This is a genomic window from Luteimonas sp. gir (assembly GCF_037198055.1).
In the GTDB taxonomy this organism is placed as follows: Bacteria; Pseudomonadota; Gammaproteobacteria; order Xanthomonadales; family Xanthomonadaceae; genus Luteimonas; species Luteimonas citri_A.
On sequence record NZ_JBBAXQ010000002.1, the window covers coordinates 55,770 to 109,651 of the forward strand.

Below are 53,882 nucleotides of genomic sequence, written 5' to 3' on the forward strand. Positions count from 1 at the left end.
CTGACCGCGATCCCGCTGATCTGCTTCGCCTATGCGGTGCGGCGCGTGCCGCTGACGGTGGTCGGGCTGATGCAGTACATCGGCCCGACGCTGCAACTGCTGCTGGGGGTGTTCTTCTTCGGCGAGCCGTTCGGCGCTGACCGCGCTGCCGGGTTCGCCTTCATCTGGGCGGGATTGGCGGTGTTCGCGGTCGACGGTTACCTGCAGGCGCGTCGCCGCATCGTTGCGCAACAGGCCTGACTGCGCGGGGCCAGGCTTGCGTCCGGCGTCCGAGGCGCGACCTCTGGCACAGTGACGCGATGTCCTGTTCCGATACGACTGCAGTCACGGGCCCTGCCGCCGTTCCTCGCAAAACGGCCGGCCATGCCGTCGTCGTGCTCGCCGCCGGTGGCAGCACGCGGCTGGGCTTTCCCAAGCAACTGTTGCGGCGTGCGGGCGAGCCGCTGGTCGCCCGTGCGGTGCGGCTCGCGGCGGACACAGCGCCCGATCGGCTGGTGGTGATGCTGGGCGGGCATCGCGATGCGGTCGCCGCCGCCCTGACGTCCGCACCCGGCGAGCGCTGCGACGTGCCCGCGTGGCGCACGGGGATTGCCGCAAGCCTCGCCGCCGCGGCGCGCGCGCTGCAGGGGCATGCCGGGCCGGTGCTGGTGGTTGCTGTCGATCAGCCGGCGCTCGAGGCGACACATCTGCGCGCGTTGCTCGATGGCGCGGCGATGGCACCGTCGGGCTGCGCGGCAACGCTGCACGGCGATCGTCCGGGCATTCCGGCGGTGCTGTCGCCGGTGTTGTTCGCGCAGGCGCAAGCGCTGCACGGCGATCGGGGCTTCGGCGGGCTGCTCGCGGCACTGCCGCAGCCCGCACTGTTCCGGCTGGAGGCGCCGGCGCTGCAACGCGATCTCGATACGGCCGAGGCCGTCCGGCGGGCGCAGGCCGATGGCCTGTTGGATCGCGACAGCTGAAGGCCGCGCCGGCCGCGCGACGCAGCTAGCGCATCACCGCGAGCCACAGCACGCCGGCGCTGCCGACAACCGCCACCGCGATCGCGGCCTGACGCCAGCGCGCCGCGCGTCGGCGATAGCGCGCGACGCGTTCGGCGTTGAGCGCATTGGCACGCTGGATCCACGGCGCGGTCTCGCGCTCGGCGCGGGCATAGATGGCCTCGGCGCGGTTGGGGGCGGCCTCGGCCTGCAGCGCCGCGTCCTCATAACGTTCGAACGCGCGGGCCTGCAGCGCCTGGATCTCGCGCTGCAGGTCCGCGTTCGACAGCGTGGCCGGGTCGCCGCCGCTCATCCGGCGCGCAGCGCGGTGGTTACCGGCAACTGCGCCGCGCGCACCGCCGGGAACAACCCGCCGACGAAGCCGATCGCCAACGCCCACTTCAGCCCGCCCCACAACAGCGCAGGCGTGACCCGGAACTCGAAGGTCATCTGACCGACGCCGCCGGCGAGCGTCGAGGCGCCGTAGCCGTCGAACAACAGCCACGCGATTGCGCCGCCGAGCAGTCCGCCCAGCAAGGCCAGCAACATCGTTTCGAGCATGACCGCGACCACGACCGGCAGGCCGCGGAAGCCGATCGCGCGCAGCGTCGCGATCTCGCGCGCCCGCGCCGCGACCGTGGCGAACATCGTGTTGAGCGCGCCGAACACCGCGCCGACCGCCATGATCGAGCCCACCACGATGCCGATGACGCGCAGCACCTTGGACATGCCCTCCGACTGCTTGGCGAAGTAGTCCAGTGTGGTGCTGACCTCGACCTGGGTGCGCGGATCGGCATCGAGGCCGGCCTTGAAGGCGGCGAAGGCGCCCGGATCGGTCAGCCGCGCAGTGATCGATGCACGCGTCGAACCGCGGCGGTAGGTAGTGGCGACGACCTCGGCATCGGCCCAGATCTCCGAGTCGGTCGCATCGCCCGCCTCGAACGCGCCGACCACCTGCCAGATGTCGCTGCCCAGTCGGACCGACTGCCCCGGATCGAGCCCGGCGAACTGCTTGCGCGCGCCCTTGCCGACCACCAACTCGCGCTTGCCGGTCTCGAACATCCGGCCCTCGACGATCCGCAGCTTCGGCCGCACCTGGAAGGCCATGTCGCCGACGCCGCGGAACTGCACGCTGCCGTCCTCGTCGGGCCCGCCGCCGCGCAGCGGCAGCGTCGCGGCGACGACCAGTTCGGGCGAGGCCAGCGGCCGACCGTCGGCGCTGCGGGCGATCTGCGGTGCCTGCACGACCGTGCTGATCGTCGCGCGGTCGAGCGTGGACATCACCTCGGCGACCGAGCCGCCGCGCAGCACGATCGCATTGGTGGCATCGCCGGTGCCGCCGACGGTCTGCCGGTAGCCCTCGGCCATCGACAACAGCGCGACCAGGACGGCGACCACGCCGGCGATCCCGATCACCACGACCGACGAGGCGCCCAGTCGCTGGCCGAGCGTGCTGATGCCGACCTGGCTGACCAACGCCGCCTGACGCCCGCCGTGGCTGAGCATCATCCACAGCGCAACCGCGAGCGCGGCGGCGAGCAGCACGTACCACGGCGCAAGAATCCAGACGACAAGCGCGACGACCAGGGCCGCGACCAGAGCGGCGTTCTGCAAAAGGGTTTTGAGCAACGGATGCATGGCGGTCTCCTCAGCGGCCCGCGAGGGCATCGACGATGTTCAGGCGCATCGCGCGCAGCGCCGGCAGCGCGCCGACGACCAGGCCGATCGCGGCCATCAGGCCCAGCCCCAGCAGCCAGCTGCGCCATTCGATCCCCGGCAGGCGGATCATGTCGCCGGCCACGAGGTTGAGCACCGCGCTGGCCGCCGCCGCCAGGCCCAGGCCGAGCACGCCGCCAAAGATCACCAGCACCATCGATTCGGCCAGCACCAGCATCAGCACACTGGGGCTGGAAAAGCCGATGGTCTTGAGCACCGCCAGTTCCGAGGTGCGTTCGCGCACCGCCTGCGCCATCGTGTTGCCGGTCAGCAGCAACAGGGTGAAGAACACCGCGCCCATGATCGCGCTGACGATCATGCCGATGTCGGCCATCTGCTTGAGCTGGGAGGCGATCGCCGCGCCTTCGGTCATCGTGCGGGTTTCGTGGGGCGAGTTGGCCGACAGCGCATCGATCGCCTTGGCCGCGCGATCGGCCCGGCGCACGTCCGATACCCGGCTGACGTACCAGCCCACCTCGTTGTCCACGTACGGCGTGGACTCGGCGTAGTAGTCGTAGTGCATCAGCAGCATCTGGTCGTTGAAGCCGCCCTGCTTGCCGCCGCGATTGCGCAGCACGCCGACGATGTCGAACGACCAGTTCATCGAGCCGTCGCTGTTGGGGAAGATCGACGACTGCAGCGGGATGCGGTCGCCGACCTTCCAGTCGAAGCGCTGCATCAGCTTCTCGCCGACCAGGATGCCGGTGCGCGTGCTCGCGAATGCGTCGCGCTCGGCCTGTGCGACCTCGATTTCCGGGTACAGATCGAGGTAGTTGGGCGCGACCGCGAAGCTGAAGATCTGGTTGCGCGGCCCCTGGTAGGTGCCGCCGAACCAGCTGGCATAGGTGACCGCCTCGATGTTGTCGACCAGTTCGATGCGCTTGCCCAGGGCCTTGGGCAGTGTCTCGATGAACGACAGCCGCGATGCGGTCTGCAGGCGCTGCGCGCCGTCGGCGTTCTTGCCCAGCTGCGCGAACGCCACCCGGATGCCGTCGAGCAGGCCGAACAACAGGAAGGCGGCGACGATCGACGCCACGGTGAGCGCGGTGCGGGTCTTGCGGCGCATCAGCGCGGCCCAGACCAGATGCAGGTATTTCATGGGATGTCCTGCCGGTGGAGTTCAGGAATTCGGTGATGGCTTCGCACCTTCCCCCGCTAGCGGGGGAAGGCCGGGATGGGGGCGAGGGATCGGATCGCGGTGAAGTGCGGCCCGCACAATGCGTGCGGGTGTTCTTCATCGAACTGATCGTTTGCCCCCTCCCAACCCTCTCTCTGCACGCGGGGGAGGGCGCAGACGCTCAGGCCGCTGCCGCGTGCTCGCCGACCAGCGTGCCCTTGTCCAGATGCAGCGTGTGGCTGGCGTACTCGGCGGCCTTCGGGTCGTGGGTGACCATGACGATGGTCTTGCCGTGTTCGCGGTTGAGGGTCTGCAGCAGGCCCAGGATGTCCTCGGCCGATTGCCGGTCGAGATCGCCGGTGGGCTCGTCGCAGATCAGCAGCGTCGGGTCGGAGACGATCGCGCGCGCGATCGCCACGCGCTGCTGCTGACCGCCCGACAGTTCGTTGGGCTTGTGCGAGGTGCGATCCGACAGCCCGACCAGGGTCAACGCGATCTGCGCATTGCGCTTGCGCTGCGCGCCCGAGAGCTTGGTCAGCAGCAGCGGCAGCTCGACGTTCTTCTGCGCGGTCAGCGCCGGCATCAGGTTGTAGAACTGGAACACGTAGCCGACGTTGCGGCTGCGCCAGCTCGACAGTTGTCCGCCGCCCATGCGGTCGATGCGCTCGCCGTTGACGGCGATCTCGCCGCCGGTGGGCGTGTCGAGTCCGCCGATCAGATTCAGCAGCGTGGTCTTGCCCGAACCCGAAGGGCCCATCAGCGCGACGAAATCGCCTTCGGCGATATCGAGATCGACGCCGTGCAGCACCTCGACCCGCTCGGGTCCGCGCTGGTAGGACTTGGTGAGATTGCGGATCGACACCAGTGCCATCGTCATTCCCCTTTCGTGATCTGGACCTGCGGTGCTGCGCAGTGGGCGCAGCGTGTTGTGACCGATCGCGCCATTCGCGCAAGTGCGCGTTGCAGTGGATCAGTCCTTGACTCGGACGCGGTTGCCGTCGGCGAGTGCATCGGGCGCATTGACCACCAGCACATCGCCGGGCGCTACCCCGGATGCGATCTCGACATTGCCGCCGATGCGCTGGCCCAATTCAACGGTGCGCTGGCGCACGACGTCGCCGTCGACCACGAACACCACCTGCGCACCATCGCGCTCGGCCAGCACGGTTGCCGGCACACGCGACAGCCGCGGCGCGTCGGCGTCCTGGGCCGGGCGTGCCTGTTCGAGGAAGCTCACCGTCGCGCCCATGTCCGGCACGATGCGCGCGTCCTTGGCGTCGAGCGCGATACGCACCTTCACCGTCGCCTTGCCGCGGTCGGCGGTCGGCACGATCGCGATCACGCTGCCGGGGATCTTCCAGTCGGGATAGGCGTTGAGCGTGGTCTCGACGGGCATGCCCGGCGACACTCGGCCGATGTAGGACTCGCCGACATCGACTTCGACCTCGAGCGAGTCCATGTCGACGATGGTGCCGATACCGGTACGGGTGAAGCCGCCGCCGGCCGACAGCGGCGACACGATTTCGCCCGGCTGCGCGGCCTTGGCGATGACCACGCCGGCGAACGGTGCGCGGACCAGGGTGTCGTCGACACCGATCGTGGAGATCCGCAACTGCTCGTCGGCGACGTTGGCGTTGCGGCGCGCGGTGGCCAGTTGCGCACGCAGCGCGTCGCGCTGGGCGACCGCCTGTTCGTACTGCGCCTTGGACACCAATTGCTGGCCGACCAGCGCCTGCAGGCGCTCGGCATTGGCGGCGGCCTCGGTCAGCTGCGCCTGCACGCCGGCGACCTGGCTGCGCGCGGCCTCGAGCTGCGCGGCCGACAGATCGCGCCGGGCATCGGCGTCGATCGGATCGAGGGTGGCGAGGATCTCGTCGGCCTGCACGTGCTGGCCTTCCTCGATCCGCACTTCGCGCACGCGGCCGGTGATCTTGGCCGAGACGGTCGCCATCCGGCGGGCGACGACGTAGCCGCTGGCATCGAGCACCGAGCCGCCGGCGCTACCCGGGGCGCTCGGCGCGGCCACCACCGTGGTCTCGACCTCGATCGCGCGCGGCGCCAGCAGCCAGGCTGCGAGCAGCAGGACCATCGCGACCACGGCTGCGATGCCGAGGCCGATCCACAGGCGGCGACGCGACGGCGGCGGCGGGGCGCTGCGGTCGATACGGAGTTCCTTGAGCAGGTCTGCGTTCGTGTTCATCGAAGCCTGGACGGGAGAACTGCGGCCAGTGTGACCGCGGGGGACGAGGGTTTCCAATCTGCCGGCGGCCAAGGCCGGCGCGCGGGTGCGCCGCATCGGCACAGTCTGCCGCCGCCCATAGCCCGGGAACACGTGACAGCTGTCAGGCGATCGTACTGACGTTTGCGCCTGCTGCCACGCGGGTCCAGCGCCAAGACTGGCGGCTCCCGGTCCGAAGGAGACGCGATGATGTCCATGCCTGCGATCGCCCACTCGCCCACACCCGCCGCCGCCGAGCCGCTCGCGCGTTTGCGCGGTGTCGTGCGCACCCGCGGGCGCGTCCGTGTGCTCGATGGCGTGGACCTGGCGGTGCCGCCCGGCCAGGTCACCGCGCTGCTCGGGGTCAACGGTGCGGGCAAGTCCACGACCCTCGACGTTCTGCTCGGCCTGCAACCTGCCGACCAGGGCGAGGCCCGGTTGTTCGGTCGCCCGCCCACCGACCCGGATGCACGATGGCGGATCGGCGTGATGCTGCAACAGGCGCAGTTGCCGGAACGACTGCAGGTCGGCGAATTGCTGGCGCTGGTGCGCAGCTGGTATCCGGCGCCGCGCAGCCTGCCGGACTGCGCCGCCCTGGCCGGGCTCGAGGGGCTGCTGTCGCGGCGCTATGGTCGGCTGTCGGGCGGGCAGCAACGCCGTGTGCAGTTCGCGCTCGCGCTGTGCGGCCGTCCGCAATTGCTGTTCCTCGACGAGCCGACGACCGGCCTGGACCACGACGCTCGGCGACAGGTCTGGAAGACGGTCCGTACCCTGGTGACCCGCGGGGCGGGCGTGTTGCTGACCACGCACGACATGGCCGAAGCCGAGGCGTTGGCCGATCGCGTCGTGGTACTGGCGGCCGGGCGTGTCTGTGTCGCCGGCAGCGTCGATGCGGTGCGGGCGCGAGTCGCGCAACGGCGCGTGGCCTGCGACAGCGCGCTGCCGGAAGGCGAGATCGCGACCTGGCCGGGTGTGATGTCGGTGTCCCGGACGGAAGGGCGTTTGGCGATCGTGACCGACGATGCCGACGCGGTGGTGCGCAGGCTGCTGCAGGCCGATCCGCAGGCCGGCGGGCTCGAGGTGCGCCGCGCGGACCTGGCCGAGGCGCTGACCGCTGGACCTGGGCAGGCCCGGGCGGGAGCAGGCGCATGAGCGCGCGGACCCGGATCGGCGCGTCGGCCGGGCGGGCCCGGGGCGTACGCGCGGTGGCGCAGACGGTGCGCTGCGAACTGCTGCGTCTGCTGCGCGAGCCGATGTACGTGCTGCCCACCTTGCTGTTTCCTGCAGCGTTCTACGCGATGTTCGGACTCGTGCTCGGCGGCAACCGGGGTAGTGCCGAGGCCGCCCGCTACCTGCTGGCGACGTACGGGGTGTTCGGCGCGATGGGGGCGGGTCTGTTCGGGTGTTCGGTGACGCTGGCGATCGACCGCGAACGCGGATTCTTCGCGTTGCAGCGTGCGCTGCCGGCCCCCGGCGGTGCCTGGCTGGTGGCGCGTGCGGCGATCGCGCTGCTGTTCTCGTTGATCATCGTGCTGGAGCTGGCGGCGCTGGCGACGGCGTTCGGCGGCGTGTCGCTGGCGCCGGCGCAATGGGTGCAACTGTGGACCGTCACCGTGTTCGGCGCGCTGCCGTTCTGCGCGATCGGCTTGCTGCTGGGCAGCGTCGCCAGCGCCAATGCCGCGCCGGCCTGGGCGAACGTGCTGTTCCTGCCGATGGCCTTCCTGTCGGGTCTGTGGCTGCCGTTGTCGATGCTGCCCGATGCACTCGCGCAGTTGGCGCCGCTGTGGCCGGCCTATCACCACGGCCAGCTCGCGCTCGCGGTGCTGGGGGCAGATGCCGGGGGCGCCGCTGGCGTGCACGTCGCGGTGCTGACGACGACGACGGTGGTCTGCGCGGGGCTTGCGCTGCGCCGGCTGGCGCGGGTGGGCTGAGCGCATGGACCCAGATCGCCTGCCGCCCCTGGGGCCGGTTACGCTGGCGGCCGTGAGCGCCCAGATGCCAGACCCGATTCCGCTTCGTCCCATCGCCGGGCTGCGCCCGGCGCCCGATTCGGTGCTCGGGATGGCCCTGCGCCAGGGCCGGCCGGCATGGAGCGAGGGCATCCACGCGCTGTGGTCGGTCTGGGTGTTCGTGGTGCCGATGTTCTCGCAACGCGGCTACGACCTGCGCTGGCTCCTGCTGACACTGCTGTCGTATCCGATGTTCCTGGCGCTGTTCGTCGGTGCTCTGGTTCTGCCGCCGCGCCGCGCGCCCTGGTGCGCGGCGGCGATGATCGCGATGTGCTTAGGCATGCTGCCCTGGTACGTGTCGGGCTTGAGCTACTTCGTGTTCGGTTGCGTGTTCCTCGGCACACTGTCGCGCGGGTCGGTGTGGCGCTATGCGCTGACGCTGGCGGCGCTCAATGCGGTGTTGCTGGTGTGGGCGCGCTGGCTCGGCTATCCGTGGACGGCGCTGGCCTGGATGCCGCTCACCACCGGGGTGATCGGCATGCTGGTGCATGTCGACCGCCTGCGGCATGCGCAGGATGCGGCACTGCGGCTGTCGCATGACGAGGTCCGGCGCCTGGCCGCGGTTGCCGAGCGCGAGCGCATCGGGCGCGACCTGCACGACCTGCTCGGGCACACGCTGTCGATGGTCGCGCTCAAGGCCGATCTCGCGTCGCGGTTGGTCGATCGTGATCCCGGTGGCGCCCGCCGCGAGATTGGCGAGGTCGGCGGCATCGCACGCGATGCGCTCGCGCAGGTGCGCCAAGCGGTCAGCGGTATCCGCGCGGCCGGGCTCGCCGCCGAGCTCGCATCGTCACGCTTGCTGCTCGAGACTGACGGGGTGGCGTTCGACTACGTGCTCGACGACCACGTCGTCGGCGCAGGCCTGCCGCCCGAGGTGGAAACGGCCTTGGCGATGACGCTGCGCGAGGCGGTCACCAATCTGCAGCGCCATGCCGGCGCGCGCACCGCGCAGGCGGCGTTCTCGCGAGAGGGCGATGCGATCCGCCTGCAGGTGATCGATGACGGCCGCGGCGGTGCGATCGTGCCGGGCAATGGCCTGTCGGGCATGCGCGAGCGCATCGAAGCGCTGGGCGGCCATCTGCATGTCGAAGGCGGCGCCCAAGGCACCCGCGTCGATGCGCGCATCCCGCTGCCCGCCCCGGTGTGGGTGCCGGGGACGCGCCTGCGCGCCGGGGCCTGCTAACGTCGCGCCATGCCGCGCATGCCCACCGCCGACGCGCCGTTGCGCATCCTCATCGCCGAGGATCAGGCGATGCTGCGCGGCGCGCTGGCCGCGCTGCTCGATCTGGAGCCGGACCTGGCCGTCGTCGGTGCGGTGGGGGATGGCGAATCCGCGTGGCGCGCGCTGCAGCGCCTTGCCCCGGACGTGCTGGTGGCCGACATCGAGATGCCGGGTCTCACCGGCCTGGAGCTTGCGCAGCGCATCCAGCGCCATGGGCTGCCGGTGCGCGTCGTCATCGTCACCACGTTCGCGCGGTCCGGCTATCTGCGCCGCGCGCTCGACGCGGGCGTCGGCGGCTATCTGCTCAAGGACGCGCCGCCCGAGCAGCTCGCGCAGGCCCTGCGCCGGGTCCACGCCGGCGGGCGGGCGATCGACCCGCAACTCGCGCTCGAGGCCTGGAGCGAACCCGATCCGCTGAGCGAGCGCGAACGGCAGGCGCTGCGCCTTGCCGGCGAGGGGCTGGATGCGACCCAGATCGCGGCGCGGCTGCAGCTCTCGCATGGCACGGTGCGCAATTACCTGTCGGAGGCGATCGGCAAGCTCGGCGCCGGCAACCGCATCGAGGCCTACCGGCTCGCCCGCCAGAAGGGCTGGCTGTAGCGACGGCCGCAGCTGGCTGTGCGTAGTGGCGGCGGGCTGCTAGCCTCGTTGGCCCGTGCTCGGTTGTGCACGCTTGCCGGAAGGCCCTGTGATCCGATCCTCGATGCCGCTGGGCGGCCGTGTCGTCGCCCTCATCGCATTGCTGTGGTACCTGTTCGGCCTGTTGCTGCTGATGCTGCGGCTGGCCACGCTGCCGGCGCAGACCGAGGTCGCAACGACCGCGCTCCCGATGTGGTTCGATCTCGTCTCCGGCCTGGCCGTAGTCGCCGGCACGTCCGGCTCGGTCGCGCTGCTGCTGGCCCGCCGTTGGGCGGTGCCGATGCTGCTTGCGGCCTTCGTCGCGGTCGCGGTGCTGGTCGGCGCCGGCCTGGTGCTGCAGCCTGCACTGTTTCCCACCGGGCCTGCGATGCCGGTGCTGCTGGTGCTGGTGGTCGGTTCGATCTGGCTGTTCGCCCGCTCGGCCGCACGGCGCGGCTGGCTGCGCTGACGACGCGGCGTTGCCGCCGCGCCGTCGGCCGGCGTTTTTCAGCCGCAGCGCGCCTGCAGCATTGCCCACGCCGCCCGCAGGCCCAGTGCCTCGCCGCCCTGCGGATGGCCTGGACGGCTGCTGTCGTTCCAGGCGTAGGTGTCCAGGTGCGCCCAGGGCAGATCGCCAGGCACGAAGCGCTCCAGATACAGCGCCGCGGTGACGCTGCCGGCCATGCGCGAGCCGGCATTGGCGATGTCGGCGATGCCGCTGGTCAGGTAGCGCAGGTACGGCCGCCACAGCGGCATGCGCCAGACGGGGTCGCGGGTGGCTTCGCCGCCGGCGATCCAGGCGGCGGCCAGGGCATCGTCGTTGGCGAACAGCGCAGGCAGGTCGGGCCCGAGCGCGATGCGTGCCGCGCCGGTCAGCGTGGCGAAATCGAGCAGCGTGTCGGGCGACTGCTCGGCGGCGTAGGCGAGTGCGTCGCATAGCACCAGGCGGCCCTCGGCATCGGTGTTGTCGATTTCCACGCTCAGGCCCTTGCGCGTGGCGATGACCTCACCCGGACGCAATGCATCGGGACCGATCGCGTTTTCGACTGCCGGCACCAGCAGCGTGATCCGCAGCGGCAGCTGACGCGCCATGACCAGTTCGGCCAGCGCGATCGCGTGTGCCGCGCCGCCCATGTCCTTCTTCATGTTGCGCATGCCGTCAGCCGGCTTGATGTCCAGCCCGCCGGTGTCGAAGCACACGCCCTTGCCGACGATCGCCACATGCGGATGCGAGGCGTCGCCCCACTGCAGGTGCAGCAGGCGCGGTGCGCGGTGCGAGGCACGGCCCACGGCATGGATGGCCGGGAAGTTCCTTGCCAGCAAGGCATCGCCGACGATGCTCTCGAACGTGGCGCCATGTGCGGCGGCGATGTCGCCGACCACCGCCTCCATCTGTTCGGGCCCCATGTCTTCGGTCGGGGTGTTGACCAGGTCGCGCACGCGCGCGGTCGCGGCGATCAGGTCGACGATCGCCGGATCGGGGTCGAGCGCCAGGCGCGCCGGTTTGCGCGCGGTGGCCTTGTAGCGGGTGAAGCGATACGCACCCAGGCCCCAGCCCAGCTGCAGTGCATCGGCCGCGTAGTGGCCGACCGGGTGCCAGCACCCTTCGGGCAGGCCGTAGACGGCATGCGCGTAGCTGTCGGGGTCGTGCGCATCGCCGATACCGATCACCGCGCCGGCCAGGCCGTCGCCGCCGGGCAGCAGGGTCAAGGCGCCCGCGGCGCCGTCGAACGCCTGGGCATCGAGCCAGTGGCCGATGGCGGCCGGCTGGCTGTCGCGCCAGGCAGCGTAGTGCTTGCGCGAGACGATGTGCAGTGGGCGGGCATCGCGTGCGTCAGCGGCGAAGAGGTCGGTGATGTTGTGGGTCATGAGCGGGTCCGGTCAGGCGTCGTCGCGGCGGTCGGCACGGTGTCGAGCCAGTCGGCGAGTGCGGTGAGGGTGTCGAATTGGAGATCGGGCGTCAGCTCGGGATGCTCCCAGCGGCGGCCTTCGCGGTTGATCCAGCAACTGCGCAGCCCCGCGCGCGCGGCACCGGCGACGTCCATCTCGATGTGGTCGCCGACGTGCAGCACGTCGCCATGCGCGCAGCCCAGCCGCGTACAGGCGGCATGGAAGATGCTCGCGTCCGGCTTCGCCGCGCCGTGCTCGCGCGCGGCCAGCTTGAACGCGAACAGATGCGACAAGCCGATGTGTTCGATGTCGGCATTGCCGTTGGTCAGCGCCGCCATCGGCACGCGCGCGGCGATCCGTGCCAGTGCCTCGAGGCTGTCGGGATAGAACTCAATGCGGTTGCGCTCAGCGTGGAACACCCGATAGGCCGCATCGAGCAGGCCGACATCGCCCCCGCTGTCGCGCAGCGCGTGCTCGATCGTGAGCTGGCGCAGGGCCTCGACATCGTGCGCCAGGTGCGCGTTGTCGGCGAACATCTGCGCGCGCAAAGCGCGCATGCGTTCGATCGGGTAGCGCTCGGCGGTCGCCGGACTGTGTTCGCGCAGGAAGGCGTCGAGCGCCTGTTCGATGCGGGTGCCGATCGGTGCGAACGGCCACACGGTGTCGTCGAGATCGATGGTGATGGCGCGGATGGGAAATCGCATGCGGCCATTGTAGCGGGCGTGCTCAGGCCAGCAGCCGCGCCCAGCCCTCGAAGCCCTCCACGCGCCGGAGCACCAGCTTCACACATACCAGCAACGGCACCGCCAGCAGCAGGCCGACGATGCCCCACATCCAGCCAAACAACAGCAGCGCCAGCACCAGCATCAATGGCGACAACGCCATCCGCCGGCCCAGCACGATCGGGGTGACGAATTGGCCCTCGAGCGTGTGCAGCGCCAGATAGATCGCCGCCGGAATCACCGGCGCCCAGGCCGGGGTCGGCCAACTGCCCTCGTAACTGACGAAGCCCATCAGCAGCATCAGCAGCACGCCGATCAGCGGACCGACATAGGGGGCGAAATTCAACAGCGCGACGACCGTCCCCCACAGCAGCGCATCCTGCAGCGGCAGCCCCATCCACAGCAGGATGCCGGCAAACAGCGCGCCCAGCAGTGTGTTGATGATCGAGATGGTCAGCACGTAGCGGGAGATCTCGCGTTCGATCGACTGCAGGATGTCGACCGTGAGCTTGCGGCGCTGCCGGTCGGGCAACAGAGCGATCGCGTTGCGTTGCAGGTTCTCGCCATAGACCATGAAGAAGAAGGTCAGCAGCACCACTGCCAGCACTGAAGCCAGCATGCGCGGTGTAGCGACAAGCGTGCGCCACGAACTGTCGTCCTGGATCCGCACCAACTGCACGCGGCGTTGCGGCCGGTCCTCGGTCGCGCGGGCGAAGGTCTCCGCCGCCCGGTTGGCCTGCTGCACCGGCTGGGTCATCTGCTTCAGACGCGGCGCCAGCGCACGCAACTGCTTGGGCGCCTGCTGCACCCATTCGCTGGCTGGCCCGTAGAGCTGGGTGCCGAGCATGCCGGTGGCGGTGAGCCCGGCGGTCAACACCAGCAAGGCGCCGACGAAGCGGGGAATCCACAACCGGCGCAGGCCGCGCAGCACGGGATTGCCGACCAGCGCGAAGAACATCGCCAGCAGCACCGGCAGGATCACGCCTTGCGCGGCCCACAGCGTGGCGAGCACCACGAGCGTGGTCAGCACCACCAGCGCAGTCGATGCGCGTGGACGGGGAGCGACAGGCGTGGGCACCGGCGGCGGTGCATCCTCCGGCGGAGGCGGCGTGGTCGGGGTGCTCATCGAAGGAAAGGGCGCGTCGGGGGCGCGCTCAGCGTCCGGATTCCGAGATTTCGGTGGCTGCCTCGGCAGGCCGGGGCTGGGCGTCGTGGGTGGGCTCGGGGCGACGGCGATCGGCGCGGGGGGACGGGACCGATACGGTCACGGTGTCGTCTGCGCCAGTCGTGACATGGGCCGATGCGGCGGCAGGATCGACGGGTGGGGCAGTCGCAGCAGCGCTTGCGGTGGGCGATGTCGCCTCGGTGGCGGCGTCGGCTGCGGCGTCTTCGGAAGCATCGGCGGCTTCGGCCGCCTGCTTGGCACTGACCGCGGCGATCGTCGCCTGGATCGACGACGCCAGGCCCGACAGCGCGCTGATCATCTGCAACGATTTCGGCCCGCCGATCTTGCCCAGCCGCCGCAGCGCCCGCTTGGGCTGCGAGACGCCCATCGCGAATCCGCCGATCAGGCCGGCAATCACGATCCGCGATGGCGTCCAGGCCTCGCGCCAGCTCGAACGCAACGCGGCGTGGCGGTCGAGCGTCTGCACCACGCGCCCATCGACCAGCGCCTCGGCACGTTCGACCCGTGTCTTGAGACCTTCGAAGTTCATGGCGTCCTCGATTGTGGCGTTGGCCGCGGCGGCGGGACGGCCTCGTCGTCCTCGTCCGGCGTGCTTTCGGAGAACAGCCCCAGCCGTGTCAACTGGCGCCGGGTGGCGTGCATGCCGGCATGATCGAAGAACACCGAGACCCGCCAGGCCGCCAGCGCGGTCACCAGCAGACTGATGGCCATCGCGATCGAGATCGAGGCCAGCCATGACAGGCCCCAGGATTGCAGCAACGCGATCGCGGCGCCCATGGCCAGCAGCCAGGCCGAGGCGCCGAACACCACGGAGACTGCCGACCACGCCAGGGCCCGACCCAGTGCGCTGCGGGCCAGGGCGAAGTCGGCCGAGACCAACTTGCGCAGGGCGCGCCCGGTATCGAGCCCCGAGCCCAGCGTCTCCTTGGCCGCCGCGCGGACGCGGCGGACGCTTTCATCCAGGTTCGGCACCTCGCCGGGCGCGCGGGTTGCGCTCCCGGCCGGTTGCCCCTCGCGCGGGTCTTCCCCGGTCACGCGCTCGGTCATGTCGATCCGCGATTACTTGGTACGGGCGAGCTTGGCGATGATCCAGCCCGCCGCGAACGCCGTGCCGAACGCGGCGATGGGACGCTCACGGATCAGGTCGGCGGCACTGTCGATCAGATCGCGGCCCTTCTCCATGAGCAGGTCGGCCTGTTCCTTCGCTGCGGCGGTACCTTCCTCGACGGCGGCCAGCCCGGCAGAGGCCGAGCCGGCGAGATCGGCCTTGACGCTGGCCTTGCCGAGCTTGAGCTCCTCGCCCGCGACACCGGCCGCATTCTTGACGGCCGAGGTCGCGTCACGCGCAGCCTGCGCCAGGTGGTTACCGGCTTCGCCGAGATTGGACTTCACCGCTTCGGTCGAGGTGGGGCTCATCTTCGCTCACTCCTGTGTGGGACGTGCCGTGCGGACGCGCACGGCGCGGATGGGGTCAACGCATGATCACGTTGTAGATGCGTCCGCCGCGTGAAATGCGCATGGCCAGATCGGTCGGACGGTTGGCCAGCGAATCGCGGAATCCGGCAAGGTCGCGGAACTCGCCACTGTTGGCTGCCAGGATCAGGTCGCCTTCGCGCAGGCCATTTTCGAACGCGCGGCTGCCCGGTGCCACCTTTTCGATACGCACACCGCCGATGCGGTTGTTCTGGCGACGGATCGCCTCAGGCAGGTCGGCCAGGGTCGCGCCGGCCAGGCGCGGATCGAAGCTCGCGCCGTCGCGGGGCAATGCGCGCAGGCGGGTGTCGATCTTCAGTGGCTTGCCGTCGCGCAGCACCTCCAGCGTGACCGGTGCATCGAGCGTCTGCAGGCCCTGGAAGTTGCGCAGGGCCTCGCTGTTGTCGATGCGCTGTCCGTTGGCGGCGATCACCACATCGCCGGTCCGCAGCCCGGCGTCGGCGGCCGGAGAGCCGCCGTAGACGCGCGTGACCACCGCGCCGCGCGGGGTCTCCAGGCCCAGGCCTTGCGCGATGCGCGCGTCGACGGTCTGGGTGTCGACGCCGAGCGTGCCGCGCTGCACGCTGCCGGTGGTCGCCAGTTGGGTCATCACGTTGCGCGCCAGACCGATCGGGATCGCGAACCCCAAGCCGATGTTGCCGGCCATGCTGCCCTGGGTATTGAAGCTGGCGGTGTTGATGCCGACCAGTTCGCCGCGCAGGTTGACCAGCGCGCCGCCCGAGTTGCCGGGATTGATCGACGCATCGGTCTGGATGAAGTTCTGGAAGCCCACACCCGGCACGTTGCTGCGCTCGACCGCCGAGACGATGCCCGAGGTCACGGTCTGGCCGAATCCGAACGGGTTGCCGACCGCGACGACGAAATCGCCGACCTGCAGATTGCTGTCCTGCGCCAGCGGGATCGCGGTCAGGCCGGAGGCCTTGACCCGCATCAGCGCCACGTCGGTGTCGACGTCCGAGCCGATGAACTCGGCCTCGAGCGTGCGCCCGTCCGACAGCGTCACCGAGACGTCGTCGGCGCCTTCGATGACGTGGTGATTGGTGAGCACGTAGCCCTGCGCGGCATCGACGATGACACCCGAGCCCAGCGATTCGTTGATGCGTTCCTGCGACAGCTCGGGGAACATCCGGCGGAAGAAGGGATCGTTGCCGAACGGGCTCACCCGCACGCGCTGCTTGGTATGCACCGACACCACCGAGGGCGTGACCTGGCGCAGCATCGGCGCCAGCGACGGCAGCGGCTGGCCATCGACGGCGGCGGGCAGGGCGACCATCGGCACTGCGGCTGTGCCGGGTGGCGTCGCCGCCGCAGGCTGCTGCAGCGCGTCGCGCATCGCAGTGGCGGCGAAGCCGCCGAATGCGGCGGCAAGGGTCAGGGCGAGAAGCGTGGTCTTGGCTCGCATGGCGGTGGCATCCCCTGTCGGCGTGGCCGTGGCGGAACGAATCGGGTCGGAGATCGAACGTAGTGGCTGCGGCGGCGTTGCTCAAGCGTCTGCAAGACCGGCGGCGGCCAGCGCCCGCGCAGTGTCGCTGCATTCGCTTGAATCGGTGTTGAAGTCCGCATTCATGCGCCCGCCGTTGCGCGCCGCCCGATCAGGCCGCGCGCCCTGCCGGTGCGGCAACCAGGCAGGGCCGCCAAGGTGCGCCGACCACGGCGCGCCGCTACTCGACCGCAGCGGGGCGCGTTACATTGCCGGGTGCGGGCAATGGGCCCGTACGCACAGGACGGGGGCTGCAGCATGGGCAAGGACAAGGGGAAAGCCGCCGGACGCGCCGGCGATGTGGTCGCTGTCGTGCGCAAGCGGGTCCGCACGGCCGCGGCATCGGTCGAGACCTCCGCCCGGCAGGCCGAGGCGGCCGTGGCGGACGGCGCGCGCACGCTGGGCGATCGCGCCAGCCGGATCGTGGCCAAGGCCGCCGATGCGGTGAGTCGGCGCGTGGCCGCGGCGCGCGAGACGCTGGAGAGCGCGCAATCGGCCGCCGCGTCCGAAATCGCCGCGCTCAAGCGCAAGGGTGTCGGACGGACCGCGACCGAGCGCGCGGCTGCGAAGGCGCGTTCGGTGGACGCCGCCAAAAAGACGGCTGCGCGTCCGGGCGCCAAGCCGGCAGCGAAGACCGCCGTTCGCAAGGTCGCCAAGAAGGCCGCCCGGCAGCTCGCCGACGCCGGCAACGTCGTCAAGAAGGCCGCGAAGAAGACCGCCAAGGCAGCGACCAAGAAGACCGCCAAAAAGGTGACCAAGAAGGCGACCAAGAAGACCGCGGGCGCGACGACGACCCAGGCAGCGCGTACCGGCACGGCGACCAAGGCCCCGCGCAAGTCGGTCGCCAAGACGCGTTAGGCACTCGCGCGTCGGTCTTGCTGGACGCCATGCGGCGCGGCGCAGGCCGCACCGAACGGGCTGCTCGACCGCCATGCCGTGACGGCATGGCGGCGATGGCTCAGGCGACCGCCTGGCTCAGATCCGCGATCCGGTAGCCGGCGCCGGTGATCGTGTGCAACAGCTGGACCGGCTGGTCGCGGTCGATAATCTTGCGCAGGTTGTACAGGTGGCTGCGCAGTGTGTCGGAGTCGGGCAGGCTCAGCCCCCAGATCTCCTGTTCGATCTCCCGGCGGGTCACGACCCGTGGCGCTTCGCGCATCAGGATGGTCAGGATCTTCATCGCGATCGGCGCGAGATTGAGCTCGCGTCCGCCGCGCTGGACACGCAGCGAGACCGGGTCCAGCCGCAGGTCGCCGACCTCCAGCACCGCAGCCCCGACCTCGCGGCGATCGCGGCGGATCAGCGCCCGGATCCGGGCCTCGAGTTCCTTGATGTCGAACGGCTTGGTCAGGTAGTCGTCCGCGCCGGCCTCCAGACCCTCGATCTTCTCCTCCAGCGAGTCGCGCGCGGTCAGCATCAGGATCGGGGTCGCATTGCGGCCGTCCGCGCGCAGGCGGCGGCACACCTCGATGCCGCCCAGGCGCGGCAGCATCAGGTCCAGCACGATGACGTCGAACGGATTTTCGGAGGCGATGTTGTAGGCGTCCAGGCCGTCGGCGGCATAGTCCACTTCGAACCCCCGGCTTTCCAGATACTCGCCGACCGGCTCGGAAATATTGCGGTTGTCCTCGACCAGAAGGACGAGGCCCCCGGGGCTGTGATGCGCCATCCAACGAACTCCGACTGCAATTAAGGTCCGCGAAGGTCGCATCAAATCGGTGCAGGTCCGGTGAACGCGGCGGCGCCTAGGTCAGGCGGTCGTGCAGCGTCGTCAGGCGACCGCGGCCGCGGCCGTTTCGGTCCGATCGCGGCCGCCGCGCTTGGCCGCATACATCGCCGAATCCGCGCGGCGCAGCAGGGCCGCGGTGTCCCGGTCGAGCGGGTGCAAGGCACTCACGCCGGCGCTCAGGGTGACCTGGAGGCCGGCGATGCCCAGTGCACTGCCGATGTCCTGCAGTGAGACGCGGAGCACGTCGATGCGGGTCTGCGCATGCACCGGCTCGGCGCCGGGCAGGATGGCCAGGAATTCCTCGCCGCCCATGCGCGCGATGTGGTCGGCATCCCGGAAGGCGTGTCGCAACGCGCGGGCCACATGACGCAGGACGCGGTCGCCGGTCTCGTGGCCATGGACATCGTTGATGCGCTTGAAGTGGTCGACGTCGAGGAAGGCGATCGTCAGCGGTGTGTGGGTCTCGCGCGCATCGGCCATGCACTGCTCGAGTCGTTCCAGCGCGGCACGCCGGTTGGGCAGGCCGGTCAGGGCATCGGTCTGCGCGAGCATGCGCATCTCGTCGCGTTGTCGACGCAAGCGGCCCAGGCGCAGTGTCAGGGTCATGCTGCAGGTCAGCGCCAGCCAGCCGCCGGCCAGCATGAACGCCTCGACTTTCCACAGCGCCAGCGCATCGGGCCAGGCCGCCTGCAGGCCGGCGATCGGCAGGAACGGGATGACGCCGGCCAGCAGCAGCAAGCCGTCGCCGCGGCGCTGTGTCAATGCGGTCAGTGCCGCGATCGCGAACGCCAGACACAGCAGATAGAAACCCAGCTCGATCGCAACCGAGAGGCCCGCCACTGCCCGCACCGGCAGCCAGGGGACCACGACGGTCATCGCGATCAGGCCGCGCGCACCCCACGTGGCGGCGCGGTCGAGCCGTGGGTGTCGTCGTCGCAGGCCCGACTGGCGCAGCAAGGCGCTGGTGGTCAGTCCGGCCATGCCCAGCCCCAGCCCGACCAGGGCCAGCACGGTCATGCCGGCCACCGGAAGCCAGGGGCGGGGCCAGGCCCACAAGCCGGACAGCAACGCCTGCCACAGTGCGAACAGCGATGCGGCGACCGCATAACTGGCGAATGCACGCTCGCGGGTGGCGAAGAACGCCAGCAGTGCCGAGACCAGCAAGGTCAGCACCACGGCGATCGACGCGATGCGGACCGCGAAGCGGGCGATGTCGGCTCGCTGGATCGGCGCGGGCTCGCCCAACTGGACGATCGGACGCCACAGCGGCAGCGCGTTGTCGTCGAAGCCGACCTCGATCGGCGCGGTGTCGCCCGCCTCGGGCACGATCACTGCACCGACCCCGGCGCGGAACCGCGAATCCAGCGACCGGGCGTCTTCGGGCGAGCCACAACGGATGCGCGTGCCATGCCGGATGTCGACCGAGCCGGCGAAGGTGTTCATCACCACCACGGCCTGCGGCGCGCCGGACCAGCCGCCTTCGGGGGCCGGCAGGCGCAGTGCGACATGCGGCCCGGTGTGCGCATGGTCGCAAGTCTGTGAGGCCTCGACCGCCGTCGTCGGCTGGCCCGTGACCACAGGCGCATCGTCATGCCACCCGACGCAGGCTGCCAGCGACAGCACGCCTGCACAGATCGTCAGCAGCCCCGCCTTGCGCATCCCCGATCCTGCCTTCATGCCTGCCTCGTCCACCGCTTCGCGTCGAAGCAGCCCCTGCGCCTTCCCAAGGAAGGGACGACATGGTACGGGATGGGCGGGATCGGCCGTCGTCCGAGTTGGCGTACCCTGTCGCGCCCCGCCGGATCCGCACGATGGGTACGCGCGCCATCGTCCACCTCCTGCTCCACGCCGCCGTGCCGGCGCTGCTGGCCTGGATGTTCTGGCGCAAGCGGTTCCTGCACGCCTGGGGCCTGCTGTTGCTTGGCTGGCTGATCGATCTCGATCATCTGGTCGCCGACCCGGTATATCAGCCCGATCGCTGCAGCATCGGATTCCATCCCTTGCACACCGCGCCTGCGGTCGCGCTCTACGGCGTCCTGGTGGTGCCGCGGCGCACGCGGCTGCTGGCGATCGGTCTGCTGGTGCACATCGCGCTCGATGCGATCGACTGTGTGTGGATGCGTCACGGCTGACCAGCGTCGGACCGCGGCCAGCGGCGATTCAACGAAACACTGGTAGCGTGGGCCGTCGCCCTCGGGCGTAAAACGGGACCTGCGCCATGCGCACTTCGATGCTGACCTGGCTGCTTGCGGCCGCACTGGCGCCGCCGTTGGCCCATGCCAGCGATGGACGCGCCGACCTGCGCCTGCCCGAGACGCCGATGTTCACTGGCGAGGCCGCCTTCGGCGAGGGCGAATACACCGGGCCGCGCACCGCGACGCCGGCCTGGCGTCAGCGCCACGACGACGCCCTGGTGCGGCGCGGCGGTTGCCCGACGGCGCCCGACGGCCAGGAGCGCGCGATCACCGGCAGCGTCAGCACCGGCATCGGCCATTCCTCGCGCGGCGGCACCAGCCACTGGAACGCCGCCGATCTGAATCTGTGCCGCGAGCGCGAAGGCGAGGCCGGTGGCACCGTGAACCTCAATCTGCGCGTGGCGCGCTCCGACGGTCCCATCGGCTACCGCGGCCTGGGCCTGCTGCCCGGCGAAGGGATGTACGACGGGTTCGACACCCCGTTCGGGCCGACCTGGCGCGACATCCATGAGCCGTGGCCGGCCGGGCGGACGCGCTCGGGCTCGTGGACCGAGGGGCGTCGGCCCTGGCGCTGAGCGTGCCGCGCTCGAGCCGCGCCACATTGCATCGCGCTCACATCCGCCTGCCTACATTGGCTCGGCGCCATCTGGCGCGATGCAGCGAAGTGGAGGCGAAACGATGACGATGAAGATTCCCCAGGGCGCGATGATCGTGGTGGCCAACGGGGGCGCGGCGCGCGTGTTCACCAACGTTGGCGAGGCAGGCACGCTGGCGCTGCGTCAGGAAGCGTTGCTCGAAGGCATGAACCTCGACGACGACGGCCCGGCCGGCGCGATGCCTGCAGAATCGAGCGCATCGCAGCTCGACGAGGCCACATTCGCCAAGCAGCTGGCCCTGGGGCTCAACGAAGGCGCGCTGAAGAACAAGTTCACCGACCTGGTGCTGATCGCCGACCCGCACACGCTGGGACGGGTGCGTCCGTTGCTGCACAAGGAGACCACCCAGCGCCTGGTCGCGGATCTGGCCAAGGACTACACCAATCTGCCGCTCGACGCGATCGAGCGTGCATTGTCTTGAGCCGGAGCGGCTGATCATGGCCTGGACCGCACGTTACTCCGCGAACGCGCCCACGCGCGACGACATCGACGCCATGACAGGCGTGCTCGCACTCGAGTTCGGAACCAACTGGTGCGGTCACTGCCAGGCCGCGCAGCCGCTGCTGCGTGCTGCGATCGAGCGGCGTCGGGATCTTGCCCACATCAAGGTCGAAGACGGCAAGGGCCGGCCGCTGGGCCGCAGCTTCGGCGTGAAACTGTGGCCGACCCTGGTCGTGCTGCGCAACGGTGTCGAGGTCGCCCGCGTCACGCGCCCCGGTTCGGTTGAAGACGTGGAGGCTGCGCTCGCCGCATCCGACTGAGTCGAGCGGTCAGCGTGGCGCGCGCTTGCGCGGCAGCGACCGGAACCGCGAGACATGCGGATGGTCCGGCACGGCCCAGCGCCAGGGGCGGTCGGCGGCGCGACGGATGCCGATACGCGGCGTGGCGATGGGCGCATCGGGTGGCGGCGTACCGTCGTCGCCGATCCACAGGCGAGCGCGGCGCGAGGTCAGGTCCAGCCCGCCATCGGCGCCCGAGACCCCGAAGGCCTGGGCCAGACGCCCCGGCCCGGACGCCAGCAAGGCCGGGTCGGCGGTGCCGCGTGCGGCGGCCATCTCGGGCAGGCCGAGCAACGGCTCGGCTGCGCGCAGCAGTACGCCATGGCCGCAGCGGTCGCCGCACACCGCGTTGATCGCCCAGTGGATGCCGTAGATGAAGTACGCGTACAGATGGCCGGGCGGTCCGAACATCACCCGGTTGCGTGGCGTGGGGCCACGGAACGAATGGGCCGCCTCGTCCTCGGCGCCGCAGTAGGCCTCGACCTCGACGATGCGGGCCCGGCGGCCATCGCGGGCCACCAGGCACTTGTTGAGCAGGTCCGGCGCGACGCGGCGGGCATCGCGCGCGTAGAACGATCGGGGCAGGGGACGCATGGTGCGAGCTTGCCGCTGCCGGCATCGCCGGCGCGCGAAACCGGGCCGGATCAGCCCTCGAACGGCTGCACGGAGGTGACGCGCAGGCGCAGGACGCCGCCGGGCGTCGGCCAGTCGATGCACTGTCCGATCGACAGACCGAGCAATGCGGCGCCGACCGGCGCGAGCACCGAGACGTGGCCCTTGGCGACATCGGCCTCCTGGGGATAGACCAGGGTGAGGTGGCGCGGGGCACCGTCGGCGTCCTCGCACTCGACGACCGTGTGCATGCGCACGACATCGGGGGGCATGGCGTCGGGGGGCAGCACCTCGGCGCGGTCGAGCTCGCGCTGGAGCAGTTCGGCCGTCGGGTGGTTGCGCAGCGCGGGCGACTGCAGCATGGCTTCGAGCCGCGCCAGGTCGATGCTGGACACAGTGATCGCCGGCGTTGCGCCAGCATCGGACGGCGGCAGGCCGCTGCGGGGAAGCGTGGACATCAGGTTCTCCATCAAGAAGGGCCGGCAACGGGTGTGCCGGCGAGACACAGACGAAAGGCGACGCCCTCGCGTCGCCCCCGAGGTCGATTGTGCCCCGCCACGCGCGCGCTGGCGATCCCACCCCGGTTCCGGTGGGTGCGCCGGTTGGCGTTCGTGCAGATAGTGCAGCCCATCGACGCGCTGCACACCGGGCACTCATCGGGCGGCATTCATGATGCGTTGGCGCCGGTCACCCCGGTCGTCGCTCTCATTGACTGAAGGCCGCCATGACCCCGATCCGCTATCTGCTGCGCCACTGCGCGGCTTCGCTCGACTGGACCCTGCTCGACGCCGGCTCCGGACGGACGCTTTCTCACCACCCCACGCGCGATGCTGCGTTCCGACAACTGGCGAGCGACGCCTCGGTGCTGCTGTGCGGCGCCATTGTGCGCATCCACAGCGTGGATGGCGGCTTTGAAGGCGAACGCGTGGTCCCTGCGATAACGCCGGCATCGCCGCTTCCCCGGCGCGAGCCCGAGGCCTGCTGGCAGCCGCGGGCGCCTGCGATGGCGTGACGCGCCCTCGGCAGGCCGGCGTGGCACAGGATCGCGTCAGGCCGGTCGCGGTGGATCCTGCGGGCGGGTGGGCGACGGTGGATCGCGCTGCGGCTGCGGGTCGCGTTCGGGATCGCCGGGCGTCGGCACAGGCGGATCGATCGGCCGGTCGGGCATCGGGTCGTGCATCGGATGCGGTGCCGAGCCGGGCACGTCACCGTCGGGCATCGGGGCATCCTGCGGATCTGGCGTGCGCTGCATGTCGTCATCCTCGTTGGGGAGCGCACGACCCTGGCCCGCAGCGCGGAGGCAGCACGTGAAGACCGGCGCGGTCGCTTCACGCGGCCATGGAGAGAATGCACGCATGTCCAGCCGACAACCCGCGCCGGTGGCACCCGGTCCGAGCGATGCGTAGGTTCGTGCAGGCCTTTGGTGATGCGCCGTGGCCGCCGGCGCTGCCCCGGACCGTCGGCGAGACGTTGTCGGCCACCCCGCCGCGCTACAACATCGGCAAACGGCGCCCGGCGGCGGTGATCGTCGATCGCGGCGACGGCCCGGTCGTCGAGGACTTCGACTGGGGCCTGGTGCCGCGCTGGTCGCCGTTGCCCGAAACGCCCTACACCACGGTGACCGCGCGGCTGGCGCGGGCCCCGCGTAGCCGGATCTTCCGGCGGCCCTGGGAGACCCGCCGCTGCGCGGTGCCGATGAACGGCTACTACAAATGGGACCGCAGCGGCGAGACGCCGGTGCCGTACTTCATCCAGGCGCAGGACGGCGAGCCGCTGTTTGCTGCCGGGCTGTGGGACCACTGGGCCAAGGACACACCCGAGCTGTACACGTTCGCGGTGCTGACCCATCCCAACCCGGCGATCCCGGCGCCGCTGGTGCCCGACGGTCCGGTGTTCATGCCTGCCGCGGCAATCGGCGACTGGCTGGCCGGCCCGCCCGCGGCACTGCGCTTCCTGGAGACCATGCCGCAGCCATTGCTGGAGGCCTATCCGGTCTCGCGGCGCATCCGCAGCCCCGATGTCGACGATTACACGCTGCTCGAGCCCGCGGCGCACGAGCGCCACGACGACGAGACCGACGGCGACTGGCTGGCGCACGCCTTCGACGAAGACGACGACTGACGCGCTGTTGCGGTGCCGGTGGCGACGCGGATCAGAAGCGCTTGCCGGTCACCGGGTCGCGACGCGGGTCGGGCACGGCGTGCATCCGCTCGAGCGTCTTCGCATCGGGCGCGCTGCGCTGGATGTCCCAGTCCTGGCCGCGGGGATAGGCGCCGACGACGCAGAACGCCGCGTCGGCCCGCACGCAGCAGTGGCCGGTGCCGACTGGCAGCAGCAGCGCATCGCCCGCCCCGACCTCGACGATCGTGCCGTCGGGGCCGCCCAGCATCAGCGCGGCGGTTCCGGCCGCCACGCCGAGCACCTCGTGAGCGCTGGAATGGAAGTGGTGGTAGTCGTAGACCCCGCCGCGCCAGTCGGGCGGCCAGCCGTTGGCCGAGAAGCGGGCTTCAAAGGCCGCGGCGTCGAAGGGTGCATCGGTCGCCATGCGCAGGCCACGGTAGATGCGCACCGGAAGCCGCGGATTGTTCGGCACCCAGTCGTTGCGACTCAGCGTCAGGCGTTCCTCATGCATGGGGCGGGGACAGCGGGTGGGGGCCCGCACCATAGGTCGGCTCCCGTCGAAGCGCCGCGACGACGACGTACGTCCGTCAACCCGGCAACGCGACGTGCAAGGGCACGGCGCCGTCCCAGCGCGCGCGTCCACCCAGCGCTGCCAGTTCGACCAGCACCGCAGCTCCGACGACCTCGGCGCCCTGCGCCCGCGCCAGGGCGTATGCCGCACGCAGCGTGCCGCCGGTCGCCAGCACATCGTCGACCAGGACCACGCGTGCGCCGGGCGGCAACGCATCGGCATGCATTTCCAGTCGGTCCTGGCCGTACTCGAGCGCGTAATCGTGGTGCAGCACGCGTGCGGGCAGCTTGCCCGGCTTGCGCACCGGCACAAAGCCCGTGCCCAGCGCCTGCGCGAGCGCGGCGGCGAAGATGAAGCCGCGCGATTCGATGCCCACGAATGCGGTCGGCGGCATGTCGCGCCACGGCGCGGCCATCGCCTCGATCGCAGCGGCGAATGCGGCACCCTCGGCCAGCACCGGGGTGATGTCCTTGAAGACGATCCCGGGTTTGGGGAAATCGGGGATCTCGCGGATCAGAGTCGACCAGTGCGGCATCGAAGGGGCTCGAGCAAGGGGCGGGGATGATCGCCGCAATCGGGCCGCCGACACAATGTTCACCGGGACGGGCGTATTCGCCGGAAGTTTCCTGCCGGAACCGGTATGCCCGCCCAACGTGCCTCGCTCGCCTGTGGCTTCGTCCTGGCTGCCGTGCTGTCCGCCGCGCCCGCGCAGGCGCGCACGGTCTGGCGCTGCGTGCGCGACGGCACGGTGAGCCTGTCGACGGCGCCCGAGCCCGGATCGAAGTGCGAGGCCCGCCAGATCGCCGACGATGCGGTGCAGACGCCGAACCTGTGGGGTGCGATGGGGGTGTTCAGCGGTGTGTTGTACGAGCGCGAGCAGGACGGGCAACGGGTCTACGGCACGCGTCGGTTGCCGGGCGCGCGCGAGTACCTGCGCTTCACTGCCCACACGCCACCGGGCGAGCCCGCACACGAGGGCCTGGGTGCGGTGGGTGTACCCAGGCTGCAGCCGCATTCGGCGGTGTTCGCGGCGGCTGCGAAGGCCTATGGCTTGGATGAGGCTTGGCTGCGCGCGATCGCGCATGCCGAGAGCGGCTTCGATGCCGACGCGGTGTCGCCCAAGGGCGCGCGCGGAGTGATGCAACTGATGCCGGACGTGATCGCGGACTATGGCGTTGCCGATCCGCACGCGCCCAGCGAATCGATCCGCGCCGGCGCCCGGCATCTGCGCGCATTGCTGCGTCGCTACGGCGATGATCGCACGCTGGCGCTGGCCGCCTACAACGCCGGGATCGGCGCGGTGACGCGTTATGGCGGCGTGCCGCCTTACCCCGAAACGCAGGCCTACATCGCGAAAGTGCAGGCGCTGTACGTGCGCTATCGGGCGGCGATGGGCCACCCGGTGGAGCGCCCGGCGCTCTGACCTGCTGCCCGCAGGCCGCGATTGCGCGGCCTGCGGGCCGGTGACGGGTATCGCGTCTGCGGCGACGCCGCCGCGCTCACCCCTCGCGCGGCGCCAGCCGGATCAGTCGGCCGTCCTTGCCATCCTCGATGACCCACAACGCGCCGTCGGGGCCCTGTTCGACGCCGCGGATACGCGCACGCATCGCAAAGCGTTCGGCCTCGCGCGCGCTGTCGCCGTCGATCTCCACGCGCACCAGGGTCTGGCCCGACAGGCCGCCGATGAAGGCGTTGCCGGTCCACGCCGGGAACAGCGTGCCCGAATAGAACATCAGGCTCGAGGGCGAAATCACCGGCGTCCAGGTGATCGCCGGCTTCTCGAACTCGGGGCGGGTGTCGTGGTCGGGGATCGGCCGACCGTCGTAGTGGTTGCCGTTGGAGACGATCGGATAGCCGTAGTTCGCGCCGCGCTTGACCAGGTTCAGTTCGTCGCCACCGGCCGGGCCCATCTCGCTGTTCCACAGCCGGCCCTGGGCATCGAACGCGATGCCCAGCGGATTGCGATGGCCGAGCGACCAGACCTGCGCCGCGACGCCGCCCTGGTCGACGAACGGGTTGTCGGCCGGCACGCGGCCGTCGTCCTCAAGCCGCAGGATCTTGCCGAGATTGGAGGCCATGTTCTGCGAGGGATCGAACTTCTGCCGCTCGCCCGACGAGATCCACAGCTTGCCGTCGCGGTCGAACGCGAGGCGGTGCCCGTAATGGCCGTTGCCCGAGACCTTGGGCACCTGACGCCAGATCACCTCGACGTCTTCGAGCGTGCCGGCGTCGGTGTCCAAGCGCCCGCGCGCCACGGCCGCACCGCGCCCGCCCTCGCCATCCTCGGCATAGCTCAGGTAGATCAGGCCGTTCTGCGCGAACTGCGGGTGCGGCTCGACATCGCCCAGGCCGCCTTGGCCCGCGTACGCCACGTCCGGCACACCGGTGATCTCGCGCGCCTGCCCGTCGGGCAGCGTCACCAGCTTGAGCGTCCCGGCCTTTTCGGTCACCAGCAGGCGGCCGTCGGGCAGGAAGGCCAGGGCCCACGGTTCGTCGAAGCTGGCGACCGCGGTGCTCGCGAACGGCAGGCCCTCGATCGCGTCCGCGCCAGCGGTGTCGCGCTCGGCCTGTTCCCCGCTCGAGGCCGGTGCTGACGTCGGTGCGGTGTTGGCGGCGGTGCCATCGCAGCCGATCGTCAACAACAGTGAGGCGGCGAGCGGGGCGAGCGCGAGCAGTCGTGGCATGCGGATCTCCAGGAAACAATCGGGGAAAACCCGAGTGTGGCATACGTCCGTGCGTGCGCTGAGAACGCGGCGAATGCGCGACGGTTCGTAAATATTGTGTTTTTGTTCAGTCATTGACATCGCATTGCGATGTTTGTGCGTTCGGACGCCGCAGTCCGGAAAGCCCATCGCGACGGGGCTGGCGGTGCAGTGTTCACCATTCGGGAACATCGGCTTACCCGGCATCGCCAAGCGTGTGGTTAAGGGGCCGTAATCAGGTGGGATTCAGAGGCCGCGGCGGTTCATTTCGGCGCAGGCAGGGTAGGGACCGTGCGGTATCCACTGACGAGGATGAAAGACCCCCGCGCCCACTTCCCCAAAGAAACGCAGGAGAGACCATGATGAAGAATGCTCGCAAGCCGCTGATCGCCGCCATTGCTCTGGGTGCCGCGATGGTCATGCCGATGGCATTCGCGCAGGATCCGACCGCGGAACAGGCGCCGCCGACCACGGAGGCGACCACGCAGGACTATGCGCAGGATGCGACGGCCGAGGCGCCGCAGGCGCAGCAGGGCCAGGTCACCTGGGCGGATCTGGACACTGACGGTGACGGCCGTCTGAGCCAGACCGAGGCCGCCGGCCTTGAGGGCCTGGCGCAGGTCTTCAGTGATGTCGATGCCGACGGCGATGGCTTCATCACGCCGGAGGAGTATCGCAACTACGTCAACGCCCAGACCTCGGGTGCGGGTGCCAGCGAGAACTGAGTCTCGCTTGCTTGCAGGCCGCTGATGGCGGCCTGCAGTCCAGACCAAGGCGGCCCCGTTTGGGGCCGCTTTTTTTGAATGTGGCGAGTAAACAGCTCACTTCAGTCCGCTTCGGCTGGGCAGCGGCCTGCTCGCGGGGCGCTACTCTCTCGGTGGTTAGACTGTTGCGAAGCTGTGCCGGCATTGCAGCCACCATCGATGGGGTCGAGCGCGCGCGTTTTGTCTTTGCACGCGATCTTTCGTCCACACGAAGTCGGGTTGCAAACGCCTTTAGCAGCGGACTGGCGGCCGGTGGCCGCGTCGAGCGCGCCATGGATGGCGCGCGCCCGAGTCAAGGCAGGGTGAGCATGGAGGGCCTGCGCGGCATGCCGCGCCTCCAGGCGAACGCCACACGAGCTACGCGTGGCCGGACCGCGCAGCGGCCTTGCCGAGGGAAGAGCGGCTTCCGGCCGGCAGGCCGCTGCCCATCCGAAGTGGAACTCCTTCTCGCTGAGCAAGTCGATCCCTTGGCGATCTCCGCGACGAAGGACGGCAGCGGCCGGCATAATGCGCCGATGACCCAAGGCATCCGACTGGTCGGCTTCGATGCCGACGACACGCTCTGGCGTAGCCAGGACTACTTCGACGAAGCGCAGCTGGAGTTCGAGCGCATCGTCGGGCGCTATGTGGATCTGGCCGACGGTCGCGTCGCCGAAGCGCTGTACGCGGTCGAGACCGCCAACATCGCGGTCTTCGGCTACGGCGTAAAGGGCATGGCGCTGTCGATGATCGAATCGGCGACCCAGATCACCGGTGGGCGGATCGCCGCAGCCGATCTCCATCGCATCGTCGAGATGGCCAAGGCGATGTTGCGACACCCGGTCGAATTGCTGCCCGGCATCCGCGATGCGGTCGCGGCCGTCGCCGAGCGTTTCGATGTGGTGCTGATCACCAAGGGCGACCTGTTCCACCAGGAGGCCAAGGTGCGCGACTCGGGGCTGTCGGACCTGTTCGGCCGCATCGAGATCGTCAGCGAGAAGGATGCGGCGACTTATGCGCGCGTACTGGGCGAGTTCGATGTCGACGCGCAGGCCTTCCTGATGGTGGGCAACTCGCTGCGCTCGGACATCGCGCCGGTTCTCGCACTCGGCGGCTGGGGCGTGTACATGCCCTACCGCACGACCTGGATGCACGAAACGCAGGCCGACATCGTCGAAGGCAGCGAGCGCATGCGCGAAGTCGCCACGCCGGACCGCCTGCCCGAAGCGGTGGTTGAACTGGCGGCGCAGGCAATCGCATCGCGTTGAGCGCCTGAAATCCGCGTTGAGCGCGCGTAACCGTTTCCAATTTGAATGCGCTGTTTACGCGGCGTGGCTGCATCGGTGCGACGCGGGAAATATTGCACGACGATTCATTTCGAGCACGGCATGTTGGGCGCACAGGCCGCCGCGGTGGTGGCCGCGTCGCAGGAGAGTCCGATGACATCCAACACTCTGACCCGCTGGATGTGGCCGGCCGCGTTGGCTACCGGCCTGGCCACGACCTTCGCAGTGCCGACGCCGGCCCGCGCCAGTGACGACCTCGTGCAGGTGATCGTGGACATTGCCGACGTCGTGATGCGTGGCGACACCGCCTACGACCGGCGCGGCGGCTATGGCTACGATGATCGCCTGCGCGTGTCCTACGACCGCCACGGCCGGCCGGTGTACTACCGCACTGCGCCGCGCAGCCATGGCCGCCATCATCCTGGTCCGCCGCGCTATGCCGCCGAGCGCCATCGCCACCACGAGCGTGCGCGCGGCAGGACCGAATGCGACCGCCGCGGCCGCTGCACGACGTACTACTACGATCCGCGCGAGGACCGGGGACGTCGAGGCGGGTGGCGCTGAGGAGGCGATCGGGCGTCCATCCAGGCGAATGTCAATCCAGCGAATCGCCGCCTTCGGGCGGCGATTCGCGTTTCGGGATCGCGTCGGGGTGTTGCGCGACGATGCGGTGGCGTTGCCGAGACTGCGCTCAGTCGGCGCGGTGCCGGGTGTCGTCGTTGCGCGGTACGTTGCGCAGGCTGTTCTCGGCGTCCTGGCCCACGCGCGTGGCCACATGGTCGAGCGCGATCCAGTAGGCCCCCAGACCCAATGCGATGACGCCGGCCGCGATGCCCCAGCGCAGCATGCGCGGCGCGCGCGTGGTGGTTCGATGCGGCTCCATCTTGCAGGTGTCCTCGCTTGCGGTGTTGGGCTATCGTCGGCCTCTGTGCGTCGCGGCGGCGTCGAAGCCGCGATGTGATCCGACCAGGTTCTGCCCCGAGTAACTGCCCGATGCGTCCGCTATCCGCTGCCGTATGCCTGTCGTGTCTGCTGCTGGCCGCCGTCGTGTCTTCGGCATCGGCCCAGGACGGCGCCCTGCCCACAAACGCTGCAGACGCCAGCGAAGACGCCGTGCCCGATCCCGGGACCGGCGATGCCTGGCTCGACACCTGGCTTGAGGATGTCGATCTGTATGCGGCGCGCTACCGGGACGCGTTCGTCGACGAGGTCGCGCGTTATCAGGTCGCACCGCGGGCGCTGGTCGAACAACTGCTCGACGAGGCGGGCATGCGCGCCGGCGATGTCTATTTCGCCTGTGCCGTGGGCCGGGCGTTGGGTCGGCCTTGCCGCGAGATCGCCGCACACTGGCGACGCGATCGCAGCGGCGGCTGGGTCGGCGTGCTCGAGCGCCTCGGCGCAGCGCAGGGCGGCGAGCCGGTGGTGCGGGTCAAGCGTGGCCTGGTGGCGAGCTATGACCGCTGGGCGCGGCCGATCCAGCTCGATGCGTCCCTGCGACGGGCGTTTCCCGACCGCGAGCCCTGACGACCGCCGGCGCGCGATCTGCGCGCGCCGGCGTCGACTTCAGCCGATGGCCAGCGTCTTGTTCTTGCGCTCGGCCAAGCGCTTTTCCAGGTAATGGATGTTCTGACCACCCGCGTGGAAGCCTTGGTCGCGCATGATCCGCTGCTGCAGCGGGATGTTGGTCTTGATGCCGTCGACCACCATCTCCGACAGCGCCACCCGCATCCGGCAGATCGCCTGCTCGCGGTCGGCGCCGTGCACGATCAGCTTGCCGATCATCGAGTCGTAGTTCGGCGGGACCGCATAGCCTTCGTAGACATGCGTATCGACCCGCACGCCCGGGCCGCCGGGCGCGTGGAAATGCAGGATCGTGCCGGGCGAGGGCAGGAAGCTCTCGGGGTCTTCGGCGTTGATGCGGCATTCGATCGCGTGGCCGGTCAGCACCACGTCCTCCTGGCGGATCGACAGCTTGTGGCCCGAGGCAATCATCAGCTGCTCGCGCACCAGATCGATGCCGGTCACCATCTCGGTCACCGGATGCTCGACCTGGATGCGGGTGTTCATTTCGATGAAGTAGAAGCGGCCGTTCTCGTACAGGAACTCGAACGTGCCCGCGCCGCGATAGCCGATGCGGATGCAGGCGTCCACGCAGACCTTGCCGATCTGCGCGCGCGCCTCGGGCGTGATGCCCGGCGCCGGCGCTTCCTCGACGACTTTCTGGTGCCGGCGCTGCATCGAGCAATCGCGCTCGCCCAGATGGATCGCGCCGCCCTGGCCGTCGGCCAGCACCTGGATCTCCACGTGGCGCGGGTTCTCCAGGAACTTCTCCATGTAGACCATGTCGTTGCCGAACGCGGCCTTGGCTTCCTGCTTGGTCGTGGCGATCGCGTTGACCAGCGCGGCCTCGGTGTGCACCACGCGCATGCCGCGCCCACCGCCGCCGCCGGCCGCCTTGACGATGACCGGATAGCCGATCTCGCGGGCGATCTTGACGTTGGTCGCCGGGTCGTCGCCGAGCGGGCCGCCGGAGCCGGGCACGCAGGGCACACCGGCCTCCTTCATCGCGCGGATCGCCTCGACCTTGTCGCCCATCAGGCGGATGGTCTCGGCCTTCGGGCCGATGAACACGAAGCCCGACTGCTCGACGCGTTCGGCGAAGTCGGCGTTCTCACTGAGGAAGCCGTAGCCGGGGTGGATCGCCTGGGCGTCGGTGACCTCGGCCGCGGCGATGATTGCCGGCATGTCGAGATAGCTGCGGTTGGACGGCGGCGGGCCGATGCAGACCGACTCATCGGCCATGGCCACGTGCTTGAGGTTGCGGTCGACGGTGGAATGCACCGCGACCGTGCGGATGCCGAGCGTATGGCACGCGCGCAGGATGCGCAGCGCGATCTCGCCCCGGTTGGCGATGACGACTTTTTCAAGCATCGGGGCGGCCTCAGCCGATCACGAACAACGGCTGATCGAACTCGACCGGCTGGCCGCTTTCGCACAGGATCGCGGCGACCGTGCCCGAGGTCTCGGCCTCGATCGGATTGAACATCTTCATCGCCTCGATGATGCCCAGCGTGTCGCCGGCCTTGACCTGCTGGCCGACCGACACGAACGGCGGCTTGTCCGGTGCGGGCGAGGCGTAGAACGTGCCGACCATCGGCGACTTGGTGACCTGGCCGGGCGGGAGGTCGTCGCCGCCCTTGGGCGTGCCGCCGGTGGCGGCCTCGACCGGGGAGCTCATCGGCATCACCGGCTCGGGCGCGCGCGGGGCGGGAGCCGGGGCTGGGGCATAGGCCGCCGGCGCGGCCGCGACCGAGGTGCGCGACAGGCGGACCGATTCCTCGCCTTCCTTGATCTCGATTTCGGTCAGGTTGGACTCCTCGAGCAGGTCGATGAGCTTCTTGATCTTTCTCAGGTCCATGGCGGGCCTCGTGGTTGTCGGCGGAATGGCGGACAGGCTTACAGCGCGCGAAGCTGCTGCAACTGTCCGATGCGAAGACGGGTGTGGTCGATCAGGCACGTCAGGCGGGCGTCGTTGCGACCGCTGCCGCCGATGGCGAGGGCGAAGATGGCGTCGCAATCCCGGGCGCGGAAGCGCTGCCAGGCAGCGTGTGCGTCCGCGAGCGCGGCGGCCGCAGCGTCGCAGGCACCGACGCATCCGTCGGGATCGGCCATCGCGGCGATGGTGGCGGCCTGGGCTTGCTCGAGCTCGGCGTCCAGGCGCGTGTACTCGGCAGACATGCACAGCGCAGCGGTGTCGGTCGACAGCGGCGCGACGCAATCGGCCTCGTTCAGCGGGTCGGCAGAGGCCGCCAGCGGCCAGGCTGCCGCGATGCCTGCCAGCCACCAGGCGGAGACGGGACCGCGGCGCGTCATGCGACCGGCTCCAGCCTGCGCAGCGCAGCATCGAGCGCGTAGCGGTAGCTGTCGGTACCGAAACCGCAGACCACGCCGATCGCCAGGTCGCTGAAATAACTGGTGTGCCGGAACGGCTCGCGACGGTGGGGATTCGACAGGTGGATCTCGATGAACGGGATCACGACCGCGGCCAGGGCGTCGCGCAGCGCGACCGAGGTATGGGTGAAGGCCGCGGGGTTGAGCAGGATCATCGCCGTGCCGTCGGCCCGGGCCGCCTGGACGCGGTCGACGAGCACATGCTCGGCATTCGACTGCAGGCTCTCGAGCGTGTGGCCGGCCGCGGCGGCGCCCTCGCGCAACATCGTGTCGATGTCGGCGAGCGTCGCATGGCCATAGACCTCCGGCTCGCGCGTGCCGAGCAGATTGAGGTTGGGACCATGCAGGACGAGGATCGACGCCATCGGGCACCGGGTGCGGGAGGTGCGCGAAGTCTGCGGGATGTCTCCATAGCTGTCCAGTTCGCAGACGTTCGGCGATTTTAAACGGCCGTTTGATTTTCCCGCTCAGCGCGTTGCCCAGTCCTCGGTCTCTCCGTGCGCGAACGGGCCGATCCGCTGCTTGCGCACCCGGCCCTGCGCATCGATCAGCACCGTATAGGGCAGCACGCCGCGCGGGTTGCCCAGGCGCACACCGGCATCGGCCGGGCCGGGCGCGTCGATCGCAATCGGGTAGGTCACCGGGATGCGCGCCAGAAACGCCTGTACGGCGTCGGCGTCGTCGAGCGCGATACCGAGCACTTGCACGCCATCGGCGCCCTGTTCGCGGGCGAAGCGCTCGAGTTCGGGCATTTCCTCGATGCAGGGGCCGCACCAACTGGCCCAGAGGTTCACCAGCACCGGGCGCCCGGCGTAGGCGTCGGGCAACTGCAGCCGTCCGCCGTCGAGCAATGCGATCTCGAAGCGGGGGACCGGCTCGCCGCGCCGGGCCATGGTCACGCCGGTGGGCGGCGGCTCCGCGGCGGCGACCAAGGCATCGTTGTACAGGCGCTGGCCGGCCTCGGTGCCGAGCAGTGGGCCCGGGCCGGAGACGAACAGGCTGGCGAGCACGCCCAGTCCGCCGGCCACGAGGGCGACCGCGACGATCGCCAGGGTGCCGCCGAGCCGCTTCACTGCGGGGCACCCGCGCGTTCGAGTGCGCCGGTCACGACCGCCTCGCTCAGCAGCGCCGGCAGCACCTCGCCCTCGCCGCCGCCCCGCGGGTAGACCACATAAAGCGGGACACCGACGGCGCCATGCGCCTCGAGGAATGCGCCGATCTGCGGATCGACGTTGGTCCAGTCGCCCACCATGTACGTCGCACCCGCGCGCGCCAGCGCGTCGCGGAACGGCGGCTGCGACAGCACGCGTCGCTCGTTGGCCTTGCAGGTCACACACCAGTCGGCGGTCATGTTGACGAACACCGGCGTGCCGGCCTCGCGCAGCGCCTGCAGGCGCTGCGCCGAGTACGCGACCTCATCGTCCGTGTCGGCGGCGATTGCGCGGGGCGTGTCGGCCTGCGCATCGCGGACCGCATAGGCGGCCGGCAGCAGCGACACCACCAGCAGCGCCAGCGCCAGTGCGCGCGAGATTCCGCCACCAGTCCAGCGGCGGCGTTCGAACCACCACAGCGCGAGTGCGAACAACACCAAGCCGGCGAGCAGCAACGTCATCGCGTTCACGCCCGCCTGCCGCCCGAACACCCACAGCAGCCAAAGCGCTGTGAGGTACATGGGGAATGCCAGCGCCTGCTTGAACGTCTCCATCCACGCGCCGGGCTTGGGCAGGCGGTCGGCGAGCGCCGGCACCAGCCCGATCAGCAGGAACGGCAGTGCCAGGCCCAGACCGAGCATCAGGAACACCGCCAGCGCCAGCGCGGCGGGCGCAGCGAATGCGTAGGCCAGCGCCCCGCCCATGAACGGCGCGATGCAGGGGCTCGCGACCACGCAGGCCAGGACACCGGTGAAGAAGTCGCCACTGGGCCCGGTGCGTGCGGCCAGCGCCTGGCCGAGGTTGCCGACCCGGCCGCCGAGCGTGAACACGCCCGACAGGCTCAGCCCGACCGCGAACATCAGGTACACCAGCGCGGCCACGAACCAGGGCTGCTGCAACTGGAAGCCCCAGCCCAGCGCTTGGCCGGCGGCGCGCAGCGCCAGCACCAGCAGGCCGACCGCGGCGAACGCGACCAGCACGCCGGCCGTGTACCACAGCGCATGCGCCCGGGCCCGCGCACGGCTGCCGCCGCTCTGGGCCAGGCCCAGCACCTTCAACGACAGGATCGGCAGCACGCAGGGCATCAGATTCAGCACCAGGCCACCGAGCAATGCCAAGACGAGCGCCGCCAGCAGGCTGGTGCGCGGCGTGGTGGGCGGGCGGGTGCGCGCGGCGTTGTCGGCGACCGCATCGCTGCCGGCCGCGACCGCGACGGCGCCATCCGGGGCGGCCTCAGGCGAGCGCGGTGTGGTGGCATTGGCGTCGGCAGGTGCCGGCGCGGCGTCGGCGGTGCCTGCTGGAGCGGCTTCAGGCGTGGACGTGTCGGGCGCGGTCGCAGCGGTCGTCGTCGTGCCGGCAGGCAACGTCACCTGCACACGACGCGTCATCGGCGGGTAGCAGATGCCATCGGTCTGGCAGCCCTGGAAGGTCGCCACCACCTCGACCTCGGCGGCATCGGGCCGGCTGCGCAGCACCGGCAGCGGCACATCGACCTGGTCGAAGTACACGGTCACCGCGCCGAAATGATCGTCGTGATGCGCCTTGCCGGCGGGCCAGCGCGGCTCGCCGGCGCGGATGCCTGCCGCGCCCTCGACCGTGAAGCGGTTGCGGTCCTGATAGAGGTAATAGCCAGGCGCCGGGGTGAAGCGCATCAGGAGGGTATTGCCGTCCTGCGCGATCGCCTCGAACGCGAACGCGCGCTCGGCAGGCAACGCATCGCCCGTCCCCGACAGCGCCCGCCCCAACGCCGCAAAGCCGGGGTCAGCGTCGCTTGTTGCCGCAGGCGCCGTCGCGTCAGGGCGCGAGAAAAGCGACGCTGACCCCGGTTTTGCGGGGGGCAGGGCGACCTGGAGGGTACGGGTCTGCGGGGGGTAGCAGATGCCGGCGTCGGCGCAGCCCTGGTACTTGACCTGCAGTGCGACGCGGCGCGTGTCGGCGCTGGGGTGTCCGTCCAGCGTCGCGACCAGGCGATCGCGGTAGGTCTCGACTTCGCCGAAGAACTCGTCGACGTGGCGGTGGCCGTCGGGCAGGGTCAGCGTGGTGGCCCCGAAGCTGCCGTCGGCCACCTGGGCCGCAGTGCGGTGGCGATACAGGTAGTAACCGTCTGCGATTTTCCAGCGGATCTCGATGCGGTCGTGCGCGACCGCTGTGGCCGAAAGCGCCAGGGCCTCGTCGACCGGCAGCACATCGTCGAAGTCGACGGCGGCGACAGGCGCCACCGCGCCCAACAACGTGGCCGCGAGCAGGCCATACCAGGGGCGACAGGCCTGGCGGCGGAGGTGCGCAGCCTGGGTCAGGAACGAGGCAGAGAAGAACGTACGCATCGCGGCAGTATCGCAGGCCGCCCCTTGCGCTGCCCAACCGGGATTTCAGTCTGCCTCGCCGGTCTCGATCGGTGCGGTCTCGTCATCGACCCACCGCAGGTAATCGGCGAGCCCGCCGGCGACCGGCAGCGCGACGAGCGCAGGGGTGTCATAAGGATGCAGCGCCCGCAGCCGCTCGGTCAGCGCTTCGAGCCGGTCGGCCGTGGTCTTGATCACCAGCAGGACCTCGGCATCGCTCTGGACCTGGCCCTGCCAGCGATAGATCGAGGTCACTCCCGGGACGAGATTGACGCAGGCGGCCAGCCGGGCATCGACCAGCGCACGGGCGACGTGCTGGGCCGTGGCGTCATCGGGGCAGGTGTTCAGGCAAGTCAGAACAGGCATTTAGCCAAGGTATCGGCTCAGCGCTCAATGTGCACGCGGTGTGCACAACTTCGGCGCGACGCTGCGCCGGCCCGTTGGGGATGGTCTATCCCGCCGGTGGGCAGTTCACGCGTCCAACGATTAGTGAACTCGCCGGTATACTTAACTTTCCTTCCCCTACGCTGTCTTGGCGGTCCCCATGCGCCTTCGCTCGTCTTTCGTCCTCGCTGCCGGTCTCGTCCTGGCCGCGCCGCTTGCCGCCCAGGCGGCCTCCCCCATCGATGTTGGTGTCGGCGTCTCGGCCACGCGCGAGAACGAGACCACCGTGGTCGCGACCGCGGCCTGGATGCCGGAGTGGCGGCGCACCGCCCACGGCGTCCTGCGCTGGGAGCTGGGTGCGATCTATGTCCGTGCCCGCGACAACACCCGTTTCGATCTCGACGAGGATGTCGGCGTCGTTCATGGCGGCGCCCGCTACGAGCGCGACAACGGATTCACCGCCGGCTTCGGCGTCGGCGCGCAGATTGGCCAGACCGATGCGCTGTCGGGCAATCCGCAGTTCGTCAGCACCATCGGCTGGCGCTGGCAGCGTTTCTCGCTGCTGGCCCGGCACATCTCCAACGCCAGCATCAAGCAGCCCAACGACGGCGAGACCATGCTCGTCGCCGCCTGGCGCTTCCGCTGAGCCACCGCCAGCGTGTCTGCCTGCCCCGGCCCTGTGCCGGGGCAGTGCGTTTGGGTGATCTGATGATTTTTCTGCGCGCCCCCTTGTAAAGCCGGCACGCGCACCCATCTCCCCTCGCGTCCCGGGTTGCCGGGGTGCGTGCGCCGCGCGTTCTAGCAGTCCCCAAGGGCGAGTGCTAGAATTCGGGCCCGTTTTCTTCACAATCAATCACTTAGAGAGGGTTGGAATGAGCAATCTCAAGCCGCTGTACGACCGCGTCGTGGTCAAGCCCGTCGAGGCCGAAGAGAAGACTGCCGGCGGCATCCTGATCCCGGACAACGCCAAGGAAAAGCCCACCAAGGGCGAAGTCGTCGCCGTCGGCGAGGGCAAGGCCCTGGATAACGGCAGCGTGCGCGCGCCGAAGGTCAAGGTCGGCGACATCGTGATTTACGGTCAGTACTCGGGCAGCGCCTACAAGGCCGAAGGCATCGAATACAAGATCGTGAAGGAAGACGACATCCTCGCGATCGTCGGCTGATCGAAAGCGAAGGACGTCAAGGCGTTCGCGAGCGGGCAATCGAGGCGTCAGCGCCCACCCCGTTCCTTGCGACTCAGCTGTGTCCTGCGCGTTTCCAAATTCCTAATCCCCTATCCCAATTCCGGAGTTTTCAATGGCTGCTAAGGAAATCCGCTTCGGCGAAGACGCACGCTCCAAGATGGTGCGCGGCGTCAACGTGCTCGCCAACGCCGTCAAGGCGACCCTCGGCCCGAAGGGCCGCAACGTCGTGCTTGAGAAGAGCTTCGGCGCGCCGACGATCACCAAGGACGGCGTGTCCGTCGCCAAGGAGATCGAACTGGCCGACAAGTTCGAGAACATGGGCGCGCAGATGGTCAAGGAGGTCGCCTCCAAGACGTCCGACAACGCCGGTGACGGCACCACGACCGCGACCGTGCTCGCCCAGGCGTTCATCCGCGAGGGCTCGAAGGCCGTCGCCGCCGGCATGAACCCGATGGACCTCAAGCGCGGTATCGACAAGGCCGTGCAGGCCGCCGTCGCCGAGCTCAAGAAGCTGTCCAAGCCGACGGCCGACGACAAGGCGATCGCCCAGGTCGGTACGATCTCGGCCAACTCCGACGAGTCGATCGGCACGATCATCGCCGACGCGATGAAGAAGGTCGGCAAGGAAGGCGTGATCACGGTCGAGGAAGGCTCGGGCCTGGAGAACGAACTCGACGTCGTCGAGGGCATGCAGTTCGACCGCGGCTACCTGTCGCCGTACTTCGTCAACAACCAGCAGTCGCAGACCGCCGACCTCGACGATCCGTTCATCCTGCTGCACGACAAGAAGATCTCCAACGTCCGTGACCTGCTGCCCGTCCTCGAAGGCGTGGCCAAGGCCGGCAAGCCGCTGCTGATCGTCGCCGAGGAAGTCGAGGGCGAGGCCCTGGCCACGCTCGTCGTCAACACCATCCGCGGCATCGTCAAGGTCGTGGCCGTCAAGGCCCCGGGCTTCGGCGACCGTCGCAAGGCGATGCTCGAAGACATGGCCGTGCTGACCGGCGGCACCGTGATCTCCGAGGAAGTGGGTCTGTCGCTCGAGAAGGCGACGATCAACGACCTGGGCCGCGCCAAGAAGGTGCAGGTCTCCAAGGAGAACACCACGATCATCGACGGCGCCGGCGACACCGGTTCGATCGAGTCGCGCATCAAGCAGATCAAGGCGCAGATCGAGGAGACCTCCTCGGACTACGACCGCGAGAAGCTGCAGGAGCGCGTGGCCAAGCTGGCCGGCGGCGTTGCGGTGATCAAGGTCGGCGCGTCGACCGAGATCGAAATGAAGGAGAAGAAGGCCCGCGTCGAAGACGCCCTGCACGCCACGCGCGCAGCGGTCGAGGAAGGCGTGGTCCCGGGCGGCGGCGTCGCGCTGATCCGCGCGCTGGCTGCGATCTCCGACCTGAAGGGTGCCAACGAAGACCAGAACCACGGCATCGCGATCGCACTGCGTGCGATGGAAGCCCCGCTGCGCGAGATCGTGACCAATGCCGGCGAAGAGCCGTCGGTCATCGTCAACAACGTCAAGGGCGGCACCGGTAACTACGGTTACAACGCTGCCAATGGCGAGTACGGCGACATGGTCGAGTTCGGCATCCTGGATCCGACCAAGGTCACCCGCACCGCGCTGCAGAACGCCGCGTCGATCGCCGGTCTGATGATCACGACCGAAGCGATGGTCGCCGAGCTGCCGAAGAAGGACGAGCCGGCGATGCCGCCGGGCGGTGGCATGGGCGGCATGGGCGGTATGGATTTCTGATCCAGCCCTCCGCTTGACCGCAACACCCGAGACCCCCGCGCAAGCGGGGGTCTTTTTTTTGTGACGGGTGGGCTCCGGGCGGCCTGTTCTCTGCGCGCGTGATGGGCACTGGATGGATGGCGGGTGGGGCCTGCCAGGGCATCGACCCATCCTGTGAGGCGCGACGCGATCAACGCAGGCGCCGCGCCTGCGCAATGCGCAGCCGCGTGCTGAACGATCGGGTGGGGCTGCCGAGTCGTGTTCGGCGCCGTCACCGATCATCGGCGATGCTGTCGCCATGACGACCACGCCTGCCTCCTGGATCCGCGCGCACCGGCGAGGGCTGCGCCTGGGCGCGGTCCTGCTCGTGGTGCTGTACCTGCTCTACCTGATCGCCGCCAACGTGCTGCTCAACAGCGCGTTCGGCGAACGCCTGGTCAATCGCAAGCCCGAGCGCTATCACGCGCAGTGGTCCTGGGCGATGAGCCTGTACCCCGGACATATCCACGCGCGCGATGTGGTGATGGGCGGGCACGCCCGCACCAACCTGTGGACGGCCGCCACGCCGCGTGCCAATGGCCGGATCAAGCTGTTGCCGCTGCTGTGGCACGAGGTCGCGTTCGGCACCATCCGCGCGCAGGACGTCTCGGTGCATGTCGCGCGTACGCCGCACGACATGCCGACCACCCAGCGTCCGGGACGCAAGCCCTGGACGCTGCGCTTCGATGCGATCACCACGCCGAGCCTGTTGCGTTTCGACTTCTACGAGGCGCGCGTGACCGGGCACGGCGACGCGAAGTTCGTGTTCGAAAAACAGCTGGAGGGCGGGCCGATGGAGGTCGGGCGCTCGACGTTGCACATGCCCGATGCGACCCTGCAGGTCGGGGGCGTGGAACTGCTGCGCAAGGGCACGCTGGACTTCGAGATCGCGATGCCCGGCCACATCCGCGAGCAGGCGCAGGGCGTGGACAAGCTGGTGCTGGTCGATCTGCGGCTGTGGGTCGACGGCCCGGCGCCGGGTGTCGATCTGGTGGCCCACAACGACAATGCGTTGCCGATCGGGACAGCCGCGACATCCGGCAAGTTGCGTGCCGACCTGCAGTTGCAGCGCGGCGTGCTGATGCCCGGCAGCCGGCTCGACTGGTCGGCGCCGGTGTTCTCGCGCGGCGCCGACGGCGCGCCGCTGCGCCATCCGCTCGGCGTGGCGCTGCGCACCGCGCCCGATACGATCGCGCTCGCGGCGCGGGTGCCGGCGCCGGCGACCGGCACGCCTTGGCTGCGCGCCGACCTGCATGTCGACGACCGCCGGATCGGGCCGGGCGACTGGCTCCGTCCTCTCCGTGCGCTCGGCGGGACCGTCGGGACGCAGTGGCCGGCGGTCCCGCTGCGCTGGGTCGATGTGCTGCTCGACGATGTCGACTGGCTGTCCTTCGACGGCCGGGCTGACGTCGATGCCGCGCTCGCCCTGCAGCAGGGCCGCTTGCGGCCCGGGAGCCGGATCGACGTGCGCGACGCACGCGTGCGCGCCCGCGTGCTCGACAACCGGCTCGAAGGCGCCGCGCATGCCGCGATGCGCATGCAAGAGGCCGAGGACGACGCGCCGCGGACCACCATCGTGATCGAGATGGACCGCTTCACCCTGGCGCCCGAGGCCTCGCCCGAACGCATCGATCTGCGCGGGCGCGACCTGCGCCTGGAGCTTGCGTCCAGCGGTCCGCTGGCCGAATTCCACGAGCACCTGGACGCGCGGCTGCGGTTCGACGATGCCCAGGTGCCGGATCTGCGCAGCTTCAACCGCTATCTGCCTGGGGACAGCGCACGGCTGCTGGGCGGCAGTGGGCAGGCGAGTGGCGATCTGCGTCTGGACAATGCCGGCGAGATGGCCAGCGGACGGCTGCAGGTGCGCGGCAGCGGTGTCCGGCTCGCGCTCGGGCCCTCGCGGCTGACCGGCGATGTCGCGCTCGACAGCCACCTGACGCGGGCACAGAAGGTGGGGCGCCATTACACGATCGACTCGGTGGCCGCGCGCCTGGATGGCGTGCGCCTGGAGGGCGAGGCGAGCCAGGCGGCTGCCCCGTGGTGGGCGCGCCTGGCGCTCGAGCAGGGCACGCTGCAGTGGAAGGAGCCGTTCGAGGTGGCGGGCCACGGCCAGGTCGACATGCGCGACATCAGCGTGCTGCTGGGCCTGTTCGCCGAGCGGCGGGTGCTGCCGCGCTGGATCGGCAACCTGGTCGACGCCGGCCAGGTCCATGCGACGGGCGACTTGCGCATGCGCAACAAGGAACTGGTCTTCGATCGTATCGAGGCGAGCAACGACCGCGTCGACCTGAAGGCCAAGCTGCGGATCGACGACGGCCATCCGGCCGGCGATCTGTACGCGCGCTGGGGCGTACTGGGGCTGGGCGTGGAGCTGCAGGGCGGCGAGCGCACGCTGCATATCGCCGGCGCGCGCGACTGGTACGAGGGGCGGCCGCCGTTGCTGCCCAGGTCTGCCCGGTGAGGCGATGGTCGCAGATGCAACCGTCGCATCGCCCGGAACGACGTGCTATCAATGCCCCCATGAACCGCGTCGCCGCCTTCTATCGTTGGTATTGGTTTCCCACGCCCCCGGCGGTGGAAGGCCTGCGCGTACCCTGACGATCTCGGTTCACACGCATCCCCGAAAGCCGCCAGCGACCCTGGCGGCTTTTTTCATGCCCGCACTTACGCTCCCATCCAGGATGTTCCGCATGCCCCCCGATACCGACGACCTGCGTATCCGCGACCTGCAGCCGCTCACGCCCCCGATGCAGCTGTTGGCCGAACTGCCCTGCGAGGAGGCGATGTCGTCGACCGTCGCCGAGGCCCGCGCGGCCTGCCACGCCATCCTCCACGGCCATGACGACCGGCTGATCGTCGTCGTCGGCCCGTGTTCGATCCACGATCCGGTCGCGGCGATGGACTATGCGCAGCGGCTGCGCGCGCTGCGCGACACGCACGGCGATGCGCTGGAGCTGGTCATGCGCGTGTACTTCGAGAAGCCGCGCACGACGATCGGCTGGAAGGGGCTGATCAACGACCCCGATCTCGACGGCAGTTTCCGCATCGACCGCGGGCTGCGGCTCGCGCGCAGCCTGCTGCGCGATGTCAACGCCCTTGGGCTGCCGGCCGGCGTGGAGTTCCTCGACATCATCAGCCCCCAGTACCTGGCCGACCTCGTCGCCTGGGGCGCGATCGGCGCCCGGACCACCGAGAGCCAGGTGCATCGCGAGATGGCGTCGGGGCTGTCTTGCCCGGTCGGCTTCAAGAACGGCACCGGCGGCGATGTGCGCATCGCGGTCGATGCGGTCGGCGCCGCGTCGCACCCGCATCATTTCCTTGCCGTGGGCAAGGATGGGCGCTGCGCGATCGCCGCCACCGCCGGTAACCCGGATTGCCATGTGATCCTGCGCGGCGGCGTTCGCCCCAACTACGACGCGGCCAGCGTCGAGGCCGCCGCCCAGGTGCTCGTCGGCAACGGCCTGCGTCCGGCACTGATGGTCGACGCCAGCCATGCCAACAGCGGCAAGAATCCGGACAACCAGCCCGCAGTGATCGCCGACATCGCCGACCGCATTGCGGGCGGCGAACGGCGCGTCGTGGGGACGATGATCGAAAGCCATCTGGTTGCCGGCAAGCAGGCGCTCGGCCCCGGCCGGGCACTGACCTACGGCCAGAGCATCACCGACGGCTGCATCGACTGGGCAACGACGGTCGACGTGCTCGACCGGCTGGCCGATGCGGTCCGGACCCGCCGGAGCCGGGCCGACGCGCAGGCGGCGTGACCATTGCCGGGGGGCGGTGGCGCAGCCGCGCGTGGTGCGCTCAGGCCGCGCTGCCGGCCGCCATGCCCGATGCCCAGGCCCACTGGAAGTTGTAGCCGCCCAGCCAGCCGGTCACATCGAGCACCTCGCCGACGAAGTACAGCCCTGGCACATGCCGTGATTCGAGCGTGCGCGAAGACACCGCCTGGGTGTCGACGCCGCCGAGCGTGACCTCGGCGGTGCGGTAGCCCTCGGTGCCGCTGGCGACCAGCGGCCAGGCCTGCAGCAGCGCCGCGGTGTCGTGCAGCTGCGCCGGCGTGTACTGCCGCATCGGCCGGCTCGCCAGCCACACCTCGCATAGGCGCTGTGCGAATCGGCGCGGCATCACCTCGGCAAGCACGGTCCGCAGTTCGGATGCCGGGCGCTCGGCCTGTTGTGCCTGCAGCCACGCCAGCGCGTCGCGGCCCGGCAGCAGGTCCAGGCGCAGGTCGTCGCCGGGCTGCCAATAGGAAGAGATCTGCAGGATCGCCGGGCCGCTGAGGCCGCGATGGGTGATCAGCATGCGGTTGCGGAACGCGGCGCCATTGCAGCCGGCTTCGACATCCAACGCGACGCCCGACAGCTCGGCCAGCCGCTCCTGGTGCTTGCCGCTGAGGGTCAGTGGCACCAGCCCGGCCCGCGTGGGCAGCAGGGCATGCCCGAATGCGTGTGCGATCTCGTAGCCGAACCCACTCGCCCCCAGGCTCGGGATCGACAGCCCGCCGGTCGCCACGATCAAGGACGCGCACTGCAGCGTGCCGATCGCGGTCCCCAGCCGAAAGCCGCCCTCTACGGCGCGCGGCAGTTGCACCGCGCAATGCGTGCGGACCTGCACGCCGACCGCCTGCGCCTCGTCGAGCAGCATGCGCACGATCTGCTTCGAGGCGCCATCGCAGAACAACTGCCCGAGTTCCTTCTCGTGCCAGGCGATGCCATGGCGGTCGACCAGATCGATGAAGTCCTGCGGCGTGTAACGCGCCAGCGCGGACTTGCAGAAGTGCGGATTCGAGGACAGGTACTGCGCCGGCGTGGTGCCGGTGTTGGTGAAGTTGCAGTGGCCGCCGCCCGACATCAGGATCTTCTTGCCGACCTTGTTGGCGTGGTCGAGCACCAGCACCCGGCGACCGCGCTGGCCGGCCGCGATCGCGGCCATCAGTCCGGCCGCGCCCGCCCCCAGGACGATCACGTCCGGATCCTGGTGGGGTGGGGAGGTGACGACGGAATCGGGCATCGGGACGGCACGGCGGTGAGCGGGGGCGCAGTCTAGGCCGTCTGCCGCCTCGATGCCTCGGCGGTGAGGTCGGGCGTGGTCTCTGCATGGTGCTCACATGGCCCTGAATAGGCTGCGCCATCTTCCTCGATAATGCAGCCATGGATCTCAAGAGCGGCTATCCGTTCTGGGCCGTCCGCAACGGCCTGATGCATGCCTTTCCCAAGCTCTGCCAGGACCTCAACTGCGACGTGCTGGTGCTCGGCGGCGGGATCACCGGTGCGCTGATCGCCGACGAACTGGTCGCGCACGGGCACGAGGTCGTGGTGCTCGAGCAGCGCGATGTCGCCTGGGGCAGCAGCGCGGCGAGTACCGCCCTGCTGCAGTACGAGATCGATACGCACCTGGTGGACCTGGCACAGCGTTACGGCGAGGACGACGCGGCGCTGGCCTATCGCGCCTGTGGCGAGGCGATCGACCTGCTCGCCTGCATCGCCCGCGACGTGCGCGATGTCGACTTCGAGCGCACCGGCAGCCTCTACTACGCCAGCCGGCAGCGCGACGTCCCGGCGCTGCGGGACGAGTACGTCGCGCGTCGCCGGCACGGGTTCGATATCGAGTATCTCGACGGGCCCACGGTGCAGGCGCGCTACGGTTTCCAGGCACCGGCCGCGCTGCTCAGCGCGCAGGCCGCCCAGGTCGATCCCTACCGCTTCGCCTCGCGATTGCTGGCGCGGCTGGCCCGGCGCGGCGCCGGTGTCTACGACCGCACCAAGGTCGTGGACCTGCAGGCGCGCAGCCGCGACGTGCTCGCAACGACCGATGCCGGTGCCCAGGTCCGCGCCCGCCATGTCGTCGTCGCGGCCGGCTACGCCAGCCAGCACTGGCTGCCCAAACGGGTGGCGCGCAACCGCAGCAGTTACGCGTTCGTCACCGATCCCCTGGACGACGACCTGCCCGAGCGGCTGGCGCGGCTGCTGGTCTGGGAGACCGCGCGGCCGTACCTGTACCTGCGCACCACTGGCGACCGTCGCCTGCTGATCGGCGGCGAGGATGACGCGGTCGACGTGCCCGCCCGCCGCGATGCGCGCGTCGACAAGAAGGCGCGCCGGCTGATGAAGCGGGTGCATGCGCTCTGGCCCGAGCTCGACCTGCAACCGACCTTCGCCTGGGCCGGTACCTTCGCCGAAACCGAGGACGGCCTGCCGTTCTTCGGTCCGCATCCGGCGACCGGGCCGCGCGTGCACTACGCGATGGCCTACGGTGGCAACGGCATCACGTATTCGATGCTCGGTGCCGGGCTGTTGCGCGCCGGGATCGAGCGTCGCCGGCATCCGCTGGCCCGGCTGTTCGCGTTCGACCGGCTCGACTGCTGACGGCGCGCCGCATCCGCATTTGCCTGCGCATGGATAATCGGTGCGATGACCGCGCCCACGCTCTGGCACCTGTACCTGCTCGAATGCCGCGACGGCAGTTGGTACGCCGGCATCACCAACGATCTCGACGCGCGGTTCAAAGCGCATGCGGCCGGTCGCGGCGCGAAGTACACGCGCGGCAATCCACCGGTGCGCATCCTCGCCAGCCGCGTCTACCCCGACCGCGCCAGCGCCTCGCGCGCCGAATGGCAACTCAAGCGCCTGCCTCGCGCGCGCAAACTGGCTTGGCTGCAGGCGCAGCCCGAGGCCTGACCTGGCAAACGGCCCTGTCTGTTGCGCGACCTGCGGCAGGCCGGCGTTCGCTGCTTCAGCGCGTCGCGCGCATGTCGCCGGTGTCGAGCCAGCGCTGGTGCCAGGACAGCGCCTCGGGCAACAGATGCGGCGTGTGCTTGCCGTAGCTCTCGCGCAGCGCGCGCGCGAAGTAGTCCTCGAGCGCGTCGCGATAGTCCGGATGCGCGCAGCGGTCGATCAGCACCCGCGCGCGCTGCTTGGGCGAGAGCCCGCGCAGATCGGCCAGGCCGTACTCGGTGACGACGATCGAAACATCGTGCTCGGTGTGGTCGACGTGGCTGACCATCGGCACGATCGACGAGATCGTGCCGTTCTTGGCCGTGCTCGGGCTCATGAAGATCGACAGGAAGCCGTTGCGGGCGAAGTCGCCCGAGCCGCCGATGCCGTTCTGCATGCGGCTGCCCATGATGTGGGTCGAATTGACGTTGCCGTAGATGTCGACCTCGACCATGCCGTTCATGCCGATGCAGCCCAGGCGGCGGACGAGTTCGGGATGGTTGGAGATCTCCTGGGTACGCAGCACGATGCGCTCGCGGAAGAAGCCGATGTTGGCCTCGAAGCGCAGGCTGGCTTCCGGGCTCAGCGCAAAGCCGGTGCACGAGGCGCTGCGCAGCACGCCCGATTCGAGCAGGTCGAGCATGCCGTCCTGGATGACCTCGGTGAACGCGGTCAGGTCGCGGAAGCCGCTGTCGGCAAGGTTGGCCAGCACTGCATTGGGGATGTTGCCCACGCCCGACTGCAGCGGCAGCAGCCCCTTGGGCAGCCGACCCTTGGCGACCTCGTGCTGCAGGAACTCGACCAGGAACGCAGCGATGCGCTGGCTGGCCTCGTCGGGCGGGTTGAACGGGCTGTTGCGGTCGGGGGCCGCGGTGCGCACGATCGCGACGATCTTGTCCGGGTCGCAGCGCAGTGCGGTCTCGCCGATGCGGTCGTCGGCGTGTTCGAGCGGGATCGGGCGGCGCTGCGGCGGCAGCGCGGTGCCGTAGTAGATGTCGTGCATGCCTTCGAGCGCGAGCGGCTGCACCTCGTTGACCTCGACGATCACGCGCTTGGCCAAGTCCAACCAGGTCTTGCTGTTGCCGACCGAGGTCGACGGCACGATAGTGCCGTCCTCGCGGATCGCCACCGCCTCGATCACCGCCACGTCGATGTCGCCGTAGAAGCCGAACCACGCATGCTGGGCGACGTGGCTCAGGTGTGCGTCGATATAGGCCAGGCTGCCGTCGTTGATGCGGCGGCGCGCCTCGGGATCGCTCTGGAACGGCAGGCGCAACGCGATGCCATCGACCTTGGCCAGTGCGCCGTCGAGCTCGGGCGCGGTCGAGGCACCGGTGAGCAGTCGGATCTGGAACGGCTGCCCCGCGGCATGGACCTGCTCGATGCGTGCGGCCAGCGCCACCGGCACCGCCTTGGGGTAACCCGAGCCGGTGAAGCCGCTCATTGCGACGGTCTGGCCCGGTTCGATCAGCGCGGCTGCCTGCTCGGGCGTGACGATGCGGCTGCGCAGGGCGGCGTTGCGGATACGGTCTTCGGTCATGACGGGCACAGGGGGACGTGAAGTCCCGATTATCGCGTGGGCAGCCGGATCGTGCAGGACCCGCGCGGTGGCGCGTGCGCTCGCTATAGTCGTGCCCCCGTCCGTTCCCGGATTCGCCATGTCCTCGCCCGTCGCCCGCACCTCGCTTCCCGCCGTCGCCTGCGCCGCAGGCGGCACCGGCGGCCATCTGTTTCCGGCCGAGGCGCTGGCGCGGGAGCTGCAGCGGCGTGGGCATCCGGTGGTGATCTACACCGAGCGCCGCGGCGCGGCCTACACCCAGGCGCTGGCTGGGCTCGACCACGTCGTGCTGCCGGCGCGCAGCCTCGAAGGCGGCGTCAGCGGCAAGCTCGCCGCCGGGCTCACGATCCTGCGTGCGGCCTGGCAGGCGCGCCGCGATATGCGCCGGCGCGGTGTCGGCCTACTGGTGGGCTTCGGCGGCTATCCCAGCTTCGCGCCCGCACTTGCGGCCCGAAGCCTGGGCTGCCCGCTGCTGCTGCACGAGCAGGGCGCGCGGTTGAGCCTAGCCAACCAGAAACTGCTGCGGCTGGCCGCCGGCGTGGCGACCTCGTTCCCGGCGACCGCCGGACTCGACGGCTTCGATCCCGCGCGCGTCGTCGACACCGGCAATCCGGTGCGCGCCGCGATCCTGGCTGCACGTGGCGACTACCCCGCGCTCGGCGGCGATGCGCCGCTGCGGCTGCTGGTCGTGGGCGGCAGCCAGAGCGCGCGGGTGTTCGGCGAGGTCGTGCCGCCTGCACTGCTGCGGCTGCCCGAGACGACGCGGCGCCGGCTGCACGTCTCGCTGCAGATGAAGGGCGAGGGCGTTGACGAAGTCGAGGCGACGCTGCGCGCGGCGGGTATCGAGGCGACCGTGCGGCCATTCTTCGACGACATGGGCGTACGGCTGCGCGATGCACATCTGGTCGTCACCCGCGCCGGTGCAACAACCGCTGCCGACCTGTTGACCGTCGGCCGCCCCGCGGTGATGGTCCCGATTCCGCAGGGCGGCTCGCGCGACGAGCAGCGCCGCAATGCCGAGGCGCTGGCCGCCGCGGGTGTGGGCTGGTGCATGCCCGAGGCCGAGCTGAGCGCCGAGCGGCTCACCGCGTTGCTCGAAGAGGCCTTCGCGTCACCGACGGTGCTGCCGGCTGCGGCGCGCGCGGCCGTCGTGCTCGGACGACCCGACGCCGCGTCGGCGCTTGCCGATCTCGTCCAGACGACGCTGGGCATCGCGCGCGACAGTGGCTCGCGGGGCGCCCATTCCGCGGCCTGAGCCTGAATGCGCGCGGGTTGGTGAACCGGCCAGTATCGTTTTGCACTGCAGCGTGCATCCCGTCGACCAGTCTTCCAATATCGCCCCGCACCCGACGTGGGGGAGGGAGCAAGCCCGTAACCGGTTCGCCGGAAGCGGGCTTTTTTTTTTGGTTCTTCGCCGACATCCGGGGAAACCTGTTTCTCTTCGCTCGATCAGGGGCTCCTCTTCGGAGCGCGCGTCGCGCCAGCCGGGGACTGCTCCCCCAGCTCGGTCAGCCATCCATGGCTGACTCGCCGCCGCGGGCCATCCCAGGCCCGCTATCGCAATCCCCGACTAGCACGACGCACTGAGGCTGACAGTGCGCAACTTCTTCCAGCGGGCGACTTTGCGTCCACCCGAAGTGGGGTTGCACATGTCTATGCGGCGGGCTAACGACTGGCGACCGCGTCAAGCGCGCCATGGGTGAGCCCGCTTCAGCTCGCGCGCCTCAGAAAGACTTCGCTTGGCTCGTCTTACCGGTCGCGGAGTGAGCGTGTCCTGTTTCGCACCGGCGGCCGCTGTCATGATGACGGGATGACCGACGATCTACGTGCAGCGCTCGATGCGCATGTCGCCCGCCTGTTGGCCCGCCTGCCAGATGAGGTACACGCCGATCCCGCGGCGATGGCGCGGCTGCGCCCCGTCGCGGTCGCCAGCGACCTCGCGATCGATGTGCTGCAGCGCCAGCCCGACCTGCTTGCGCAACTGCTGGCCGACGACGGCGACACGTCGCCCACACTGCCGACGCTGGAGGCGGGCAATCGCAATGACTGGCCGATGCTGCTGCGGCGCTACCGCCTGGCCTGTTCGACGCGGCTGATCTGGCGTGACGTGCACGGGCTTGATGATGTCGAAGCAACGCTGGCCGGCAGCACGCAGTTGGCCGAGACCTGCCTGCAGGTCGCGCTGGGCGCCCTCGAACAGGATTTCGCCAGCCGCCACGGCGTCGTGCGCGACAGCGAAGGCCGCGCGGTGCGCCTGGTGGTGTTCGGGCTCGGCAAGCTCGGCGGCGGCGAGTTGAACTTCAGCTCCGATATCGATCTGGTCTACGGCTTTGAAGCGGCCGGCGAGAGCGATGGTGCGCGGTCGTTGGCGGCCGAGGACTACTTCACCCGGCTGGGCCAGCAACTGGCGCGGTTGCTCGACGAGATCACCGGCGACGGCTTCTGTCATCGCGTCGACCTGCGCCTACGGCCGTTCGGCAACGCGGGCCGGATCGCGCTGAGCTTTGCGGCGATGGAGCAGTACTTCCAGCGCGAGGGCCGCGACTGGGAACGTTACGCCTGGCAGAAGGCGCGGCCCGTGGCCGGCGACCTCGCCGCGGGCGGGCGTTTTCTCGACCTCTTGCGGCCGTTCGTCTACCGCCGTTATCTCGACTTCGGTGCGCTCGACGGCCTGCGGCAGATGAAGGACATGATCGCGGCCGAGGTCGCGCGTCGTGAACTGGCCGACGACATCAAGCGCGGCGACGGCGGCATCCGCGAAGTCGAGTTCCTGGCCCAGGCGCTGCAATTGATCCGGGGTGGGCGCGAGCCGGCATTGCGCGAACGACGGTTGCTGCCAGCGCTGCGGGCGCTGCATGCGGCCGGGCAATTGTCCGACGAGGCGCTGACGCGGCTGCAGGCGGCGTACCTGTTCCTGCGCCGCGTCGAGAATCGCTTGCAGATGCTGCGCGATGCACAAACCCATCTATTGCCGGCCGATCCGCTCGACCGGTTGCGGATCGCGTCCGGCCTGGGCTATGCCGACTGGGCGGCGCTCGAGGCGGATCTGCGGCGCGAGCGCGACCACGTCGCGCACGAGTTCGATGCGTTGCTGGCGGTGCGCAGCCAGCAGCGCCGCGTCGACACCGACAGCGATCTGGCGACCTGGTGGCGCGCGCTGCCCGATGGCGGTGATGCGCAGACGCTGGCCGAGGCTGGCTTTGCCGATGCGCGCGAGGTCGCCGAGGCACTGCGTGACTTCGCCCGCTCGCCGAGCGTGCGCGACCTGTCGGACAACGCACGCGCGCGGCTCGACCGGCTGATGCCGGTGTTGCTGCAGGCCTCCGCGCCGGCGGATCGGCCGCTGCAGGCCGTGCGCCGCCTGTTGGCGCTGCTGCACAACATCCTGCGACGTGCCAGCTACCTGGCCCTGCTCGACGAACAGCCCGCAGCGCTGGCACGGCTGGTGGAGGCGGTGACTCGCAGCGCCTTCCTCGCCGAGCGCCTCGCTGCGCATCCGCTGCTGCTCGACGAGCTGCTCGACGCCCGGGTCGAGGGTCCACTGCCCGAGCGCGATGGTCTGGCGACCCAGTGCAATCGCGTGCTGCAGCAGCGCGATCTGGAATCGGCGTTGCTCGCGCTCAACGAGATCCGCCAGCAACTGAGCTTCCGGATCGCGCTGGCCACGCTCGATCGCAGGCTCGATCCGCCGACCGCGACCCGGCAGTTGGCCTGGCTGGCCGATGCCGTGGTCGAGGTGGTGCTCGCGCTGGCGATGCGCGAACTCGAGCGCGCCCATGGCCGGCTGCCCGACGCCCGTTTCGTGGTGGTCGGCTACGGCAGCCTGGGCGGCGAGGAACTGGGGTTCGGTTCGGATCTCGACCTGGTCTTCCTCTACGACGCGCCCGCCGACGCCCAATCCGATGGCGCCCGGCCGCTCGATGCCCAGCGCTGGGCGGCGCGTCTGGCGCAGAAGATCGTCGCGCTGCTGGGGACGGTGACCGGCGGTGGCCGGCTCTACGACGTCGACGTGCGCCTGCGCCCGGACGGCGGCAAAGGGCTGCTGGTCTCGTCGCTGGCCAGCTACGCGGAGTACCAGCGCGAGCGTGCGTGGACCTGGGAACACCAGGCGCTGGTGCGTGCGCGGGTGGTTGCGGGCGATGCGTCGATGCGCGAGGCGTTCGAGTCGGTCCGCAACGACACGCTGGCCCGGCCTCGCGAGCCTGTGGCGCTGCGGGAGGAGATCGCCGCGATGCGCCGGCGCATGCGTGGCGAACTCGACCGTTCGACTGCCGACCGGTTCGACCTCAAGCAGGGCGAGGGCGGGCTGGTGGATCTGGAGTTCCTGGCCCAGTCACTGGTGCTGCAGGGCGCGGCGACGCATCCCGGGCTGCTCGCGCCCCGGGCCACCCCGGCGTTGCTCGAGGCCGCCGCAACGGCGGGCCTGTTGCCGGCCGACCAGTGCCAGTCGCTTCGCCAAAGCCATGCCTGTCTGCTGGAGGCGGCGCTGGCCTGCATGCTCGACCGTCGGCCGCGCATCGCATCGGTCTCGCCGGCGCTGGAATCGGCTCGGGCGACGATCGCAGGTATCGCCGGCTGGGCCTGATCTTCATCCTGGATTAGCCCGGACAGGCGCAGGCTTGACCCTCTGGAGACGGCCCACAGCGGTGGCGCGGCTACCCGCTTGGGTGAACGGTCCCTGTCCAGAAAGCGTTGGACGTTCCATGGCCAGAACACTCGGGAACTTCCGGCAGCCTTAGCAGTCATATCTGGAGACTGCTACCATCCTTTCATGAGCACGCA

The 53,882-nt window shown here is 70.0% G+C and carries 59 protein-coding genes (2 of these 59 cut by a window edge); 29 read left to right on the forward strand and 30 right to left on the reverse strand.

Annotated elements, in window-relative coordinates:
• Both rarD and WAF18_RS03965 read left to right on the forward strand, forming a co-directional pair.
• Positions 1-240, forward strand: partial view of an EamA family transporter RarD gene (gene rarD, locus WAF18_RS03960; RefSeq protein ID WP_337243983.1) — the 3' end only. 672 nt of this gene lie to the left of the window's left edge; only the last 240 of its 912 coding nucleotides appear in the window; its start codon lies beyond the left edge, outside the window; its stop codon occupies positions 238-240.
• 59 nt (positions 241-299) lie between these two features.
• On the forward strand, positions 300-959 hold the full coding sequence (locus tag WAF18_RS03965; RefSeq protein WP_337243984.1) for an NTP transferase domain-containing protein: 660 nt from the start codon (positions 300-302) through the stop codon (positions 957-959).
• Positions 960-984: 25 nt separating this feature from the next.
• On the opposite strand, the gene WAF18_RS03970 is transcribed toward WAF18_RS03965, so the two are convergent.
• The 5 genes from WAF18_RS03970 to WAF18_RS03990 form a co-directional block, all read right to left on the reverse strand.
• The gene (locus WAF18_RS03970; protein WP_337243985.1) at positions 985-1,290 is read right to left on the reverse strand and encodes a hypothetical protein; all 306 of its coding nucleotides are present in this window, start codon (positions 1,288-1,290) and stop codon (positions 985-987) included.
• On the reverse strand, positions 1,287-2,615 hold the full coding sequence (locus WAF18_RS03975) for an ABC transporter permease (RefSeq protein WP_337243986.1): 1,329 nt from the start codon (positions 2,613-2,615) through the stop codon (positions 1,287-1,289). Before WAF18_RS03975 ends, WAF18_RS03970 begins: the two co-directional genes overlap by 4 nt.
• A gap of 10 nt (positions 2,616-2,625) precedes the next feature.
• Positions 2,626-3,792: an FtsX-like permease family protein gene (locus tag WAF18_RS03980; RefSeq protein ID WP_337243987.1), complete on the reverse strand. Its 1,167-nt coding sequence runs from the start codon at positions 3,790-3,792 to the stop codon at positions 2,626-2,628.
• Positions 3,793-3,991: 199 nt separating this feature from the next.
• Positions 3,992-4,687, reverse strand: a complete 696-nt coding sequence (locus WAF18_RS03985; RefSeq protein WP_337243988.1) for an ABC transporter ATP-binding protein — start codon at positions 4,685-4,687, stop codon at positions 3,992-3,994.
• Positions 4,688-4,780: 93 nt separating this feature from the next.
• Positions 4,781-6,010 (reverse strand): efflux RND transporter periplasmic adaptor subunit, encoded by a 1,230-nt coding sequence (locus WAF18_RS03990; RefSeq protein WP_337243989.1) that lies wholly within the window; start codon positions 6,008-6,010, stop codon positions 4,781-4,783.
• 228 nt (positions 6,011-6,238) lie between these two features.
• Between WAF18_RS03990 and WAF18_RS03995 the strand changes: the two genes are divergently transcribed.
• From WAF18_RS03995 to WAF18_RS04015, 5 genes are all read left to right on the forward strand, one after another.
• On the forward strand, positions 6,239-7,180 hold the full coding sequence (locus tag WAF18_RS03995; RefSeq protein ID WP_337243990.1) for an ABC transporter ATP-binding protein: 942 nt from the start codon (positions 6,239-6,241) through the stop codon (positions 7,178-7,180).
• Positions 7,177-7,959 carry an ABC transporter permease gene (locus WAF18_RS04000; RefSeq protein WP_337243991.1) on the forward strand — a complete coding sequence of 261 codons (783 nt, stop codon included), beginning with the start codon at positions 7,177-7,179 and terminating at the stop codon, positions 7,957-7,959. The genes WAF18_RS03995 and WAF18_RS04000 overlap by 4 nt, the downstream gene beginning before the upstream one ends.
• Positions 7,960-8,035: 76 nt before the next feature.
• Complete coding sequence (locus WAF18_RS04005; protein WP_337244367.1) at positions 8,036-9,220, forward strand: sensor histidine kinase; 1,185 nt, start codon at positions 8,036-8,038, stop codon at positions 9,218-9,220.
• An 18-nt stretch (positions 9,221-9,238) separates the two neighbouring features.
• On the forward strand, positions 9,239-9,859 hold the full coding sequence (locus WAF18_RS04010; RefSeq protein ID WP_337244368.1) for a response regulator transcription factor: 621 nt from the start codon (positions 9,239-9,241) through the stop codon (positions 9,857-9,859).
• An 88-nt stretch (positions 9,860-9,947) separates the two neighbouring features.
• Positions 9,948-10,346: a hypothetical protein gene (locus WAF18_RS04015; RefSeq protein ID WP_337243992.1), complete on the forward strand. Its 399-nt coding sequence runs from the start codon at positions 9,948-9,950 to the stop codon at positions 10,344-10,346.
• Positions 10,347-10,384: 38 nt separating this feature from the next.
• Here WAF18_RS04015 and WAF18_RS04020 read toward each other — a convergent pair whose 3' ends face one another.
• Genes WAF18_RS04020 through WAF18_RS04050 form a run of 7 tightly spaced genes read right to left on the reverse strand, consistent with a single transcriptional unit; the run spans position 10,385 to position 16,571 of the window.
• A complete protein-coding gene (locus WAF18_RS04020; RefSeq protein WP_337243993.1) occupies positions 10,385-11,746 on the reverse strand; it encodes a leucyl aminopeptidase family protein in 1,362 nt (453 codons plus the stop codon).
• Entirely contained in the window at positions 11,743-12,471 is a 729-nt protein-coding gene (locus tag WAF18_RS04025) for an HAD-IA family hydrolase (RefSeq protein WP_337243994.1), read from the reverse strand. The genes WAF18_RS04020 and WAF18_RS04025 overlap by 4 nt, the downstream gene beginning before the upstream one ends.
• Before the next feature lie 22 nt (positions 12,472-12,493).
• Entirely contained in the window at positions 12,494-13,615 is a 1,122-nt protein-coding gene (locus tag WAF18_RS04030; protein ID WP_337243995.1) for an AI-2E family transporter, read from the reverse strand.
• A gap of 28 nt (positions 13,616-13,643) precedes the next feature.
• The gene (locus WAF18_RS04035; protein ID WP_337243996.1) at positions 13,644-14,204 is read right to left on the reverse strand and encodes a protein sip-5; all 561 of its coding nucleotides are present in this window, start codon (positions 14,202-14,204) and stop codon (positions 13,644-13,646) included.
• Positions 14,201-14,722 carry a phage holin family protein gene (locus WAF18_RS04040; RefSeq protein ID WP_337243997.1) on the reverse strand — a complete coding sequence of 174 codons (522 nt, stop codon included), beginning with the start codon at positions 14,720-14,722 and terminating at the stop codon, positions 14,201-14,203. The genes WAF18_RS04035 and WAF18_RS04040 overlap by 4 nt, the downstream gene beginning before the upstream one ends.
• Positions 14,723-14,734: 12 nt before the next feature.
• On the reverse strand, positions 14,735-15,091 hold the full coding sequence (locus WAF18_RS04045; protein WP_183427831.1) for a hypothetical protein: 357 nt from the start codon (positions 15,089-15,091) through the stop codon (positions 14,735-14,737).
• Positions 15,092-15,146: 55 nt separating this feature from the next.
• Complete coding sequence (locus WAF18_RS04050; RefSeq protein WP_183427832.1) at positions 15,147-16,571, reverse strand: Do family serine endopeptidase; 1,425 nt, start codon at positions 16,569-16,571, stop codon at positions 15,147-15,149.
• A gap of 336 nt (positions 16,572-16,907) precedes the next feature.
• On the opposite strand from WAF18_RS04050, the gene WAF18_RS04055 reads away from it, so the two are divergent.
• A complete protein-coding gene (locus WAF18_RS04055; RefSeq protein WP_337243998.1) occupies positions 16,908-17,507 on the forward strand; it encodes a hypothetical protein in 600 nt (199 codons plus the stop codon).
• A 100-nt stretch (positions 17,508-17,607) separates the two neighbouring features.
• On the opposite strand, the gene WAF18_RS04060 is transcribed toward WAF18_RS04055, so the two are convergent.
• Together WAF18_RS04060 and WAF18_RS04065 are read right to left on the reverse strand one after the other, a co-directional pair.
• A complete protein-coding gene (locus WAF18_RS04060) occupies positions 17,608-18,318 on the reverse strand; it encodes a response regulator transcription factor (protein ID WP_183427834.1) in 711 nt (236 codons plus the stop codon).
• A gap of 102 nt (positions 18,319-18,420) precedes the next feature.
• The gene (locus WAF18_RS04065) at positions 18,421-20,055 is read right to left on the reverse strand and encodes a diguanylate cyclase (RefSeq protein ID WP_337243999.1); all 1,635 of its coding nucleotides are present in this window, start codon (positions 20,053-20,055) and stop codon (positions 18,421-18,423) included.
• Between the two features lie 134 nt (positions 20,056-20,189).
• Here WAF18_RS04065 and WAF18_RS04070 point away from each other — a divergent pair, with 134 nt between their 5' ends.
• From WAF18_RS04070 to WAF18_RS04085, 4 genes are all read left to right on the forward strand, one after another.
• Positions 20,190-20,510, forward strand: coding sequence for a DUF6122 family protein (locus tag WAF18_RS04070; protein ID WP_183427836.1), 321 nt, complete (start codon positions 20,190-20,192; stop codon positions 20,508-20,510).
• Positions 20,511-20,596: 86 nt separating this feature from the next.
• On the forward strand, positions 20,597-21,148 hold the full coding sequence (locus WAF18_RS04075) for a hypothetical protein (RefSeq protein ID WP_337244000.1): 552 nt from the start codon (positions 20,597-20,599) through the stop codon (positions 21,146-21,148).
• Between the two features lie 103 nt (positions 21,149-21,251).
• Positions 21,252-21,650 carry a host attachment family protein gene (locus WAF18_RS04080; protein WP_183427838.1) on the forward strand — a complete coding sequence of 133 codons (399 nt, stop codon included), beginning with the start codon at positions 21,252-21,254 and terminating at the stop codon, positions 21,648-21,650.
• A 16-nt stretch (positions 21,651-21,666) separates the two neighbouring features.
• A complete protein-coding gene (locus WAF18_RS04085) occupies positions 21,667-21,990 on the forward strand; it encodes a thioredoxin family protein (protein WP_337244001.1) in 324 nt (107 codons plus the stop codon).
• Between the two features lie 9 nt (positions 21,991-21,999).
• Here WAF18_RS04085 and WAF18_RS04090 read toward each other — a convergent pair whose 3' ends face one another.
• Both WAF18_RS04090 and rnk read right to left on the reverse strand, forming a co-directional pair.
• Positions 22,000-22,602: a DNA-3-methyladenine glycosylase gene (locus tag WAF18_RS04090; RefSeq protein WP_337244002.1), complete on the reverse strand. Its 603-nt coding sequence runs from the start codon at positions 22,600-22,602 to the stop codon at positions 22,000-22,002.
• 50 nt (positions 22,603-22,652) lie between these two features.
• Positions 22,653-23,078: a nucleoside diphosphate kinase regulator gene (gene rnk, locus WAF18_RS04095; protein WP_183427841.1), complete on the reverse strand. Its 426-nt coding sequence runs from the start codon at positions 23,076-23,078 to the stop codon at positions 22,653-22,655.
• A 266-nt stretch (positions 23,079-23,344) separates the two neighbouring features.
• Between rnk and WAF18_RS04100 the strand changes: the two genes are divergently transcribed.
• On the forward strand, positions 23,345-23,632 hold the full coding sequence (locus tag WAF18_RS04100) for a hypothetical protein (protein ID WP_337244003.1): 288 nt from the start codon (positions 23,345-23,347) through the stop codon (positions 23,630-23,632).
• 36 nt (positions 23,633-23,668) lie between these two features.
• Here WAF18_RS04100 and WAF18_RS04105 read toward each other — a convergent pair whose 3' ends face one another.
• The gene (locus WAF18_RS04105; protein WP_183427843.1) at positions 23,669-23,872 is read right to left on the reverse strand and encodes a hypothetical protein; all 204 of its coding nucleotides are present in this window, start codon (positions 23,870-23,872) and stop codon (positions 23,669-23,671) included.
• A 146-nt stretch (positions 23,873-24,018) separates the two neighbouring features.
• Between WAF18_RS04105 and WAF18_RS04110 the strand changes: the two genes are divergently transcribed.
• Complete coding sequence (locus tag WAF18_RS04110) at positions 24,019-24,741, forward strand: SOS response-associated peptidase family protein (protein WP_337244004.1); 723 nt, start codon at positions 24,019-24,021, stop codon at positions 24,739-24,741.
• 31 nt (positions 24,742-24,772) lie between these two features.
• Here WAF18_RS04110 and WAF18_RS04115 read toward each other — a convergent pair whose 3' ends face one another.
• Positions 24,773-25,252 (reverse strand): cupin, encoded by a 480-nt coding sequence (locus WAF18_RS04115; protein ID WP_337244005.1) that lies wholly within the window; start codon positions 25,250-25,252, stop codon positions 24,773-24,775.
• Positions 25,253-25,328: 76 nt separating this feature from the next.
• A complete protein-coding gene (locus tag WAF18_RS04120; protein ID WP_337244006.1) occupies positions 25,329-25,847 on the reverse strand; it encodes an adenine phosphoribosyltransferase in 519 nt (172 codons plus the stop codon).
• 105 nt (positions 25,848-25,952) lie between these two features.
• Here WAF18_RS04120 and WAF18_RS04125 point away from each other — a divergent pair, with 105 nt between their 5' ends.
• Entirely contained in the window at positions 25,953-26,735 is a 783-nt protein-coding gene (locus tag WAF18_RS04125) for a lytic transglycosylase domain-containing protein (protein WP_337244007.1), read from the forward strand.
• Between the two features lie 76 nt (positions 26,736-26,811).
• On the opposite strand, the gene WAF18_RS04130 is transcribed toward WAF18_RS04125, so the two are convergent.
• Positions 26,812-27,996 (reverse strand): PQQ-dependent sugar dehydrogenase, encoded by a 1,185-nt coding sequence (locus WAF18_RS04130; protein ID WP_337244008.1) that lies wholly within the window; start codon positions 27,994-27,996, stop codon positions 26,812-26,814.
• A gap of 380 nt (positions 27,997-28,376) precedes the next feature.
• Between WAF18_RS04130 and WAF18_RS04135 the strand changes: the two genes are divergently transcribed.
• The 3 genes from WAF18_RS04135 to WAF18_RS04145 all read left to right on the forward strand — a co-directional run bounded on the left by WAF18_RS04135 (position 28,377) and on the right by WAF18_RS04145 (position 30,607).
• Positions 28,377-28,739: an EF-hand domain-containing protein gene (locus WAF18_RS04135; protein WP_337244009.1), complete on the forward strand. Its 363-nt coding sequence runs from the start codon at positions 28,377-28,379 to the stop codon at positions 28,737-28,739.
• Between the two features lie 554 nt (positions 28,740-29,293).
• Positions 29,294-30,025 carry an HAD family hydrolase gene (locus WAF18_RS04140; RefSeq protein ID WP_337244010.1) on the forward strand — a complete coding sequence of 244 codons (732 nt, stop codon included), beginning with the start codon at positions 29,294-29,296 and terminating at the stop codon, positions 30,023-30,025.
• Between the two features lie 171 nt (positions 30,026-30,196).
• Positions 30,197-30,607 carry a hypothetical protein gene (locus tag WAF18_RS04145; RefSeq protein WP_337244011.1) on the forward strand — a complete coding sequence of 137 codons (411 nt, stop codon included), beginning with the start codon at positions 30,197-30,199 and terminating at the stop codon, positions 30,605-30,607.
• A 127-nt stretch (positions 30,608-30,734) separates the two neighbouring features.
• Here WAF18_RS04145 and WAF18_RS04150 read toward each other — a convergent pair whose 3' ends face one another.
• Entirely contained in the window at positions 30,735-30,926 is a 192-nt protein-coding gene (locus WAF18_RS04150; protein WP_183427851.1) for a hypothetical protein, read from the reverse strand.
• A gap of 110 nt (positions 30,927-31,036) precedes the next feature.
• On the opposite strand from WAF18_RS04150, the gene WAF18_RS04155 reads away from it, so the two are divergent.
• Positions 31,037-31,567, forward strand: a complete 531-nt coding sequence (locus tag WAF18_RS04155) for a hypothetical protein (protein WP_337244012.1) — start codon at positions 31,037-31,039, stop codon at positions 31,565-31,567.
• A 39-nt stretch (positions 31,568-31,606) separates the two neighbouring features.
• On the opposite strand, the gene accC is transcribed toward WAF18_RS04155, so the two are convergent.
• The 7 genes from accC to cutA form a co-directional block, all read right to left on the reverse strand.
• Positions 31,607-32,974, reverse strand: a complete 1,368-nt coding sequence (accC, locus tag WAF18_RS04160; RefSeq protein WP_183427853.1) for an acetyl-CoA carboxylase biotin carboxylase subunit — start codon at positions 32,972-32,974, stop codon at positions 31,607-31,609.
• A 10-nt stretch (positions 32,975-32,984) separates the two neighbouring features.
• Positions 32,985-33,461, reverse strand: a complete 477-nt coding sequence (accB, locus tag WAF18_RS04165) for an acetyl-CoA carboxylase biotin carboxyl carrier protein (RefSeq protein ID WP_337244013.1) — start codon at positions 33,459-33,461, stop codon at positions 32,985-32,987.
• Between the two features lie 38 nt (positions 33,462-33,499).
• Positions 33,500-33,916 (reverse strand): lysozyme inhibitor LprI family protein, encoded by a 417-nt coding sequence (locus WAF18_RS04170; RefSeq protein ID WP_337244014.1) that lies wholly within the window; start codon positions 33,914-33,916, stop codon positions 33,500-33,502.
• On the reverse strand, positions 33,913-34,359 hold the full coding sequence (gene aroQ / locus WAF18_RS04175) for a type II 3-dehydroquinate dehydratase (RefSeq protein ID WP_337244015.1): 447 nt from the start codon (positions 34,357-34,359) through the stop codon (positions 33,913-33,915). Before aroQ ends, WAF18_RS04170 begins: the two co-directional genes overlap by 4 nt.
• A gap of 102 nt (positions 34,360-34,461) precedes the next feature.
• Positions 34,462-35,067, reverse strand: coding sequence for a TlpA disulfide reductase family protein (locus tag WAF18_RS04180; protein ID WP_337244016.1), 606 nt, complete (start codon positions 35,065-35,067; stop codon positions 34,462-34,464).
• Positions 35,064-37,469, reverse strand: coding sequence for a protein-disulfide reductase DsbD (locus tag WAF18_RS04185; RefSeq protein ID WP_337244017.1), 2,406 nt, complete (start codon positions 37,467-37,469; stop codon positions 35,064-35,066). Before WAF18_RS04185 ends, WAF18_RS04180 begins: the two co-directional genes overlap by 4 nt.
• Before the next feature lie 45 nt (positions 37,470-37,514).
• A complete protein-coding gene (gene cutA, locus WAF18_RS04190; protein WP_337244018.1) occupies positions 37,515-37,853 on the reverse strand; it encodes a divalent-cation tolerance protein CutA in 339 nt (112 codons plus the stop codon).
• A 178-nt stretch (positions 37,854-38,031) separates the two neighbouring features.
• Here cutA and WAF18_RS04195 point away from each other — a divergent pair, with 178 nt between their 5' ends.
• The 5 genes from WAF18_RS04195 to WAF18_RS04215 all read left to right on the forward strand — a co-directional run bounded on the left by WAF18_RS04195 (position 38,032) and on the right by WAF18_RS04215 (position 44,590).
• A complete protein-coding gene (locus WAF18_RS04195; RefSeq protein WP_337244019.1) occupies positions 38,032-38,517 on the forward strand; it encodes an acyloxyacyl hydrolase in 486 nt (161 codons plus the stop codon).
• Positions 38,518-38,743: 226 nt separating this feature from the next.
• A complete protein-coding gene (groES, locus tag WAF18_RS04200) occupies positions 38,744-39,034 on the forward strand; it encodes a co-chaperone GroES (protein WP_183427860.1) in 291 nt (96 codons plus the stop codon).
• Positions 39,035-39,167: 133 nt separating this feature from the next.
• A complete protein-coding gene (gene groL, locus WAF18_RS04205) occupies positions 39,168-40,808 on the forward strand; it encodes a chaperonin GroEL (protein WP_183427861.1) in 1,641 nt (546 codons plus the stop codon).
• Between the two features lie 277 nt (positions 40,809-41,085).
• On the forward strand, positions 41,086-43,287 hold the full coding sequence (locus WAF18_RS04210) for a hypothetical protein (protein ID WP_337244020.1): 2,202 nt from the start codon (positions 41,086-41,088) through the stop codon (positions 43,285-43,287).
• 229 nt (positions 43,288-43,516) lie between these two features.
• Positions 43,517-44,590: a 3-deoxy-7-phosphoheptulonate synthase gene (locus WAF18_RS04215; RefSeq protein ID WP_183427863.1), complete on the forward strand. Its 1,074-nt coding sequence runs from the start codon at positions 43,517-43,519 to the stop codon at positions 44,588-44,590.
• A gap of 40 nt (positions 44,591-44,630) precedes the next feature.
• Here the strand turns inward: WAF18_RS04215 and WAF18_RS04220 are convergent, their stop codons facing one another.
• A complete protein-coding gene (locus WAF18_RS04220; protein ID WP_337244021.1) occupies positions 44,631-45,839 on the reverse strand; it encodes an NAD(P)/FAD-dependent oxidoreductase in 1,209 nt (402 codons plus the stop codon).
• Positions 45,840-45,979: 140 nt separating this feature from the next.
• Between WAF18_RS04220 and WAF18_RS04225 the strand changes: the two genes are divergently transcribed.
• Together WAF18_RS04225 and WAF18_RS04230 are read left to right on the forward strand one after the other, a co-directional pair.
• A complete protein-coding gene (locus WAF18_RS04225) occupies positions 45,980-47,194 on the forward strand; it encodes an FAD-dependent oxidoreductase (RefSeq protein ID WP_337244022.1) in 1,215 nt (404 codons plus the stop codon).
• A 45-nt stretch (positions 47,195-47,239) separates the two neighbouring features.
• Positions 47,240-47,506 carry a GIY-YIG nuclease family protein gene (locus WAF18_RS04230; protein ID WP_337244023.1) on the forward strand — a complete coding sequence of 89 codons (267 nt, stop codon included), beginning with the start codon at positions 47,240-47,242 and terminating at the stop codon, positions 47,504-47,506.
• Between the two features lie 55 nt (positions 47,507-47,561).
• On the opposite strand, the gene WAF18_RS04235 is transcribed toward WAF18_RS04230, so the two are convergent.
• Complete coding sequence (locus tag WAF18_RS04235; protein ID WP_337244024.1) at positions 47,562-49,082, reverse strand: acetyl-CoA hydrolase/transferase family protein; 1,521 nt, start codon at positions 49,080-49,082, stop codon at positions 47,562-47,564.
• Positions 49,083-49,200: 118 nt separating this feature from the next.
• On the opposite strand from WAF18_RS04235, the gene WAF18_RS04240 reads away from it, so the two are divergent.
• The 3 genes from WAF18_RS04240 to rpoH all read left to right on the forward strand — a co-directional run.
• Positions 49,201-50,355 carry a UDP-N-acetylglucosamine--N-acetylmuramyl-(pentapeptide) pyrophosphoryl-undecaprenol N-acetylglucosamine transferase gene (locus WAF18_RS04240; protein WP_337244025.1) on the forward strand — a complete coding sequence of 385 codons (1,155 nt, stop codon included), beginning with the start codon at positions 49,201-49,203 and terminating at the stop codon, positions 50,353-50,355.
• 555 nt (positions 50,356-50,910) lie between these two features.
• On the forward strand, positions 50,911-53,685 hold the full coding sequence (gene glnE, locus WAF18_RS04245) for a bifunctional [glutamate--ammonia ligase]-adenylyl-L-tyrosine phosphorylase/[glutamate--ammonia-ligase] adenylyltransferase (protein ID WP_337244026.1): 2,775 nt from the start codon (positions 50,911-50,913) through the stop codon (positions 53,683-53,685).
• 186 nt (positions 53,686-53,871) lie between these two features.
• Positions 53,872-53,882, forward strand: the start of a protein-coding gene (gene rpoH / locus WAF18_RS04250; protein WP_337244027.1) for an RNA polymerase sigma factor RpoH. It continues 868 nt past the right edge of the window; 11 of the gene's 879 nt are visible here — the first part of the coding sequence; the start codon lies at positions 53,872-53,874; its stop codon lies beyond the right edge, outside the window.

Coding starts and splice junctions, on each gene's coding strand:
- WAF18_RS04195 (WP_337244019.1), top strand. CDS start 38,032: ATGCGCCTTCGCTCGTCTTTCGTCCTCGCTGCCGGTCTCGTCCTGGCC.
- WAF18_RS04045 (WP_183427831.1), bottom strand. CDS start 15,091: ATGAGCCCCACCTCGACCGAAGCGGTGAAGTCCAATCTCGGCGAAGCC.
- groES (WP_183427860.1), top strand. CDS start 38,744: ATGAGCAATCTCAAGCCGCTGTACGACCGCGTCGTGGTCAAGCCCGTC.
- WAF18_RS04050 (WP_183427832.1), bottom strand. CDS start 16,571: ATGCGAGCCAAGACCACGCTTCTCGCCCTGACCCTTGCCGCCGCATTC.
- WAF18_RS04075 (WP_337244000.1), top strand. CDS start 20,597: ATGCGCACTTCGATGCTGACCTGGCTGCTTGCGGCCGCACTGGCGCCG.
- cutA (WP_337244018.1), bottom strand. CDS start 37,853: ATGCCTGTTCTGACTTGCCTGAACACCTGCCCCGATGACGCCACGGCC.
- groL (WP_183427861.1), top strand. CDS start 39,168: ATGGCTGCTAAGGAAATCCGCTTCGGCGAAGACGCACGCTCCAAGATG.
- WAF18_RS04065 (WP_337243999.1), bottom strand. CDS start 20,055: ATGAAGGCAGGATCGGGGATGCGCAAGGCGGGGCTGCTGACGATCTGT.
- WAF18_RS04030 (WP_337243995.1), bottom strand. CDS start 13,615: ATGAGCACCCCGACCACGCCGCCTCCGCCGGAGGATGCACCGCCGCCG.
- accB (WP_337244013.1), bottom strand. CDS start 33,461: ATGGACCTGAGAAAGATCAAGAAGCTCATCGACCTGCTCGAGGAGTCC.
- WAF18_RS03995 (WP_337243990.1), top strand. CDS start 6,239: ATGTCCATGCCTGCGATCGCCCACTCGCCCACACCCGCCGCCGCCGAG.
- rnk (WP_183427841.1), bottom strand. CDS start 23,078: ATGTCCACGCTTCCCCGCAGCGGCCTGCCGCCGTCCGATGCTGGCGCA.
- WAF18_RS04020 (WP_337243993.1), bottom strand. CDS start 11,746: ATGACCCACAACATCACCGACCTCTTCGCCGCTGACGCACGCGATGCC.
- WAF18_RS04085 (WP_337244001.1), top strand. CDS start 21,667: ATGGCCTGGACCGCACGTTACTCCGCGAACGCGCCCACGCGCGACGAC.
- WAF18_RS04120 (WP_337244006.1), bottom strand. CDS start 25,847: ATGCCGCACTGGTCGACTCTGATCCGCGAGATCCCCGATTTCCCCAAA.
- WAF18_RS04150 (WP_183427851.1), bottom strand. CDS start 30,926: ATGGAGCCGCATCGAACCACCACGCGCGCGCCGCGCATGCTGCGCTGG.
- WAF18_RS04135 (WP_337244009.1), top strand. CDS start 28,377: ATGAAGAATGCTCGCAAGCCGCTGATCGCCGCCATTGCTCTGGGTGCC.
- WAF18_RS03980 (WP_337243987.1), bottom strand. CDS start 3,792: ATGAAATACCTGCATCTGGTCTGGGCCGCGCTGATGCGCCGCAAGACC.
- WAF18_RS04110 (WP_337244004.1), top strand. CDS start 24,019: ATGCGTAGGTTCGTGCAGGCCTTTGGTGATGCGCCGTGGCCGCCGGCG.
- WAF18_RS04185 (WP_337244017.1), bottom strand. CDS start 37,469: ATGCGTACGTTCTTCTCTGCCTCGTTCCTGACCCAGGCTGCGCACCTC.
- WAF18_RS04240 (WP_337244025.1), top strand. CDS start 49,201: ATGTCCTCGCCCGTCGCCCGCACCTCGCTTCCCGCCGTCGCCTGCGCC.
- WAF18_RS04000 (WP_337243991.1), top strand. CDS start 7,177: ATGAGCGCGCGGACCCGGATCGGCGCGTCGGCCGGGCGGGCCCGGGGC.
- WAF18_RS04070 (WP_183427836.1), top strand. CDS start 20,190: ATGGGTACGCGCGCCATCGTCCACCTCCTGCTCCACGCCGCCGTGCCG.
- WAF18_RS04170 (WP_337244014.1), bottom strand. CDS start 33,916: ATGACGCGCCGCGGTCCCGTCTCCGCCTGGTGGCTGGCAGGCATCGCG.
- WAF18_RS04090 (WP_337244002.1), bottom strand. CDS start 22,602: ATGCGTCCCCTGCCCCGATCGTTCTACGCGCGCGATGCCCGCCGCGTC.
- aroQ (WP_337244015.1), bottom strand. CDS start 34,359: ATGGCGTCGATCCTCGTCCTGCATGGTCCCAACCTCAATCTGCTCGGC.
- WAF18_RS04060 (WP_183427834.1), bottom strand. CDS start 18,318: ATGGCGCATCACAGCCCCGGGGGCCTCGTCCTTCTGGTCGAGGACAAC.
- WAF18_RS04130 (WP_337244008.1), bottom strand. CDS start 27,996: ATGCCACGACTGCTCGCGCTCGCCCCGCTCGCCGCCTCACTGTTGTTG.
- WAF18_RS04125 (WP_337244007.1), top strand. CDS start 25,953: ATGCCCGCCCAACGTGCCTCGCTCGCCTGTGGCTTCGTCCTGGCTGCC.
- WAF18_RS03965 (WP_337243984.1), top strand. CDS start 300: ATGTCCTGTTCCGATACGACTGCAGTCACGGGCCCTGCCGCCGTTCCT.
- WAF18_RS04230 (WP_337244023.1), top strand. CDS start 47,240: ATGACCGCGCCCACGCTCTGGCACCTGTACCTGCTCGAATGCCGCGAC.
- WAF18_RS04100 (WP_337244003.1), top strand. CDS start 23,345: ATGACCCCGATCCGCTATCTGCTGCGCCACTGCGCGGCTTCGCTCGAC.
- WAF18_RS04215 (WP_183427863.1), top strand. CDS start 43,517: ATGCCCCCCGATACCGACGACCTGCGTATCCGCGACCTGCAGCCGCTC.
- glnE (WP_337244026.1), top strand. CDS start 50,911: ATGACCGACGATCTACGTGCAGCGCTCGATGCGCATGTCGCCCGCCTG.
- WAF18_RS04105 (WP_183427843.1), bottom strand. CDS start 23,872: ATGCAGCGCACGCCAGATCCGCAGGATGCCCCGATGCCCGACGGTGAC.
- WAF18_RS04155 (WP_337244012.1), top strand. CDS start 31,037: ATGCGTCCGCTATCCGCTGCCGTATGCCTGTCGTGTCTGCTGCTGGCC.
- WAF18_RS04210 (WP_337244020.1), top strand. CDS start 41,086: ATGACGACCACGCCTGCCTCCTGGATCCGCGCGCACCGGCGAGGGCTG.
- WAF18_RS04115 (WP_337244005.1), bottom strand. CDS start 25,252: ATGCATGAGGAACGCCTGACGCTGAGTCGCAACGACTGGGTGCCGAAC.
- WAF18_RS04010 (WP_337244368.1), top strand. CDS start 9,239: ATGCCCACCGCCGACGCGCCGTTGCGCATCCTCATCGCCGAGGATCAG.
- WAF18_RS04225 (WP_337244022.1), top strand. CDS start 45,980: ATGGATCTCAAGAGCGGCTATCCGTTCTGGGCCGTCCGCAACGGCCTG.
- WAF18_RS04080 (WP_183427838.1), top strand. CDS start 21,252: ATGACGATGAAGATTCCCCAGGGCGCGATGATCGTGGTGGCCAACGGG.
- accC (WP_183427853.1), bottom strand. CDS start 32,974: ATGCTTGAAAAAGTCGTCATCGCCAACCGGGGCGAGATCGCGCTGCGC.
- WAF18_RS04055 (WP_337243998.1), top strand. CDS start 16,908: ATGGGCAAGGACAAGGGGAAAGCCGCCGGACGCGCCGGCGATGTGGTC.
- WAF18_RS03985 (WP_337243988.1), bottom strand. CDS start 4,687: ATGACGATGGCACTGGTGTCGATCCGCAATCTCACCAAGTCCTACCAG.
- WAF18_RS03975 (WP_337243986.1), bottom strand. CDS start 2,615: ATGCATCCGTTGCTCAAAACCCTTTTGCAGAACGCCGCTCTGGTCGCG.
- WAF18_RS04040 (WP_337243997.1), bottom strand. CDS start 14,722: ATGACCGAGCGCGTGACCGGGGAAGACCCGCGCGAGGGGCAACCGGCC.
- WAF18_RS04025 (WP_337243994.1), bottom strand. CDS start 12,471: ATGCGATTTCCCATCCGCGCCATCACCATCGATCTCGACGACACCGTG.
- WAF18_RS04220 (WP_337244021.1), bottom strand. CDS start 45,839: ATGCCCGATTCCGTCGTCACCTCCCCACCCCACCAGGATCCGGACGTG.
- WAF18_RS04145 (WP_337244011.1), top strand. CDS start 30,197: ATGACATCCAACACTCTGACCCGCTGGATGTGGCCGGCCGCGTTGGCT.
- WAF18_RS04035 (WP_337243996.1), bottom strand. CDS start 14,204: ATGAACTTCGAAGGTCTCAAGACACGGGTCGAACGTGCCGAGGCGCTG.
- WAF18_RS03970 (WP_337243985.1), bottom strand. CDS start 1,290: ATGAGCGGCGGCGACCCGGCCACGCTGTCGAACGCGGACCTGCAGCGC.
- WAF18_RS03990 (WP_337243989.1), bottom strand. CDS start 6,010: ATGAACACGAACGCAGACCTGCTCAAGGAACTCCGTATCGACCGCAGC.
- WAF18_RS04140 (WP_337244010.1), top strand. CDS start 29,294: ATGACCCAAGGCATCCGACTGGTCGGCTTCGATGCCGACGACACGCTC.
- WAF18_RS04235 (WP_337244024.1), bottom strand. CDS start 49,082: ATGACCGAAGACCGTATCCGCAACGCCGCCCTGCGCAGCCGCATCGTC.